Annotated in this window: 51 protein-coding genes (1 of these 51 only partly in view); 27 read left to right on the top strand and 24 right to left on the bottom strand. The window is 65.9% G+C overall.

Annotated elements, in window-relative coordinates:
• Together JQ592_RS35475 and JQ592_RS35470 are read right to left on the bottom strand one after the other, a co-directional pair.
• A protein-coding gene (locus tag JQ592_RS35475; protein WP_211407351.1) for an acetate/propionate family kinase crosses the window boundary here: on the bottom strand, positions 1-913 show its 5' portion. It extends 281 nt beyond the left edge of the window; only the first 913 of its 1194 coding nucleotides appear in the window; the start codon lies at positions 911-913; its stop codon lies beyond the left edge, outside the window.
• Positions 914-917: 4 nt separating this feature from the next.
• Complete coding sequence (locus JQ592_RS35470; RefSeq protein WP_211407350.1) at positions 918-3305, bottom strand: phosphoketolase family protein; 2388 nt, start codon at positions 3303-3305, stop codon at positions 918-920.
• A gap of 210 nt (positions 3306-3515) precedes the next feature.
• On the opposite strand from JQ592_RS35470, the gene JQ592_RS35465 reads away from it, so the two are divergent.
• From JQ592_RS35465 to JQ592_RS35450, 4 genes are all read left to right on the top strand, one after another.
• On the top strand, positions 3516-4679 hold the full coding sequence (locus JQ592_RS35465; protein WP_211407349.1) for a PA0069 family radical SAM protein: 1164 nt from the start codon (positions 3516-3518) through the stop codon (positions 4677-4679).
• Positions 4680-4718: 39 nt separating this feature from the next.
• Positions 4719-5174 carry a VOC family protein gene (locus JQ592_RS35460; RefSeq protein WP_211407348.1) on the top strand — a complete coding sequence of 152 codons (456 nt, stop codon included), beginning with the start codon at positions 4719-4721 and terminating at the stop codon, positions 5172-5174.
• 90 nt (positions 5175-5264) lie between these two features.
• Positions 5265-6113, top strand: coding sequence for a ribonuclease HII (locus tag JQ592_RS35455; protein WP_211407347.1), 849 nt, complete (start codon positions 5265-5267; stop codon positions 6111-6113).
• Positions 6114-6414: 301 nt separating this feature from the next.
• Entirely contained in the window at positions 6415-7923 is a 1509-nt protein-coding gene (locus JQ592_RS35450; protein ID WP_211407346.1) for a glycosyltransferase family 39 protein, read from the top strand.
• A 124-nt stretch (positions 7924-8047) separates the two neighbouring features.
• Here the strand turns inward: JQ592_RS35450 and JQ592_RS35445 are convergent, their stop codons facing one another.
• Positions 8048-8851 carry a uracil-DNA glycosylase gene (locus JQ592_RS35445; RefSeq protein WP_211407345.1) on the bottom strand — a complete coding sequence of 268 codons (804 nt, stop codon included), beginning with the start codon at positions 8849-8851 and terminating at the stop codon, positions 8048-8050.
• 135 nt (positions 8852-8986) lie between these two features.
• On the opposite strand from JQ592_RS35445, the gene JQ592_RS35440 reads away from it, so the two are divergent.
• The 3 genes from JQ592_RS35440 (at position 8987) to JQ592_RS35430 (ending at position 13663) form a co-directional block, all read left to right on the top strand.
• Positions 8987-10648, top strand: a complete 1662-nt coding sequence (locus JQ592_RS35440) for an electron transfer flavoprotein-ubiquinone oxidoreductase (protein ID WP_211407344.1) — start codon at positions 8987-8989, stop codon at positions 10646-10648.
• Positions 10649-10956: 308 nt separating this feature from the next.
• Positions 10957-12753: a tetratricopeptide repeat protein gene (locus tag JQ592_RS35435; protein ID WP_211407343.1), complete on the top strand. Its 1797-nt coding sequence runs from the start codon at positions 10957-10959 to the stop codon at positions 12751-12753.
• A gap of 25 nt (positions 12754-12778) precedes the next feature.
• Positions 12779-13663: a 4-(cytidine 5'-diphospho)-2-C-methyl-D-erythritol kinase gene (locus tag JQ592_RS35430; protein WP_211407342.1), complete on the top strand. Its 885-nt coding sequence runs from the start codon at positions 12779-12781 to the stop codon at positions 13661-13663.
• Between the two features lie 107 nt (positions 13664-13770).
• Here the strand turns inward: JQ592_RS35430 and JQ592_RS35425 are convergent, their stop codons facing one another.
• From JQ592_RS35425 to JQ592_RS35405, 5 genes are all read right to left on the bottom strand, one after another.
• Positions 13771-14649 carry an alpha/beta fold hydrolase gene (locus JQ592_RS35425; RefSeq protein ID WP_211407341.1) on the bottom strand — a complete coding sequence of 293 codons (879 nt, stop codon included), beginning with the start codon at positions 14647-14649 and terminating at the stop codon, positions 13771-13773.
• The gene (locus JQ592_RS35420) at positions 14642-15274 is read right to left on the bottom strand and encodes a LysE family translocator (RefSeq protein ID WP_211407340.1); all 633 of its coding nucleotides are present in this window, start codon (positions 15272-15274) and stop codon (positions 14642-14644) included. The genes JQ592_RS35425 and JQ592_RS35420 overlap by 8 nt, the downstream gene beginning before the upstream one ends.
• Before the next feature lie 44 nt (positions 15275-15318).
• The gene (fabF, locus tag JQ592_RS35415; RefSeq protein ID WP_211407339.1) at positions 15319-16581 is read right to left on the bottom strand and encodes a beta-ketoacyl-ACP synthase II; all 1263 of its coding nucleotides are present in this window, start codon (positions 16579-16581) and stop codon (positions 15319-15321) included.
• A gap of 1 nt (position 16582) precedes the next feature.
• Entirely contained in the window at positions 16583-17098 is a 516-nt protein-coding gene (locus JQ592_RS35410; RefSeq protein ID WP_211407338.1) for a winged helix-turn-helix transcriptional regulator, read from the bottom strand.
• 426 nt (positions 17099-17524) lie between these two features.
• On the bottom strand, positions 17525-18532 hold the full coding sequence (locus tag JQ592_RS35405; protein WP_080135719.1) for a polyprenyl synthetase family protein: 1008 nt from the start codon (positions 18530-18532) through the stop codon (positions 17525-17527).
• A gap of 133 nt (positions 18533-18665) precedes the next feature.
• On the opposite strand from JQ592_RS35405, the gene JQ592_RS35400 reads away from it, so the two are divergent.
• The 6 genes from JQ592_RS35400 (at position 18666) to glyS (ending at position 24346) form a co-directional block, all read left to right on the top strand.
• Positions 18666-18893: a DUF2007 domain-containing protein gene (locus JQ592_RS35400; protein WP_183244346.1), complete on the top strand. Its 228-nt coding sequence runs from the start codon at positions 18666-18668 to the stop codon at positions 18891-18893.
• Positions 18886-19653 (top strand): tRNA1(Val) (adenine(37)-N6)-methyltransferase, encoded by a 768-nt coding sequence (locus JQ592_RS35395; RefSeq protein ID WP_211407337.1) that lies wholly within the window; start codon positions 18886-18888, stop codon positions 19651-19653. Before JQ592_RS35400 ends, JQ592_RS35395 begins: the two co-directional genes overlap by 8 nt.
• A 215-nt stretch (positions 19654-19868) precedes the next feature.
• Complete coding sequence (locus JQ592_RS35390) at positions 19869-20777, top strand: S49 family peptidase (RefSeq protein WP_211407336.1); 909 nt, start codon at positions 19869-19871, stop codon at positions 20775-20777.
• Positions 20778-20881: 104 nt separating this feature from the next.
• The gene (locus JQ592_RS35385) at positions 20882-21073 is read left to right on the top strand and encodes a hypothetical protein (protein ID WP_211407335.1); all 192 of its coding nucleotides are present in this window, start codon (positions 20882-20884) and stop codon (positions 21071-21073) included.
• A 223-nt stretch (positions 21074-21296) separates the two neighbouring features.
• Positions 21297-22235 (top strand): glycine--tRNA ligase subunit alpha, encoded by a 939-nt coding sequence (locus JQ592_RS35380; protein ID WP_211407334.1) that lies wholly within the window; start codon positions 21297-21299, stop codon positions 22233-22235.
• Positions 22235-24346: a glycine--tRNA ligase subunit beta gene (gene glyS, locus JQ592_RS35375; protein ID WP_211407333.1), complete on the top strand. Its 2112-nt coding sequence runs from the start codon at positions 22235-22237 to the stop codon at positions 24344-24346. Before JQ592_RS35380 ends, glyS begins: the two co-directional genes overlap by 1 nt.
• A gap of 267 nt (positions 24347-24613) precedes the next feature.
• Here the strand turns inward: glyS and JQ592_RS35370 are convergent, their stop codons facing one another.
• Positions 24614-24961 (bottom strand): DUF1236 domain-containing protein, encoded by a 348-nt coding sequence (locus JQ592_RS35370; RefSeq protein ID WP_211407332.1) that lies wholly within the window; start codon positions 24959-24961, stop codon positions 24614-24616.
• Positions 24962-25186: 225 nt separating this feature from the next.
• Between JQ592_RS35370 and JQ592_RS35365 the strand changes: the two genes are divergently transcribed.
• The 3 genes from JQ592_RS35365 to JQ592_RS35355 all read left to right on the top strand — a co-directional run bounded on the left by JQ592_RS35365 (position 25187) and on the right by JQ592_RS35355 (position 30371).
• Positions 25187-25342, top strand: a complete 156-nt coding sequence (locus JQ592_RS35365; protein WP_074077234.1) for a DUF3096 domain-containing protein — start codon at positions 25187-25189, stop codon at positions 25340-25342.
• 96 nt (positions 25343-25438) lie between these two features.
• The gene (gene ppdK / locus JQ592_RS35360; RefSeq protein ID WP_211407331.1) at positions 25439-28378 is read left to right on the top strand and encodes a pyruvate, phosphate dikinase; all 2940 of its coding nucleotides are present in this window, start codon (positions 25439-25441) and stop codon (positions 28376-28378) included.
• Between the two features lie 526 nt (positions 28379-28904).
• Positions 28905-30371, top strand: a complete 1467-nt coding sequence (locus JQ592_RS35355) for a cell wall hydrolase (protein ID WP_211407330.1) — start codon at positions 28905-28907, stop codon at positions 30369-30371.
• Positions 30372-30556: 185 nt separating this feature from the next.
• On the opposite strand, the gene nadC is transcribed toward JQ592_RS35355, so the two are convergent.
• From nadC to nadA, 3 genes are all read right to left on the bottom strand, one after another.
• On the bottom strand, positions 30557-31435 hold the full coding sequence (gene nadC / locus JQ592_RS35350; RefSeq protein WP_211407329.1) for a carboxylating nicotinate-nucleotide diphosphorylase: 879 nt from the start codon (positions 31433-31435) through the stop codon (positions 30557-30559).
• Between the two features lie 10 nt (positions 31436-31445).
• Positions 31446-33056 (bottom strand): L-aspartate oxidase, encoded by a 1611-nt coding sequence (locus JQ592_RS35345; RefSeq protein WP_211407328.1) that lies wholly within the window; start codon positions 33054-33056, stop codon positions 31446-31448.
• A gap of 180 nt (positions 33057-33236) precedes the next feature.
• Positions 33237-34343 (bottom strand): quinolinate synthase NadA, encoded by a 1107-nt coding sequence (gene nadA, locus JQ592_RS35340; RefSeq protein WP_211407327.1) that lies wholly within the window; start codon positions 34341-34343, stop codon positions 33237-33239.
• Positions 34344-34676: 333 nt separating this feature from the next.
• Between nadA and JQ592_RS35335 the strand changes: the two genes are divergently transcribed.
• The 5 genes from JQ592_RS35335 (at position 34677) to JQ592_RS35315 (ending at position 40037) form a co-directional block, all read left to right on the top strand.
• Entirely contained in the window at positions 34677-35927 is a 1251-nt protein-coding gene (locus JQ592_RS35335; RefSeq protein ID WP_211407326.1) for an MFS transporter, read from the top strand.
• Positions 35928-35969: 42 nt separating this feature from the next.
• Positions 35970-36956, top strand: a complete 987-nt coding sequence (gene acuI, locus JQ592_RS35330) for an acrylyl-CoA reductase (NADPH) (RefSeq protein ID WP_211407325.1) — start codon at positions 35970-35972, stop codon at positions 36954-36956.
• A gap of 113 nt (positions 36957-37069) precedes the next feature.
• Entirely contained in the window at positions 37070-37669 is a 600-nt protein-coding gene (locus tag JQ592_RS35325; protein WP_211407324.1) for a hypothetical protein, read from the top strand.
• A 162-nt stretch (positions 37670-37831) separates the two neighbouring features.
• The gene (locus JQ592_RS35320; RefSeq protein WP_211407323.1) at positions 37832-38071 is read left to right on the top strand and encodes a DUF6894 family protein; all 240 of its coding nucleotides are present in this window, start codon (positions 37832-37834) and stop codon (positions 38069-38071) included.
• A gap of 277 nt (positions 38072-38348) precedes the next feature.
• Entirely contained in the window at positions 38349-40037 is a 1689-nt protein-coding gene (locus JQ592_RS35315) for a methyl-accepting chemotaxis protein (RefSeq protein ID WP_211407322.1), read from the top strand.
• A 4-nt stretch (positions 40038-40041) separates the two neighbouring features.
• Here the strand turns inward: JQ592_RS35315 and JQ592_RS35310 are convergent, their stop codons facing one another.
• The 6 genes from JQ592_RS35310 to JQ592_RS35285 all read right to left on the bottom strand — a co-directional run bounded on the left by JQ592_RS35310 (position 40042) and on the right by JQ592_RS35285 (position 46635).
• Positions 40042-42741 (bottom strand): DUF2339 domain-containing protein, encoded by a 2700-nt coding sequence (locus JQ592_RS35310; RefSeq protein ID WP_211407321.1) that lies wholly within the window; start codon positions 42739-42741, stop codon positions 40042-40044.
• Positions 42742-42793: 52 nt separating this feature from the next.
• Positions 42794-43762: an NUDIX hydrolase gene (locus tag JQ592_RS35305; RefSeq protein ID WP_211407320.1), complete on the bottom strand. Its 969-nt coding sequence runs from the start codon at positions 43760-43762 to the stop codon at positions 42794-42796.
• A 19-nt stretch (positions 43763-43781) separates the two neighbouring features.
• Positions 43782-44288 carry a tyrosine phosphatase family protein gene (locus tag JQ592_RS35300; RefSeq protein ID WP_211407319.1) on the bottom strand — a complete coding sequence of 169 codons (507 nt, stop codon included), beginning with the start codon at positions 44286-44288 and terminating at the stop codon, positions 43782-43784.
• A 237-nt stretch (positions 44289-44525) separates the two neighbouring features.
• Positions 44526-45140, bottom strand: a complete 615-nt coding sequence (locus JQ592_RS35295; RefSeq protein WP_211407318.1) for a YfbR-like 5'-deoxynucleotidase — start codon at positions 45138-45140, stop codon at positions 44526-44528.
• Complete coding sequence (locus JQ592_RS35290) at positions 45137-45763, bottom strand: DNA-3-methyladenine glycosylase I (RefSeq protein WP_211407317.1); 627 nt, start codon at positions 45761-45763, stop codon at positions 45137-45139. Before JQ592_RS35290 ends, JQ592_RS35295 begins: the two co-directional genes overlap by 4 nt.
• The gene (locus tag JQ592_RS35285) at positions 45760-46635 is read right to left on the bottom strand and encodes a YgfZ/GcvT domain-containing protein (protein ID WP_211407316.1); all 876 of its coding nucleotides are present in this window, start codon (positions 46633-46635) and stop codon (positions 45760-45762) included. Before JQ592_RS35285 ends, JQ592_RS35290 begins: the two co-directional genes overlap by 4 nt.
• Positions 46636-46730: 95 nt before the next feature.
• Between JQ592_RS35285 and JQ592_RS35280 the strand changes: the two genes are divergently transcribed.
• The 5 genes from JQ592_RS35280 (at position 46731) to JQ592_RS35260 (ending at position 50867) form a co-directional block, all read left to right on the top strand.
• Positions 46731-48065, top strand: coding sequence for a dihydroorotase (locus JQ592_RS35280; protein ID WP_211407315.1), 1335 nt, complete (start codon positions 46731-46733; stop codon positions 48063-48065).
• A gap of 183 nt (positions 48066-48248) precedes the next feature.
• Complete coding sequence (locus JQ592_RS35275; RefSeq protein WP_211407314.1) at positions 48249-49118, top strand: sulfurtransferase; 870 nt, start codon at positions 48249-48251, stop codon at positions 49116-49118.
• Between the two features lie 106 nt (positions 49119-49224).
• Complete coding sequence (locus JQ592_RS35270) at positions 49225-49914, top strand: RNA polymerase sigma factor (protein WP_211407313.1); 690 nt, start codon at positions 49225-49227, stop codon at positions 49912-49914.
• Positions 49915-50005: 91 nt separating this feature from the next.
• Positions 50006-50536 carry a DUF4142 domain-containing protein gene (locus tag JQ592_RS35265; RefSeq protein ID WP_211407312.1) on the top strand — a complete coding sequence of 177 codons (531 nt, stop codon included), beginning with the start codon at positions 50006-50008 and terminating at the stop codon, positions 50534-50536.
• A gap of 10 nt (positions 50537-50546) precedes the next feature.
• Positions 50547-50867 (top strand): cupredoxin domain-containing protein, encoded by a 321-nt coding sequence (locus JQ592_RS35260; RefSeq protein WP_211407311.1) that lies wholly within the window; start codon positions 50547-50549, stop codon positions 50865-50867.
• 209 nt (positions 50868-51076) lie between these two features.
• On the opposite strand, the gene JQ592_RS35255 is transcribed toward JQ592_RS35260, so the two are convergent.
• The 4 genes from JQ592_RS35255 to JQ592_RS35240 all read right to left on the bottom strand — a co-directional run bounded on the left by JQ592_RS35255 (position 51077) and on the right by JQ592_RS35240 (position 52885).
• Positions 51077-51343 carry a hypothetical protein gene (locus JQ592_RS35255; protein WP_018648760.1) on the bottom strand — a complete coding sequence of 89 codons (267 nt, stop codon included), beginning with the start codon at positions 51341-51343 and terminating at the stop codon, positions 51077-51079.
• Positions 51344-51522: 179 nt separating this feature from the next.
• Entirely contained in the window at positions 51523-51900 is a 378-nt protein-coding gene (locus JQ592_RS35250; protein WP_211407310.1) for a TIGR02301 family protein, read from the bottom strand.
• 45 nt (positions 51901-51945) lie between these two features.
• Entirely contained in the window at positions 51946-52380 is a 435-nt protein-coding gene (locus tag JQ592_RS35245; protein WP_211407309.1) for an NUDIX hydrolase, read from the bottom strand.
• Between the two features lie 4 nt (positions 52381-52384).
• The gene (locus tag JQ592_RS35240; protein ID WP_018648757.1) at positions 52385-52885 is read right to left on the bottom strand and encodes a hypothetical protein; all 501 of its coding nucleotides are present in this window, start codon (positions 52883-52885) and stop codon (positions 52385-52387) included.
• A 63-nt stretch (positions 52886-52948) separates the two neighbouring features.
• On the opposite strand from JQ592_RS35240, the gene JQ592_RS35235 reads away from it, so the two are divergent.
• Positions 52949-53713, top strand: a complete 765-nt coding sequence (locus JQ592_RS35235) for an SOS response-associated peptidase (protein WP_211407308.1) — start codon at positions 52949-52951, stop codon at positions 53711-53713.
• Positions 53714-53898: 185 nt separating this feature from the next.
• Here the strand turns inward: JQ592_RS35235 and JQ592_RS35230 are convergent, their stop codons facing one another.
• Both JQ592_RS35230 and JQ592_RS35225 read right to left on the bottom strand, forming a co-directional pair.
• Positions 53899-55092: a CaiB/BaiF CoA transferase family protein gene (locus tag JQ592_RS35230; RefSeq protein WP_211407307.1), complete on the bottom strand. Its 1194-nt coding sequence runs from the start codon at positions 55090-55092 to the stop codon at positions 53899-53901.
• Between the two features lie 34 nt (positions 55093-55126).
• Entirely contained in the window at positions 55127-56056 is a 930-nt protein-coding gene (locus JQ592_RS35225; RefSeq protein WP_211407306.1) for a glycine/sarcosine/betaine reductase selenoprotein B family protein, read from the bottom strand.
• Positions 56057-56268: the final 212 nt, after the last annotated feature.

Genomic DNA, 56268 nt, shown 5'->3' with positions numbered 1-56268 from the left:
GAAAGACGAAGAGATCGACCGCCTCGCGCGCCGCAGTCTCCCGGCTCACGAGCAGCGTGCGCATGTCGGCGGAGAGGCCGGAGACGCCGAGCAGGCCCGACTGGTGATAGAGCAGGTGCTGAACTTCCTCGACCGACATTTTCTCGTGCTGTTGCAGATAGAGCAGCACGCCGGGATCGATGGTGCCGCAGCGCGTGCCCATCACGAGGCCATCGAGCGGCGTCAGTCCCATCGTGGTGTCCACGCTGCGACCATCGCGAAGAGCACACAGGCTTGCCCCGTTACCGAGATGCGCGATGACGGTGCGTTTGGCCGCAAGCTCCGGCGCGATCTTGGCAAGGCGGCGCGCGACATATTCGAACGAGAGGCCGTGAAAGCCGTAGCGCCGGATGCCACGCGTCTCGAAGCGCCTCGGAATGGCGAAACGGCTCGCCGGTGGTGCGAGGCCGTGATGGAAGGCGGTGTCGAAGCAGGCGATCTGCGTCAGCGCCGGCCGGATCGCCGCGATGGTGCGGATCGGCGCGAGACATCGCGGCTGATGCAGCGGTGCCAGTGGCGTCAGCGCCTCCAGCTTTGCCATGACATCATCGGTCAGTGCGACCGGGCCTGAGTAGTTCGGCCCGCCATGAACGATGCGATGGCCGACCGCGCGCAAGCTGCCCTGGCCGAACCGGTCCTCGATGAAGGCGAGCACCTCGGCGAACAGATGACCGCCGTCGGCATCCGATGCGTCTGTCCGCGTCTCGAACAGGTCCTCGCCCGCAGCGCTCTTCACGACAAGCCGGGGTTTTGCCTCGTGCTCGTCGAGCTGGCCCTTGCACAGCAGGATGGGGTCGGAAGCCGCAATCTCGAACAGGCCAAATTTGATGCTCGACGATCCCGAATTGAGGACGAGAACCGCGTCGGCCGGCATCGGCTTAGCCCGTCTTGCCCGGCCAGGCCCAGTCGCGGACGTCAGGCATGTCCTCGCCGTGCTCGCGCACATAACGCGAATGCTCGATCAGCTTGTCGCGGAACTGCTGCTTCACCTGCGCGGCCCTGGTCGCCAGACCCGGAACCCGTTCGATCGCCTCGATCGCGAGGTGATAGCGGTCGAGCTTGTTGAGAACGACCATGTCGAACGGCGTCGTCGTGGTGCCTTCCTCGGCAAAGCCGCGCACATGCAGGCCGGCATGGTTGGTGCGGTTGTAGGTCAGCCGGTGGATCAGGTAGGGATAGCCGTGATAGGCGAAGATGACGGGCTTGTCGCGCGTGAACAGGCTGTCGAAGTCGCGGTCGGACAGGCCGTGCGGATGCTGATCCCTCGGCTGCAGCGTCATGAGGTCGACGACGTTGACGACGCGGATCTTCAGATCCGGCAGTGCCTTGCGCAGGAGATCGACAGCGGCGAGCGTCTCCAGCGTCGGGACGTCGCCGGCACAGGCCATCACCACGTCAGGCTCGTCGCCGGCATCTTCCGTGCCAGCCCAGGTCCAGATGCCGATGCCGGCATCGCAATGCGTCGCGGCCTCCTGCATCGACAGCCATTGCGGCGCCGGCTGCTTGCCGGCGACGATGACGTTGATGCGGTTGTAGGTGCGCAGGCAATGGTCGGCGATCCACAGCAGCGTGTTGGCATCCGGCGGGAAGTAGATGCGGACGATGTCGGCCTTCTTGTTGGCGACGAGATCGACGAAGCCGGGATCCTGGTGGCTGAAGCCGTTGTGGTCCTGGCGCCAGACATGCGAGGTCAGCAGGTAGTTCAGCGAGGCGATCGGCCGCCGCCACGTCAGATGCCGCGTCACCTTCAGCCATTTGGCGTGCTGGTTGAACATGGAATCGACGATGTGGATGAAGGCCTCGTAGCAGGAGAAGAAGCCGTGGCGTCCTGTCAGCAGGTAGCCTTCGAGCCAGCCCTGGCAGAGATGCTCGCTCAGCACCTCCATCACGCGGCCGTCCTGCGCGAGATGCACGTCGTAAGGTTCGGTCGGCTCCATCCACACCCGCTCGGTCGCCTCGAACACCGCATCCAGCCGGTTTGACGCGGTCTCGTCCGGGCCCATGATGCGGAAGTTGCGCTCCTCGGCGTTGAGGCGAATGACGTCGCGCAGGAATTTGCCGAGCTCGCGCGTCGCTTCGCCGACGACGCCGCCAGGCTGCGGCACGTCCACGGCAAAGCTGCGGAAGTCCGGCAGCTTCAGCTCCTTCTTGAGGAGACCGCCATTGGCATGCGGATTGGCGCCCATGCGCCTGCTGCCTTCGGGCGCCAGCGCCTGAAGCTCGGGGACGAGCGCGCCATTCGCGTCGAACAGTTTTTCCGGCTCGTAGCTGCGCATCCAGTCTTCGAGGATCTTCAGATGCGCCGGATTCTCGCGGCAGCTCGCAACCGGCACCTGATGCGCGCGCCAGAAATCTTCGACCTTCTTGCCGTCGACCTCCTTCGGGCCGGTCCAGCCCTTCGGGCTGCGCAGCACGATCATCGGCCAGCGCGGCCGCTCGACGCTCTTGCGTCCGTCGCGGGCGTGTTGCTGGATCGAGCGGATGCTGGCGAACGCGACGTCGAGCGCGTCCGCCATGGTCTGGTGCATCAATTTGGGATCGTCACCCTCGACGAACAGCGGCTCGTGGCCGAAGCCGCGGAACAGGTCGCGGATCTCGCTGTCGGGCATCCGCCCGAGCACGGTCGGGCCCGCGATCTTGTAGCCGTTGAGATGCAGGATCGGCAGCACCGCGCCGTCATGGGCCGGGCTCAGGAACTTGTTGGAGTGCCAGGACGCCGCGAGCGGGCCGGTCTCGGCTTCACCGTCGCCGACGACGCAGGCGACGGTCAGATCGGGGTTGTCGAACGCCGCGCCATAGGCATGCACCAGCGCGTAGCCGAGCTCGCCGCCCTCATGGATCGAGCCGGGGGTCTCAGGCGCCGCGTGGCTCGGAATGCCGCCGGGAAAGGAGAACTGCCTGAACAGCTTGCGCAATCCGTCCGCATTGCGCGCGATATCAGGATAGATCTCGCTGTAGCTGCCTTCGAGATAGGTGTTGGCGACCATGCCCGGCCCGCCATGGCCGGGGCCGCAGACATAGAGCACGTTGAGATCCAGCGCGCGGATGACGCGGTTGAGATGAGCGTAGATGAAGTTCAAGCCGGGCGTCGTGCCCCAATGTCCGAGCAGACGCGGCTTGATGTGCTCGGGCCGCAACGGCTCGCGCAGCAGCGGGTTGTCGAGCAGGTAGATTTGCCCGACCGAGAGGTAGTTGGCGGCGCGCCAGTAGCGATCGAGGAGATCGAGGTCACCGCTCGCGGCGGCCGTTTTTTGTTGGATTGTCATGTTCCTGCCGACCTTCACACAGCGATCGTCACCAACCCGGTTCCGGCGTGATCGATCCGTCGGTCATGAAACGGGATGGTCGTGACGCCGGTGTTGCGAGAGGTCAAAGGCGGGCGCGCGAAGTTTGGGCAGCTCTACTGTGCATGGGGTTGTTTTCACGTTTTTTGTTTGTGTTCTTGATTTGTTCCTTTGGCGTGCTATCTTGGCTTCATGAGTCCAGCATCCTCTCATGCTCTCAAGCACCCGCCGGTCACGGCGCCCTCCGAGCCGGCGGGTGCGGACTCTGATTTTCCTGAACTGGCGGTCGCCATCGACCGCCAGCGCAGGCGAGGTCGGGGTGCGCAGTCCAATGCCAGCGGCCGCTATGAGGCCGAGGCGCGCGTCGCCTTCGACGACGGCTGGCAGAGCCTTGATGATTTGCCGCCGTTCAAGACGACGGTGGCGGTCGACACCTCGCGCAAGGTGATCACCCGCAACGACTCCCCCGACATCGGCTTCGACCGCTCCATCAATCCCTATCGCGGCTGCGAGCATGGCTGTGTCTATTGCTTCGCACGGCCGACCCACGCCTATCTCGGCCTGTCGCCGGGGCTCGACTTCGAGTCAAAACTGTTCGTGAAGCCCGAGGCGCCTTCGCTGCTGGAGAAGGAGCTCGCCGCCCCCGGCTACGAGCCGCGGATGATCGCGATCGGCACCAACACCGATCCCTACCAGCCGATCGAGCGCGAGCGCAAAATCATGCGCGGCATTTTGGAGGTGCTGGAGCGCACCGGGCATCCCGTCGGCATCGTCACCAAATCGGCGCTGGTCGTGCGCGACATCGACATTCTTCAGCGCATGGCCAAGCGCAACCTCGCCAAGGTCGCGATATCAGTCACCTCGCTGGATCCGAAGCTGGCGCGGACCATGGAGCCGCGCGCCTCGACGCCGCCAAAGCGGCTGGAAGCGCTGAAGCAGCTGTCGGAGGCCGGCATTCCCACCACCGTGATGGTCGCGCCAGTGATCCCCGCGCTGAACGATGCCGAGATCGAGCGCATTCTCGACGCCGCCGCCCATGCCGGTGTCAAGGAAGCCTCCTATGTGCTGCTGCGGCTGCCGCTGGAGGTGCGCGATCTCTTCCGCGAATGGCTGATGGCAAATTACCCGGACCGCTACCGCCACGTCTTCACGCTGATCCGCGACATGCGCGGCGGCCGCGACTACGACGCGAAATGGGGCGAGCGGATGAAGGGCACCGGACCGATGGCCTGGACCATCGGCCGCCGCTTCGAGATCGCCTGCGACAGGCTCGGGCTCAACAAGCGTCGCTCCAAGCTGACCACGGATCACTTTGCGCGGCCGAAGCGGAACGGCGAGCAGCTCAGCCTGTTCTGACCCGGCAAGTTCTGATCGGGAAAGTGGAAGAGGCGTAGCATGAGCAAGGAAGTTCCGGCCCCGGTGCCGCGGCTCACCGTCATCACGCTGGGTGTCACCGACATCCGCGCCAGCATCGCCTTCTACGACGCGCTCGGCTTCTCGCGCCGGCTGAAGGCGACCGGCGAAGCCGTCGCGTTCTACGACACCGGCGGTCCGGTGCTCGCGCTGTTTCCCTGGGATCAGCTCGCGGCGGACGCGACCTTGCCGGACCAGCCGAGACCAACGACCTTCCGCGGCGTCACGCTCGCCTGGAACTGCCGCACGCGTGAGGAGGTCGATGCGGTGCTGGCTTTCGCCGTCAGCAAGGGGGCTAGGCTGCTGAAGGCTGCGTGCGAGACCGATTACGGCGGCTATTGCGGTTATTTTGCCGATCCCGACGGCCATGTCTGGGAGGCCGTGGTGGCGCCCGGCATCGAGGTCGGCGAGGACCGGCGGGTGCATCTGGCGGAGTAGGGGCGGCAAACCTGGGATCAAGCCTGAATAACGGGAATTATCCGGGGTTCCCGGTTGCGCCGGCTGGGTTGCTTGCGCACGATCCCGGCCATGATTCGGGACAAGTCCGCCAGGAAGCCGGCCAAAGGTGCGCCAAAACAGGATGCTGCGAAGCAGGCAGCGCCTGCCAAGGCAGCCAGGCTTGCCGACGTCAAAGCTCCCGCCGGCAAGAAAGGCATCATCGCGATTGCGCCGCCGAGCTTCCGCCGTGAGCGCGCGCTGATCAAGCGCGGCGTCTGGCCGATCGCCGGCTGCGACGAGGCCGGCCGCGGTCCGCTGGCCGGTCCCGTGGTAGCAGCCGCCGTGATTCTCGACCCCGACCGCATTCCGCGCGGCATCGATGATTCCAAGCGCCTGACCGCCGAGGAGCGCGAACGACTGTTCGACAAGATCTGCGCCACTGCGCAGGTTTCGGTCGCCGTCGCCTCGACCGCGCGAATCGACCGCGACAACATCCTGCGCGCCTCGCTGTGGGCGCTGAAGCGCGCCGTGATGGCATTGCCGCAGCTGCCGCAGCATGTTTTCGTCGACGGCCGCGACCGCCTCGACACGGCTTGCGACTGCGAGGCCGTGATCGGCGGCGACGGCATCGTGCTGTCGATCGCGGCGGCCTCGATCGTCGCCAAGGTGACGCGCGACCGGCTGATGTGCGCGCTGGCGCAGGACTGTCCGGGCTATGGTTTCGAGCAGCACAAGGGCTACGCGGTCCCCGAGCACCTCGACGCGCTCGACCGCCTCGGCCCCACCGTCCATCACCGCAGCTTCTTCGCCCCCGTCGCCGCGGCCCGCGCCAAGCACATGCCCTGGACCGTCGAGCCGGTGCAGGACCTGTTCTCGGTCACCGAGGCGGAGGTGCAGGTGGAAGCTCAGATCGAGATCGACGCTGCAACTGGGCTCTAGCATTCCTCTTCGTTGCGGCCTTCTTCGCCTCTCCCCGCTTGCGGGGAGAGGCCGGAATGCAACGCAGATGCATTCCGGGTGAGGGGGACTCTCCGCGACTCCAGCTCTAACCGTGATTGCGGATGCAGCCCCTCACCCCAACCCTCTCCCCGTAAGAACGGGGAGAGGGAGAAAAGGCACCGCGCCCGCAGCCTCGGCTTCCACGCAAGTCCAGTTGCCACGACGCGCGACGCCCTTTATCAAAACAGATGCGAGCGAATAGGGCCGGCTGGACGGGTTGGCTGCATCTTTCGGACGTTGCATGCGGTTTACCTCCCTGGTCATCGAGCTCATTCGCGCCCGGCCGCGGCTGATCGTGTGGATCGCCGTGCTGCTGCAGGCCGCGATGTGGCTGTTCGTGGCCTTGGTGTTTTATCGCAGCCCGCCCGGCACGCTGGCGACGCTGCTGGCGTTCGGCAGGGAATACCAGGTCGGCACCGATCTCGGCCCGCCCTTGCCGGTCTGGCTCGCCGACATCGCCTATCGCTTCGCCGGCGGCCACATGTTCGGCGTCTATGTGCTCGCCGAGCTCTGCGAGATCGCGACCTTCATCGCGCTCTATCATCTCTCCCGCGCCGTGGTCGGCTCGCAGCAGGCGGTGCTCGCCGTGCTCCTGACCATGACGGTGCTGGCCTTCTCCTCGCCCGCGCTCGATTTCGGCCCGCTGGTGCTGGCCCGCCCCCTCTGGGCGCTGCTGCTGCTGCACTCCTGGCAGATCATCGGCCAGCGCCGCGGCAATGCCTGGTTCGCCTGGTCGATCGAGGCGGGTCTCCTGCTGCTGACGACGCCTGCTGCGGTCTTCCTGCTGCTCCTGCTCGTCGTCTTCGCGGTCTCGACCGCCGGCGGCCGCCGCACGCTGCGCGCGCTCGATCCGCTGTTCGCGCTGATCGTCGTCGCCGTGCTAGCGCTGCCCTATGCCGTCTGGCTGATGCGGGCCGAGACGCTGGTGCTGCCGGCGCTGCCGCAGATTGCCGAGCTGAGCGCCCGTGCGATCCACGCAGCCTGGCTGCTCGGCGGGCTCGTGCTCGGGGCGGCCGCGATCCCGGCGCTGACCTTCCTCAACACCCGCCTGTTCGTCGCCAAGGGCGAGGAGGCGCCGATCATCTACCGCCCTCCGGTCGAGCCGCTCGCGCGCAACTTCGTCTATTTCTTTGCGCTCGCGCCGGCGCTCGGCGCGGTGCTGATCTCGGCCGTGCTCGGGCTCGACTCCGTCGTCGGCGGCGCCGGTGTCGTGCTGGTCATGTCGGGGCTTGCCGTGGTCGTCGCCGCCGGCGACCTGATCGCGATGCGCCGTGCGCGGATGCTGCGCATGGTATGGGCTGCCGCCGTCGTCGCGCCCGCCGCCGGCGTGGTGCTTGCCGTGTTGTTCCTGCCCTGGACCGGCGCCAATGAGATTGCGACCTCGATGCCGGCGCGCGCGATCTCGGATTTCTTCGACGAGAGCTTCGCCCGCCGCACCAACCATCGCCTGCGCGCGGTTGCCGGCGAGACCCAGCTCGCCAGCCTGATCACGCTGCATTCCGGCCGGCCGCATCTCTTCATCGACGCCGAGCCCGCGCGTACGCCGTGGATCAATCAGGCCAAGTTCAGCGAGACCGGCGGCGTCGTGGTCTGGCGCGCCTCCGACACCGCCGGCACCCCGCCGCCCGAGATTCTCAAGCGCTTCCCCGGCATCGTGCCGGAAGTGCCGCGCGCCTTCGAATGGCTCGTAAATGGCCGCCAGCAGCTGCTGCGCATCGGCTGGGCCATCGTGCGGCCGAAGGGGAGCTAACGCGCTCTCTCCGTCGTCATTGCGAGGAGCTCTTGCGACGAAGCAATCCAGGATCTTTCCGCGGAGGCACTCTGGATTGCTTCGCTGCGCTCGCAATGACGGGGAGGGAGCATTCCGCCCCTTACTACCCCGCCAGCACCTTCGCGATCGCGCGCAGATCCTGCCAGGCCAGCCGCTTGTAGGACGGCGAGCGCAGCAGATAGGCCGGATGGAACGTCGGCAGCGCGCGGATGGTGCGCTGGCCGGTGTCGTAGTCGAACCAGCGTCCGCGGGTGCGCATGATGCCTTCGCGCGTCGACAGCAGCGTCTGCGTCGAGGGATTGCCGAGCGTCACCAGCACATCCGGGTTTACCAGCTCGATCTGGCGCTGGATGAAGGGCAGGCACACTTGCGTCTCCTGCGGCGTCGGCGTGCGGTTGCCGGGAGGCCGCCAGGGAATGACGTTGGCGATGTAGGCCGTGGTGCGGTTGAGCCCGATCGCCCCGATCATGAGATCGAGCAGCTTGCCGCTGCGCCCGACAAAGGGCAGTCCCTCGATGTCCTCATCGCGGCCCGGCGCCTCGCCGACGAACATGATGCGCGCCTGCGGGTTGCCGTCGGCGAACACCAGCCGCGTCGCCGTATGCTTCAACGCGCAGCCCTCGAAATTCTGCATCAGCTCGCGCAACGCCTCCAGCGTCGGCGCGGTGCGCGCAGCCTCACGCGCCGAAGCGATGGCGACGTCCGGTGCAGGCGCGGCCTCGCCACGCATCACCGCGGGCGCCGCAACCGGCCGCGGCGCCTCGACCGGCGCCGCGCGCGGGCTAGGTGGTGGCGCATCGATTTCCGCCAGGCGGTCTATCGGTTCCTCCGCGAGCGCGCAGTCGACTCCGGCCTCCAGATAGAAGGCAAGCAGCTCGCGGACGGTGGGTGCGGGTTCGGGTATCATGGGAAAGTCTGACTTTTATATCAGTTTGGGGCGCCTTGCATCCGGGCGGAATGCGATTCCGAGGTTGTCCTACCCGGAAAAATCGGAAACAAGGGGGCGCAAACGACCGAGGACCGTCTCAAGGGCTGAGATCAGATGAGCACCGAAGAACTTCCCCCGCGCGAATCCATGGAATTCGACGTCGTCATCGTCGGCGCCGGCCCGTCGGGCCTGTCGGCCGCGATCCGGCTGAAGCAGCTCAACGCCGATCTCAACGTCGTCGTGGTGGAGAAGGGCTCCGAGGTCGGCGCGCATATTCTTTCGGGCGCGGTGATCGACCCGGCCGGGCTCGACAAGCTCATCCCGGACTGGCGCGAGGATGCCGACTGCCCGCTGAAGACGCAGGTGAAGGACGACCGCTTCTACTGGATGACGGGCGGCGGCGCGATCAAGCTGCCGAACTTCATGATGCCGCCGCTGATGGACAACCATCATTGCTATATCGGCTCGCTCGGCAATGTCTGCCGCTGGCTGGCGCGCAGGGCGGAAGCGCTCGGCGTTGAGATCTATCCGGGCTTCGCCGCGGCCGAGGTGCTCTATGACGAGGAAGGCAAGGTCAAGGGCATCGCCACCGGCGACATGGGCATCGGCCGTGACGGCAAGCCGAAGGATTCCTTCACCCGCGGCATGGAATTGCTCGGCAAGTACACACTGTTCGCCGAAGGCGCGCGCGGCAGCCTGACCAAGCTGCTCATCAACAAGTTCGCGCTCGATGCCAAGAGCGAGCCGCCGAAGTTCGGCATCGGGCTCAAGGAAGTCTGGCAGATCGAGCCCGCAAAACATCAGAAGGGTCTGATCCAGCATTCGTTCGGCTGGCCGCTCGACCTGAAGACCGGCGGCGGCTCGTTCCTCTATCACTACGACGACAACCTCGTCGCCGTCGGCTTCGTCGTGCATCTCAACTACGACGATCCGTATCTGTCGCCGTTCGACGAGTTCCAGCGCTTCAAGACGCACCCCTCGATCCGCGGCACCTTCGAAGGCGCCAAGCGGCTCGCTTACGGCGCGCGCGCGATCACCGAGGGCGGCTACCAGTCGGTGCCGAAGCTCAGCTTCCCCGGCGGCGCGCTGATCGGCTGCGCCGCGGGCTTCGTCAACGTGCCGCGCATCAAGGGCGTGCACAATGCGATGAGCACCGGCATGCTGGCGGCCGAACATGTTGCGGCCGCGCTCGCCGCCGACCGCGCCAACGACGAACTCGTCGAGTACGAGAACGCCTGGCGCTCCTCGTCGGTCGGCAAGGATCTGTTCCTGGTCCGCAACGTCAAGCCGCTGTGGTCGAAGTTCGGCACCGTGCTCGGCGTCGCGCTCGGCGGCTTCGACATGTGGTGCAACACGCTGTTCGGCGCCTCGCTGTTCGGCACCCAGTCGCACGGCAAGCCCGACCGCGCCACGCTCGATCCGGCCCGGCAGCACGCCCCGAAGAACTATCCGAAGCCGGACGGCAAGATCTCCTTCGACAAGCTGTCATCGGTGTTCCTGTCCAACACCAATCATGAGGAGGACCAGCCGGTCCATCTCAAGGTCACGGACATGAATCTGCAGAAGACGTCCGAGCACGACGTTTTCGCCGGTCCCTCGAATCGCTATTGTCCGGCGGGCGTCTATGAGTGGATCGAGGAGGGTGCGGGCCCGCGCTTCCAGATCAATGCCCAGAATTGCGTCCACTGCAAAACCTGCGACGTGAAGGACCCCAACGGCAACATCACCTGGGTTCCGCCGGAAGGTGGTGGCGGCCCGAACTACGAGGCGATGTAAGAGCGGGTGGAGCCAGGGCGGACGAGGTCAAGGCGTGGCCTGGCGCACGTTCGCGTGAGAACCGGGCCGCGGCTACCTGTCGCGGTCACGATAAGGCCATAGTAGCGGCGTCTTGGGGCGTTCTTGACCGGTCAGTTGGCCGATTTGGGGCGTGCGGAGGGGATCGCCCGGTCCGAATCCTTGCGGTGAACCGCCAAAAGCGGCATTGTCGGCCCGACGGTTCCGGGTCCCGATGCCACTGGCCGCGTTCGCATGCGAGACGGCCTTCTGCTGCAAACCCAGGCACTACCAACTCAAGGCGAGCCCTGATGTTCTCAAATCGTTTCAACCGCTGGACTGTTGCCGCCATCGCCCTTCTGGGCACAGCGATCGCGGTGGTCCCCGGCGCGGTCCTGGCGCAGACGCCGGATCACCCGGCTGATACGGCGGCGCAGTTTCCGACCCGGAACGATCTGAAATCGCTCACCACCTCCGGCAGCTATCTTGCCGCCCGCCACGCCAGCGTCGAGCGCGATGCGGCCTCGGCCGCCGCCTTCTACCGCTCGGCGCTGCGCTCCGATCCCAAGAACAACGAATTGCTCGACCGCGCCTTCATCTCCTCAGTCGCCGACGGCGACATCGATGAGGCGGTCAAGCTCGCCGAGCGTATCCTCACCATCGACAAGACTAACCGCGTCGCGCGTCTCGTCGTCGGCGTGCACGATCTGAAGCTGAAGAAGTACGCGACCGCACAGAGCAACATCAACCAGTCGATCCGCGGTCCCATCACCGATCTCGTCGCCACGCTGCTGTCGGGCTGGGCCGCCTACGGCGCCGGCGATGCCAAGGGCGGCGTCGCCACCATCGACAAGCTCGCAGGTCCCGAGTGGTATCCGCTGTTCAAGGATCTCCACGCCGGCATGATCCTGGAACTCGCCGGCAAGGAGAAGGATGCCGGCACGCGCTTCGAGCGCGCTTACAAGCTCGACGATTCCATGCTGCGTGTCACTGAGGCCTATGCGCGCTGGTTGTCGCGCAACAAGGATTCGGCTGCGGCGACCACGGTGTACCAGGCTTTCGACAAGAAGCTCGCCCGCCATCCGCTGATCGTGGAAGGTTTGCGCGATACCAAGGCCGGCAAGAAGCTGCCGCCGCTGGTCGATTCCGCGCAGGCCGGCGCTGCCGAAGCGCTCTACGGCATCGGCGCCACGCTGACCCGCCGCGGCGGCGAGGACCTGGCGCTGGTCTATCTCCAGCTCTCGCTCTACCTGCAGCCCAGCCATCCCCTCGCGCTGCTCTCGCTCGCCGATCTCTATGAATCAGTGAAGCGGCCGCAGATGGCGATCAAGGTCTACGAGCGCGTGCCCTCGAGCTCGCCGCTGAAGCGCAACGCACAGATCCAGCTCGCCATCGACCTCGATTCGGCCGACCGCACCGACGAGGCGATCAAGATCCTCAAGGGCGTCACGACGGAGGATGCCAAGGATCTCGAGGCCATCATGGCGCTCGGCAATATCGAGCGCGGCCGCAAGCGGTTTGGCGACTGCGGCGCGACCTATTCGCAGGGCATCGAGGTGCTGACGCCCGGCGCCGACAAGGCCAACAGCGTCTGGTACTATTATCGCGGCATCTGCGAGGAGCGCTCCAAGCAGTGGGCCAAGGCCGAAGCCGACATGAAGAAGGCGCTCGAGCTGCAGCCCGACCAGCCGCATGTCCTCAACTATCTCGGTTATTCCTGGATCGACCAGGGCGTGAACCTCGACGAGGGCATGAAGATGATCAAGCGCGCCGTCGAGCAGCGTCCCGACGACGGCTACATCGTCGATTCCCTCGGCTGGGCCTATTACCGCATCGGCAACTACGAAGAGGCGGTGAAGAACCTCGAGCGCGCGATCGATCTCAAGCCGGAAGATCCCACCATCAACGACCACCTCGGCGATGCCTATTGGCGCGTCGGCCGCACGCTGGAAGCCAAATTCCAGTGGTCGCACGCGCGCGATCTCAAGCCCGAGCCGGATGACCTTCCGAAGATCGAGGCCAAGATCGCCAACGGTTTGACCGAGGACAATTCCAACTCTTCGGCGGCGCAGGCCGAGAAGAAGAAGGACGACGGCAAGGGCGGCTAAGAGTGGGTTTGGGGGCTGATCGCCGATGTCGGCGTTGATTGAAGAAGGGCGGGCGAAGGTCAATTTGAGCCTTCGCGTCGTCGGCCGCCGTGCGGACGGCTATCATGATCTCGAAAGCGTGGTCGCGTTCGCCGATTGCGCCGACCGGCTCACGCTGGAGCCGGGCGCCGAGCTGAAGCTCACGACCACCGGGCCGCTGGCCGCAGCCTGCGGCGAGACCTCCGACAATCTCGTGTTCAAGGCGGCCAAGCTTCTGGCCGAGGCCGTGCCGGGCCTGAAGCTCGGCGCTTTCGCGCTCGACAAGGTACTTCCTGTGGCCGCCGGAATCGGTGGCGGCTCGGCAGACGCTGCGGCGGCACTGCGCCTCCTGGCGCGCCTCAACAATCTGTCGCTCGACGATCCCCGTTTGCAGAAGGTTGCGCTTGCGACCGGTGCCGACGTGCCGGTGTGTCTGTTCTCGCGCGCCTGCGACATGACCGGCGTCGGCGAGCAGCTGCTGCCGCTCGCGTTGCCGAGCATGCCCTGCGTGATGGTCAATCCGCGCGTGCCTGTTGCCACCAAGGACGTGTTCCAGGCGCTGGGCCTGCGCAACGGCGAGCTCCTGGTTGGCGCCACCTCGGTCCTCGAAGCTCCGGCCTGGCCGGAGGAGGGGGCTTCGATCGCCGATTGGGTCGAGGTTCTCGAAACCGTCGCCAACGATCTCGAGGCGCCCGCGCTGCGGATCGAGCCTGTGATCGGCCAGGTGCTGGACGCCTTGCGTTCTTCGGCCGGCGTCAAGCTCGCCCGCATGTCCGGCTCGGGAGCGACGTGCTTTGCGATCTACGGCGCGTCCACTGATGCCCATGCCGCCGCCGAGAAGATCCGGCGCGATCACCCCGGCTGGTGGGTGCATGCGGGGACGTTGAGCTAGCTATCCCCCGGCGACAGTGCCGTAGCCCGGATGAGCAAAGCGATATCCGGGACTCTTTTTCACGGCTTCCCGCATGTCGCTGCGCTCATGCAGGCTACAAGTCTGAGCTAGCCGCTGCTTTCGTCTGCCAATCCCAAAAACCGCCGGATCGCACCCAGCACCTCCCGCGGCTTGTCGTGCTGCAGCCAATGTCCGGCCCCGGCAATGGTCTCGACGCGCGCCTGCGGGAAGTAGCGCTCCAGGCCTGCGGCGCTCGCGCCGGCCAGAAAGCTTTCGCCGGCATTGAGCAGCAGCGTCGGGCAGGCGATGCGCGACCACAATGCGACATGATCATCCGGCCAGAGCCGGTGCGGCGCACTGGCGCGCTGATAGGGATCGAACTTCCAGCTAAAGGTGCCGTCCTCGTTCTGTCGCGCGCCGTGCGTGGCAAGATGCAGCGCGAGGTCGCGGGCGAGGCGCTTGTTGTGCAGCACCATCTGTGCGGCCGCATCCTCGAGGGTCGCATAGCGACGCGGCGTGCGGTCGTGCAGCTTGTCGAGCTGGCTGACCCATTTGCCGATGCGCTCGTGCACGGGAGGCTTCGGCGTGTCGGGCAGCATGGTCACGCCGTCGAGCACCACCAGCTTGGTGACCTGCTCCGGGAACGATCCCGAAAAGATCAGGCTGACCATGCCGCCCATGGAATGGCCGATGAGCGTGACTTGAGGCGCGGCGATGTTGCGGACGAGCTGGACGAGATCGTAGACATACTCGGTCAGCGCGTAGCTGCCGCCTTTCGTCCAGTCGGAATCGCCGTGACCGCGCAAATCGGGCGCGATCACGTGAAAATGCGGTTGCAGCGAGCGCGCGATGACGTCCCAGCTGCGGCAATGATCACGACCGCCGTGCACCAGGATGGCGACGGGCGCGCCCTCGTTGCCCCAGTCGGCATAGTGCAGCCGCAGGCCGTGGGATTCATAGAAGCGGTCTTGCGGGGCGCTATCCATTGGCCGGCCGCCGCGCCAGCGCGAGCGAGAGGCCGAGGCCCGCGATGAAGACGCCGGAGCCCTGCGTGAGGCGCCGCATCAATTGCGGCCGTCCGATCAGCTGCGTGCGTGTCGCGGAGGCCATCAGCACCACGACGACATCGGCGAGCGTGTTCAGCGTCACCGAGATCGCGCCCAGCATGATGAATTGCAGCGTCGGGTTCGATCCCGCGGGATCGAGGAACTGCGGAATGAAGGCGAGGAAGAACGCGGCGGTCTTCGGGTTCAGCGCCTCGACCAGCACACCGTCGCGAAATGCACGCTTGTCGCCGACGGCTTCGCTCTCCAGCAACTGCGCGCGGCCGGCGCCGCGAAATGTCTTGATGCCGAGCCAGACCAGATAGAGCGCGCCGACAAATTTGACCGCGGTGAACAGTTCCGCGCTGGTCAGGATGATCGCGGAAATACCGAGACTGCCGGCCACGACATGGACCATCCCGCCCAGCGCCGTGCCCGCGGTCGAGGCAAAGCCGCTCGCGCGTCCTTCCGACAGGGTTCGTGCCGCGACGTAAAAAATACCGGGGCCTGGAATTGCCGCAATGAGGAATGCTGCGCCCAGGAACAGCCAGAAATGGGTTTCGGTCATCCTATTTTCGTAGCGCAGGCTGCCGCGAATGCAAGGTCCCTCGTTCAGCCCATCCGGCGGAAGATCACGCTGGCATTCACCCCGCCGAAGCCGAATCCGTTGGAGATGGCGTTCTGCATCGGCATCGGCCGTGCGCTGCCCGAGACGATGTCGATGCCCTCAGCGCTCGTGTCGGGATTTTCGAGATTGAGGGTTGGCGGTGCCATCTGGTCACGCAAGGCGAGCACGGTGAAGATCGCTTCCAGCCCGCCGGCGGCGCCGAGCAGATGGCCGGTGGCCGATTTGGTCGCGCTCACGGCAATGCCCCGGTTACGGCCGAACAGCGTGGCGATTGCGCCAAGCTCGCTCTCATCGCCGGCCGGCGTCGACGTCGCATGCGCGTTGAGGTGCTGCAGATCTGCGGGCGCAAGGTTCGCCTGCCGGAGCGCGATCTCCATGGCGCGGCGGGCGCCGTCGCCATCGGGCGGACCCGACGTCATGTGGTAGGCGTCCGCCGTCGTGCCATAGCCGACGACCTCCGCGATCGGTGTCGCGCCGCGGGCAAGCGCATGCTCCAGCTCCTCGATCACCAGGATGCCGGCGCCTTCGCCCATGACAAAACCGTCGCGGTCGCGATCGAACGGGCGCGAGGCGCGCGCAGGTTCGTCGTTGAAGCCGCTCGATAGTGCGCGTGCCGCGGCAAAGCCGCCGAGGCTGACGATATCGATGCAGGCCTCCGCGCCGCCGCAGATCGCGATGTCGGCTTCGCCCGCGCGGATCATGCGCGCGGCATCGCCGATCGCCTGAACGCCAGCCGCGCACGCGGTGACGGGCGTGCCCAGCGGTCCCTTGTAGCCGTATTTGATCGAGACGTGGCCGGCGGCGAGATTGGCCAGGAACGACGGGATCGTGAACGGCGACAGCCGGCGCGCGCCGCGCTGCTCGGTGATGCGCACGGCTTCCGCCATCGCCGGAAAGCCGCCGACACCGGAGGCGATGATCGTCGCTGTGCGTTCCAGCGCGCTTTCATCCTGCGGCGTCCATTTGGCCTGCGCGACCGCTTCTGCGGTGGCGAGCAGCGCGAACAGGATGAAGCGGTCCATCTTGCGCTGATCTTTGGGGGCGGCGGCCTGCGCGGGATCGAAGCCGCCCTCGGCACCATCGGCCTTGTCGGGCACGAGTCCAGCGATGCGCGCCGGCAATGCCTGCGCCCATTCGGGCAGAGGCCGCAGCCCGCTTTGGCCGGCGAGCAGCCGGCGCCAGGACAGTTCGACACCGCAGCCGAGCGGCGACACCGCGCCCATTCCCGTCACGACGATACGACGCATGTCAGTCTCCAGCCGGCGCAACGGCCGGGTTCATGGCCTTGAGTGAAGCAAGCCGCTTGCGCATGCCACGGCTGGCGCGCGGACCTGCAATGACGACGGCATTGGCGAGCGTGATTGGATGCATGCTGGCGGCATCGACCATGACGGGGTCGAGCGGGCGGACATCGTCACGGCTCGCCAGCACGATGGCTTCACCTTTAGGGGCGAGATGCTTGTTGCCCCAGGCCAGCAGCGCCGCGACCACGGGGAAGAAATCCCGCGCCTTGTCGGTCAGCACATATTCGTAGCGTGGCGGCCGCTCTTGATAGCGGCGACGGACGAACATGCCGCTCTCGGTGAGATGGGCGAGGCGTCGCGACAGGATGTTCGGCGCAATGCCGAGGCTTTTCGAAAACTCGTCGAACTTCGTCGCCCCCTGGAACGCATCCCGCAGGATCAAAATGCTCCACCATTCGCCGACCGTCTCCACGGCGCGGCCGACCGGGCATTCCAGGATCGAGGGGGATTTGGGCTGCATGGCGGGAAGGTAGGGGAGTTACTTGCAAAATGCAAGTTACTAGGCAAGCAGCTCCAGAACGAGGGCAGCTGAGTGCCACGTGATGGTGAGAATTGTGACTACGAGCTTGAATGTGAATTGGAGAATGGCACTTGCGCACCTTGCTCCGTCATTGCGAGCGCAGCGAAGCAATCCAGACTGGTTCCGTGGAGAGATTCTGGATTGCTTCGCTGCGCTCGCAATGACGGTGGGTGGTGCAGCGCGCACAAATCTATCACCGTCACCCTGAGGCGCTCGCCTCTTCGGCGAGCCTCGAAGGGCGACGGCCCGGCTGCATCGGGGCCGTGCATCCTTCGAGGCTCCCCGCGCGATGCTGTGCATCGCGCGCCTCGCGCCTCAGGATGATGGGACTAGTAGTAGTGCGGAATCAGAGAGAGTCAGCCGCGCCTAATGCGATCGTGCCAGGCAGAACGCCACGACCTGCTCCAGCGCGCTCTTCATCGGCGAGGGCGGGAACAGGGCCAGCGCATCGACCGCCATGGCGCCGTAGTGCTGGGCGCGGCTCAGCGTGTCCTCGAGCGCGCGGTGCTTGTTCATCAGGCCGATGGCGTGATCGAGATCGCTGTCGCCGATCTCTCCGCGCTCCAGCGCCCGAATCCAGAACGCGCGCTCGGTGTCGTTGCCGCGGCGGAAGGCGAGCACGACGGGCAGCGTGATCTTGCCCTCGCGGAAATCGTCGCCGGTGTTCTTGCCGAGCTTTGCGCTCTTGCCGCCATAGTCGAGCACGTCGTCGACGAGCTGGAAGGCGATGCCGAGATTCATGCCGACCGAGCGGCAGGCGGTCTGCTCCGCCTTCGGACGGTTGGCGATGACGGGGCCGACCTCGCAGGCGGCTGCGAACAGCTCGGCGGTCTTGCCGCGGATCACGGCGAGATATTCGTCCTCGGTGGTTGCGGTGTTCTTGGCAGCAGCAAGCTGCATCACCTCGCCCTCGGCGATGGTGGCGGCGGCCGCGGAGAGGATGTCGAGGGCGCGCAGCGAGCCGACCTCGACCATCATGCGGAAGGCTTGTCCCAGCAGGAAGTCGCCGACGAGCACGCTCGCCTCATTGCCCCAGAGCATGCGCGCCGAGAGCTTGCCGCGGCGCATCTCGCTCTCGTCGACGACGTCGTCGTGGAGCAGGGTCGCGGTGTGCATGAACTCGACGGACGCGGCGAGCTTGATGTGGCCGTCGCCGGTGTAGCCGGCGAGGTTGGCCATGGCGAGCGTCAGCATCGGCCGCAGCCGCTTGCCGCCGGAGGAGATCAGGTGATTGGCGACTTCCGGGATCATGGTCACGTCCGAGCCGGTCCGCGACAGGATCGTGGCGTTGACGCGCTCCATATCAGGGGCGACAAGGGCAACCAGCTCTTCGATCGACGCGCCGGGAGTTTCGAAAGGTACGATGACGGCCACGCCGGTCTCCAATATTTGCCCCGGAGGGGCTATTCTGATGGAAATACAATAGAAACTGGCGGCGGATGCGGCAAGGCCTGCGGAACCATTGACATTTGCCGCTTTAGCCCCCCTTGGGCAGGAGACCTCAGTTTTGCGTGAACTGGTTCGGACCAACGACATGGTGCTGGTGTCGGCGATCGGCGCGCTGCTCGACGGCGCCAATATCCATCATCTGGTGCTGGACCAGAACATGAGCATCATCGAGGGCTCGCTCGGCATTTTGCCGCGGCGGATCCTGGTCCATGAGGACGACGCCCTCGAGGCCCGGCAGCTCCTGACTGACGCCGGCCTCAGCCACGAACTGCGCGGCGATGATTGAGGCCGCAGCCGATATCACCGAGGACGCCTTTCTCGGCGGGCAGTTGCTCCTGAAGCAGAAGCGGTCCGGCCATCGCGCCGGGCATGACGCCATCCTGCTGGCGGCGGCGACGCAAGCCCAGGCGGGTGACCGCGTGGTCGACCTCGGCGCCGGCATCGGCACGGCGGGACTCGCGCTCGCCCGCCGCGTCGCGGGCATCAGCCTCAGCATGGTCGAGATCGATCCGGAACTGGCGGGGCTCGCGCGCGCCAATGCGGCGGCGAATGCGATCGCCGCCGAGGCGATCGTGCTCGACGTCACGGCCGATGCGCCGGCGTTCGCGGCACATGGGCTGGTGCCCGACAGTGTCGACGTGGTGCTGATGAATCCCCCCTTCAACGATCCGGCACGGCATCGTGGCTCGCCGGACCCGTCCCGCCACACCGCGCACGTCGCGAGCGAGGAGACGCTGCATGCGTGGGTGCATGCAGCGCGGCGTATCCTTCGATCGAACGGCGTGCTGACTCTGATCTGGCGCGCGGACGGAATCGCTGAGGTTTTGGCAGCGCTGTCACGCGGCTTCGGCAGCCTTGTGGTTCTGCCGGTTCATGGCGAAGCGGGAAAGCCCGCGATCCGCGTGCTGGTGCGCGCAGTGAAGGGCGGCAGGGCTCCGACACGATTGCTGCCGGGCCTGATGCTTAACGAAGAGTCAAACGTGCCTAAAAAAGAGGTGAGGGATATTCTGGAGGGGAGGGCGGTGTTGCCGCTGGCGGAGCCTTGATCGCTTATTGCGGAAGCGATTCCGTCTGCTGTTCAGGCGAGGACGTAAAGCGAATCGCCGTGAAAAGCGCACCGATCAGTAGCAGCAGCAGATAGATCTTCATGGCGTTTCCTCCGCTGCCTATTGCAGCTTCCCAACGGGAATTCTGCAAAACACGTTCCAGGCACTTTCAATGACACTCGCGTGATAAGAAATGGTTAATCAGAGGTAAGGGCATGGCCGAACAATTGAACGATCGTGGGAGTTCCGGCCTGGCCGACAAGCTCATGCAATATCTGCCGGCGCGCTTCCGTCCCGGCTCGGCGGTCGTGCCGGTGGTGCGGCTGTCGGGTGTGATCGGCGCGGTGACGCCGCTGCGTCCGGGCATGTCGCTCGCAGGCGTCGCGCGCGTGCTGGAGCGGGCCTTCTCGATGCGGAATGCCAAGGCGGTGGCGCTGGTGATCAACTCGCCCGGCGGCTCGCCGGTGCAGTCGCGCCAGATCTACCTGCGCATCAAGCAGCTCGCGGCCGAGAAGAAGCTGCCCGTGCTGGTGTTCGTCGAGGACGTCGCGGCGTCCGGCGGCTACATGATCGCCTGCGCCGGCGACGAGATCTTCTGCGATCCGTCCTCGATCCTCGGCTCGATCGGCGTGGTCGGCGGCAGCTTCGGCTTCCAGGACGCGATCAAGCGGCTCGGCGTCGAGCGGCGGCTCTACACCGCCGGCACGCACAAGGCGATGCTCGATCCGTTCCTCCCCGAAAACCCCGATGACGTCGCCAAGCTGAAGGCGATCCAGCGCGAGATCCACCAGATATTCATTGCGCTGGTGAAGGAGAGCCGCGGTGCGCGGCTGAACGGCTCGGACGACACCCTGTTCACGGGCGAATACTGGGCCGGCGAGAGCTCGGTCGCGCTCGGGCTCGCCGACGGCATCGGCGATCTCCGCTCAACTCTTCGTGCCCGCTATGGCGAGAAGGTTCTCACCCCCGTGATCGCCCAGCCGACCGGCTTGCTGTCCGGCCTTCTGGGGCGGAAAGCGCCCGGCGCGGGCCAGCTTTCGGCCCTGGAATCAATGGCCGGACTGCCGGACGAGCTGATCTCGGCGGTCGAGACGCGGGCGATTTGGGCGAAATTCGGGTTCTAGGCTGCGCCCTCCCGCGCCATTTGGTCCGGCGCGAGCCAATTGCGGCGTAGCCCCGACTGCGCGACAATACGTGTGGGGGCTGAGCACTAGACAAGGATCGACAGATGCCGCCGTTCGTCGCTTTCGCGGGCGTCCTGGGCGGGCTTGCCGTGGTCCGCTGGGCCTACAAGACCGCCGTCCGGATCAACCAGGAACTGGAGGAGATGCGCCTGTCGCGCGTCGCCGAGACCGCCCATATGGGGGAAATCCAGACACTGAAGCGTGACCCCGTGACTGGAGCTTACCGGCCGGGTTAGCCGCGCCATAAACCGCTGCCGTAAGGTGGGCAAAGCGAAGCGTGCCCACCGTCAGCATCGGAAGTCCCGGAAAGATGGTGGGCACGGCGCAAGGGCGCCTTTGCCCACCTTACGGCCTCCTCCCAGGATCGGCCCGAATCCACCCCCTTTGCCTTGATTCCCATCCCCGCCGTCGATACGGTCCCGCGCGATTCAAAACCCCCCGCGAGAGCCTGATCTGACGATGGACGCCTCATTGCCCGCCCATATGCGCCCGGAACGCTCGTTCCAGGGCTTCATCCTCGCGCTCCAGCGGTTCTGGGCCGAGCAGGGCTGCGTGATCCTGCAGCCCTATGACATGGAGATGGGCGCGGGCACCTTCCATCCGGCGACCACGCTGCGCGCGCTCGGGCCAAAGCCGTGGAACGCCGCCTATGTGCAGCCCTCGCGCCGGCCCAAGGACGGCCGCTACGGCGAGAACCCGAACCGGATGCAGCACTACTACCAGTTCCAGGTGATCATGAAGCCGTCGCCGCCGAACCTTCAGGAGCTGTACCTGAAGTCGCTCGCGGCGATCGGCATCGATTCCGCCGTGCACGACATCCGCTTCGTCGAGGACGATTGGGAGAGCCCGACGCTGGGCGCCTGGGGCTTGGGGTGGGAGTGCTGGTGCGACGGCATGGAGGTGAGCCAGTTCACCTATTTCCAGCAGGTTGCCGGCTTCGAATGCGCGCCTGTCGCGGGCGAGCTCACCTACGGGCTCGAGCGTCTTGCCATGTATGTGCAGGGCGTCGACCGCGTCTACGACCTCAACTTCAACGGCCGCGAGGGCGACGCCAAGGTCACCTATGGCGATGTGTTCCTGCAGGCCGAGCGGGAATATTCGAAGCACAACTTTGAAGTTGCCGACACCGCGATGCTGTTCGAGCAGTTCAAGATGGCGGAAGCGGCCTGCAAAAAATATCTCGACGCCGGCTGGCGCGAAGGCGGCAACAGCAAGCAGCACCTGATGGCGCTGCCGGCATATGACCAGTGCATCAAGGCAAGCCATGTCTTCAATCTGCTTGATGCCCGCGGCGTGATCTCCGTGACTGAGCGGCAGAGCTACATTCTTCGTGTGCGCGAACTGGCCAAGGCTTGCGGCGAGGCCTGGATCCATACTGAAGCGGGCGGAGCGGCCTGATGCCCGATCTTTTGCTTGAACTGTTCTCGGAAGAAATTCCTGCGCGCATGCAGGCCAAGGCGGCCGACGATTTGCGCCGCATGGTCACCGACAAGCTGGTTGCCGAAGGCCTGGTCTACGAGGGCGCAAAAGCCTTCGCGACGCCGCGCCGCCTCGCGCTCACCGTCCATGGCATCCCCGCGCGCCAGCCTGATCTCAAGACCGAACGCCGCGGACCGAAGGTCGGCGCGCCCGATGCGGCCGTGCAGGGCTTTCTGAAAGCGACAGGTCTGAAGTCGCTGGACGAGGCCAAGATCCAGCGCGACCCCAAGGGTGATTTCTACATCGGCTTGATCGAGAAGCCCGGCCGCGATGCGATCGACGTGCTCGCGGAAATCCTGCCCGTCATCATCCGCACCTTCCCCTGGCCGAAATCGATGCGCTGGGGCGCGCGCTCCGGCAAGCCGGGCTCGCTGAGCTGGGTGCGTCCGCTGCACGCGATCACCGCGACCTTCGGGCTCGAGACCGAAGAGCCCGATGTCGTGAAGTTTTCGGTGGACGGTATCGAGAGCGGCCAGACCACTTACGGCCACCGCTTCATGGCGCCGTCGGCGATCTCTGTGCGCCGCTTCGAGGACTACGAGGCAAAACTGCTCGCCGCGAAGGTCGTGCTCGACCCCGAGCGCCGCAAGGACGCTATCCTCACCGACGCCAAGCAGCTCGCATTCGCGCAAGGCTTTGAGCTCGTCGAGGACCAGAACCTGCTCGACGAGGTCGCTGGCCTCGTCGAATGGCCGGTCGTGCTGATGGGCTCGTTCGAACAGGAATTCCTGGCGACTCCAGGGGAAGTGATCCGCGCCACCATCCGCAACAACCAGAAGTGTTTTGTGGTCAGCGATCCCAAGAGCACTGACAAGACGGGCAAGCTTGCCAACAAGTTCATCCTGGTCGCCAACATCGAGGCGACCGATGGCGGCAAGACCATCATCGCCGGCAACGAGCGCGTCATCCGCGCGCGGCTGAGCGATGCGAAATTCTTCTACGAGACGGACCTCAAGACCAAGCTCGAGGACCGGCTGCCGAAGTTCGAGCAGATCGTGTTCCACGAGAAGCTCGGCACGCAGGCTGAGCGCATCAAGCGTATCGAGCGGCTCGCCGCAGAGATCGCGCCGCTGGTCGGCGCCGATGTCGCCAAGGCGACCCGTGCCGCGCATCTGGCCAAGGCGGATTTGCTGACCGAAGTCGTCGGCGAATTCCCCGAGGTGCAGGGCCTGATGGGCAAGTACTACGCGCTGGCGCAAGGCGAGGACGCCTCCGTCGCCGCCGCCTGCGAAGAGCACTACAAGCCGCAAGGCCCCGCCGATCGCGTGCCGACGGATCCGGTCAGTGTTGCGGTGGCGCTGGCCGACAAGCTCGATACGCTCGTCGGCTTCTGGGCGATCGATGAGAAGCCGACCGGTAGCAAGGACCCGTATGCGCTGCGTCGTGCGGCGCTCGGTGTGATCCGGCTGATCGCCGAGAACGCGCTGCGTCTGTCGCTGATGAAGGTGGCGGCGTCCGCGCTCGCCGGCTTGTCGATGAAGTCTGCGGATGGGCAGAAGCTTCCGAGCGATCTGCTCGCCTTCTTCGCCGACCGCCTAAAAGTCCAGCTCCGCGAGCAGGGCGCGCGGCACGACCTCGTCGACGCCGTGTTCGCGCTCGGCGGCCAGGACGATCTCTTGCTGATCGTCCGCCGCGTCGAGGCGCTCGGCAAATTCCTCGACAGCGACGACGGCAAGAACCTGCTTGCCGGCACCAAGCGTGCCAGCAACATCCTCTCGATCGAGGAGAAGAAGGACAAGCGGACCTTCGAGGGCGCGCCCGATGCTGCGCTCTACAGCCTCGGTGAGGAGAAGGCGCTGGCGAAGGCGATCGGCGAGGTCAAGGCGGAAGCAAGCGCGGCCGTCGCCAAGGAAGACTTTGCCGCCGCCATCAGCGCGATGGCGAAATTGCGTCCGCCGGTCGATGCATTCTTCGACAAGGTCCGCGTCAACGACGACGATCCGAAGGTGCGCGAGAACCGCCTTAAGCTGCTGAATGAAATCCGCAGCGCCACGCGTGCGGTGGCGGATTTCTCGAAGATCCAGGATTGATCATTCCGTCATTCCGGGGCGGTGCGCAGCACCGAACCCGGAATCTCGAACTTCCGGGTTCGCGCTTTCGCGCGCCCCGGAATGACGATGCGATGAAGCACAAAAAAGCCCCGCCCGGCGGGGGGAGACCGGGCAGGGCCTGATGTCCGATTTAATACTGCTCGCGCCAGCCTGATTGAAGTGGCGCGCCGGACATCTAGTCGATCAGCGGCGTTCTCAAGCGAGGCAGATACCGTTCGCGTGACGAAAACGCGTCCGGACGACAGTCTAGTCCAGCACCTCGACGATGCGGCGCGAGCGCGGCTCGACCAGCACGGTCTCGCCGTTCACGACGGTGTAGCGATAGGTGGTGGCGCCGAAACGTTGCGGCACGTCATAATAGGTGATGCCGCTTTCGGGTAAGGTAGCACCCACCACCACGCGATCCGGGACACGGAAGGCTGGCACACGTTGCTCGACGACATAGTCGCGGAAGGCCGGCCGCTGTTCGACCGCAATCGTCGGGCCGCTGTCGACGACGACAGGTGCGCGCCCGACCGTGCTTTGCGCCTGCGCCGCCAGGGGCGAGCCGACCGCGGCCGCGAGCGCTGCAAGAGCAAGAATCCTGTTCCGCATGCAAAACTCCTTCGACGTGATTTTTCGGAAGCGCCAGTGGCGCGACTCGTTGCCAATGCATGCGTCTTGGCAATGTTCCGGGAAAATGCCCGCCGCATTCGCGGCAATTTCGGGCAGTTTTCGCGAATGGGGGAACTCGCATCGCGCCTTGCGCGTCTCTACTCGCGGAACCGGGACCGCTATGATCCGCCAGCGATTCGCCTCACCTCCACAGAAAGATAGTTCATGCACATCACCGTCGCCCACATTTCGCCGATCCTGTCGTTGATTGCGGGCGTGCTCATCCTGATCATGCCGCGGCTGCTCAACCTGATCGTCGCGATCTTTCTCATCATCAACGGTGCGATCGGGCTCGGGCTCCTGAAGTGGCTCCATCTCTAGGGGTTCATTTTCCGGAACTGTTCGACTTGCGCGGGCCCCTCCAAAGTGGTGTAAGGCCCGCGATTTCCCTTTCCTCTCGCAGGTTGTGTGCAAGCTATGGCCAAAGCCGCCTCGAAGCCCAATAAAACTCCAGCGAAATCAAAGTCCTCCGCCAAGGCGAAAGCCGTGCCGGCGGCCCGCAAGGCGCTTCCCAAGAGCGCCTTGAAGAGCGCCCTGAAGAGCGCCCCGAAGCCGGTGGCCAAACCCTTGGCGAAGCCGGCTGCGAAGGCCGCGACCAAGCCGGCTGCGCCGAAGGTTGCCGCCAAGGCCGCACCGAAGAAGGCCGCACCAGTCAAGGCGGCGCCAGCCGCGGCCAAGGCCGGCAAATGGGTGTACACATTCGGTGACGGCAAGGCCGAAGGCCGGACGGAGATGCGCGACCTGCTCGGCGGCAAGGGCGCCAACCTCGCCGAGATGGCCAATCTCGGCCTGCCGGTGCCCCCCGGCTTCACCATCCCGACCTCGGTCTGCACCTACTTCTACGCACACGACAAGTCCTACCCGAAGGAATTGCAGGCGCAGGTTGAGAAGGCGCTCGACCATGTCGGCAAGTTGACCGGCAAGGTGTTCGGCGACACCAAGAACCCGCTGCTCGTCTCCGTGCGCTCCGGTGCGCGTGCCTCGATGCCGGGCATGATGGACACGGTGCTCAATCTCGGCCTCAACGACCAGACCGTGGAAGCGCTGTCGGAGCTGTCGGGCGACCGCCGCTTCGCCTATGACAGCTATCGCCGCTTCATCACCATGTATTCCGACGTGGTGCTCGGTTTCGAGCATCATCACTTCGAGGAAATCCTCGACTCGTTCAAGGACAGCCAGGGCTACACGCTCGACACCGACCTGTCGGCCGACGACTGGGTCGAGCTGGTCGGCAAGTACAAGGACGCGGTCGCGCGCGAGACCGGCAAGGAATTCCCGCAGGATCCGCACGACCAGCTCTGGGGCGCGATCGGCGCGGTGTTCTCATCCTGGATGAACGCGCGCGCGGTGACCTACCGCAAGCTGCACGACATTCCGGAATCCTGGGGCACCGCGGTCAACGTGCAGGCCATGGTGTTCGGCAACATGGGCGAGACCTCGGCGACCGGCGTTGCCTTCACCCGCAATCCCTCGACCGGCGAGAGCAAGCTCTACGGCGAGTTCCTGATCAACGCTCAAGGCGAGGACGTGGTGGCGGGCATCCGCACCCCGCAGGACATCACGGAGGAGGCGCGGAAAGAATCGGGCTCCGACAAGGCGTCGATGGAATCGGCGATGCCGGAGGCCTTCAAGGAGCTGACGCGGATCTACACGCTGCTCGAGAAGCACTACCGCGACATGCAGGACATGGAGTTCACGGTCGAGCAGGGCAAGCTCTGGATGCTTCAGACCCGCGGCGGCAAGCGCACCGCGAAGGCGGCGCTGCGCATCGCGGTCGAGCTCGCCAATGAAGGCCTGATCTCGAAGAAGGAAGCGGTGACGCGGATCGATCCGGCTTCGCTCGATCAGCTCTTGCATCCGACCATCGATCCCAACGCCAAGCGCGACGTGATCGCCACCGGCCTGCCGGCATCGCCGGGTGCGGCCTCCGGCGAGATCGTGTTCTCCTCGGACGAGGCGGCCAAGCTTCAGGGCGACGGGCGCAAGGTGATTCTGGTCCGCATCGAGACCAGCCCGGAAGACATCCACGGCATGCATGCCGCCGAAGGCATCCTGACCACCCGCGGCGGCATGACCTCGCACGCGGCGGTGGTCGCGCGCGGCATGGGCAAGCCCTGCGTCTCCGGCTGCGGCACCATCCGCGTCGATTACGGCCGCGGCACCATGAGCATCGGCTCGCGCACCTTCAAAACCGGCGACGTCATCACCATCGACGGTTCGCTCGGCCAGGTGCTCGCCGGCCGCATGCCGATGATCGAGCCGGAGCTCTCCGGCGAGTTCGGCACGCTGATGAACTGGGCCGATCAGGTCCGCAAGATCGGTGTCCGCGTCAACGGCGACACGCCTGATGACGCGCGTACCGCGATCAAGTTCGGCGCCGAAGGCATCGGCCTCTGCCGCACCGAGCACATGTTCTTCGAGGAGACCCGCATCCGCACGGTGCGCGAGATGATCCTCTCCGAGGACGAGCAGTCGCGCCGTGCCGCGCTCGCAAAGCTGCTGCCGATGCAGCGCGCCGACTTCGTCGAGCTGTTCGAGATCATGAAGGGCCTGCCCGTCACGATCCGCCTGCTCGACCCGCCGCTGCACGAGTTCCTGCCGCACACTCACGCCGAGGTCGAGGAAGTGGCGCGCGCCATGAACACCGATCCGCGGCGCCTCGCCGACCGCGCCCGCGAGCTCTCGGAGTTCAATCCGATGCTCGGCTTCCGCGGCTGCCGCATCGCGATCGCCTATCCGGAGATCGCCGAGATGCAGGCGCGCGCGATCTTCGAGGCGGCGGTCGAGGCGCAGAAGCGCACCGGCAAGGCCGTCGGCCTCGAGGTGATGGTGCCGCTGATCGCGACCAAGGCCGAGCTCGATCTCGTCAAGGCGCGGATCGACGCCACCGCGCAGGCGGTGATGCGCGACACCAATACCAAGCTCGCCTATCAGGTCGGCACCATGATCGAGCTGCCGCGCGCCTGTCTGCTCGCGGGCGAGATCGCGCAAACGGCCGAGTTCTTCTCGTTCGGCACCAACGACCTCACGCAGACCACCTACGGAATCAGCCGCGACGACGCGGCGAGCTTCCTCGGTCCCTACGTCGCGAAGGGCATTCTTTCGGTCGATCCCTTCATCGCACTCGACCAGGAAGGTGTCGGCGAGCTGGTCAAGATCGGTGTCGCGCGCGGCCGCAAGACGCGCCCGCAGCTCAAGGTCGGCATCTGCGGCGAGCACGGCGGCGATCCCGCCTCTGTCGCCTTCTGCCACAATATCGGCCTCGACTACGTCTCCTGCTCGCCCTACCGCGTGCCGATCGCACGCCTTGCGGCGGCGCAAGCCGCGCTCGGCAAGGCGGTCGCCAGCCAGGCGTAAGCCGAAGCAAAGAATTGAGTTGAGAGAGGCGGGGCCTTGGCTCCGCCTCTTTCATTTTGTGCTCCGCTCTCTCCACGCTGTCATTGCGAGCGCAGCGAGGCAACCCAAGCCACACACTCGGTGTCATCGCCCGGCTTGACCGGGCGATCCAGTACTCCGAGACAGTAGTGATAGAAGCGATAGGCGGCGGCGTACTGGATGCCCCGCCTTCGCGGGGCATGACAGCTGTTGTAGTGGAGGCATCTCGTGCAACGCCGGAACTCACCACGCGTGTCCCGTAATGATACGCGCCAGCAAGAGTTCCTTCACCATTCGCGTTGACCAGATGTTTACCGCTCTACGTGAGGCCGCATTTACCAATGCGCATTGCCGCCCCGTGAAAACACCTGCAATTGCTTGAGTGTGCCGCGCGCGCAACGCCGATTAACGCCGCGGCAACCTAAATTCGATACTTACGATAAAGATCGAATTGCACGGACGTACTGCGGTTCGATTTTTCTGGCGTAAGCGTAGCGTGAGCGTGTTGATGTCAGTGTTGCGTAACCATCCGAAGGGCGCGCGGTTCGCGTCCTTCGGCATCGGTCTCTGCATCTTCGCATTGATGCCGAGAGAGACCGGCTATCAGGACATTGCCTCCCTGCTGGCGCGTCAGCCCGGCGTCGCCGAGCGTTGGCAGAAGCAGGTGTTCTCCGCGGCGTCCTCGATCCAGCTCGCCACCTACAGTTTTTCCCGTCCCATCGGCACGTCGGTTCCGCAGAGCGCGATGGTTCGCCTCGCAAGCATCGATGGCCGCGATGTCACCGGCGCGATCGGCCGCAATCCGGCGCTGCAGGCGCCGCCCCGCTATCAGGCTGCAGATTTTCCCAAGGTCGATCGCTCTCTCAAGGGTGATCGCCTCGCAACGGCTACGCCCGCGCCGGTCCCCGAGACTGCGGCGCCAGCAGCGATGCCAGCGCAGGAAGATCCCGCGACGTCGAACAGCTCGGTGTTCGGCGCCAAGACCGCTGCACTGCCGCAAGCGATGTCGCAAGCGATGTCGCCTGAGTCCGCGGCCGCGCTCGACCCGGAGCTTGCGGAAGCGCTGCGCGCGCCGCCATTGCCGCAATATTCCAATCCACCGCAGGCCAGCGACGTCGCACGTTCATTCGCGGTGCAGCCGCTGGAGGCGCTGAAGCGGGCCACCGCGCCGACGACGCCCGCGCGCGATCCCTTCAGCGTCAAGACATCGAGCCTGTTCTTCGGCAATTCCTCGCTCGGCGGCAATCTCGAGAGCATCGAGAGCTGGCAGCCCGGCGCCGAGCCGCTGATCGTGATGCCCGATCCCGACATGAAGGTCACGGCCTCGCTGACCCCGCCGACGGCGGAGATCGCCAAGGACGTCGAGAGCGGCGAGAGCGTCGCGCCGAAGGGCGAGGTCAACGCCGACAATCAGCGCACCAAATCGCCGGCGGAGCGGCTCGCGCTCGACGACAAGTCGCGCGCGAAGTCGGAAAAGTGCCTCGCCGAAGCCGTCTATTTCGAATCCCGCGGCGAGGCCGTGCGCGGACAGATGGCGGTCGCGCAAGTGGTGATGAACCGCGTGTTCTCCGGCAAATATCCCGACACAGTGTGCGGCGTGGTCTACCAGAACAAGTACCGCCACTTCGCCTGCCAGTTCACCTTTGCCTGTGACAACAATCCCGACGTGATCCGCGAGCCCGAGATGTGGGAACGCGCCAAGAAGATCTCGAAGGCGATGCTCGATGGCCAGATCTGGCTGCCCGAGGTCGGCAAGTCGACGCACTACCACGCCTATTGGGTGCGTCCGTCCTGGGTCGCCGAGATGAAGAAGATGTACAAGACCGGCGTGCACACCTTCTATCGGCCGCGCAACTGGGGCGACGGCAGCGAGGAGCCGAGCTGGGGCACCCCGGCTCAGACCGCCGCACTCTCCGCCGCGCTCGCGCAGGAAGCCAAGAGTTCGGCCGAGATGGGCAACACGGAGCGGCGGTGAGATAATTGCGCTGTCGCGACAAGCGCAGCTGCGCTCCCTCGCCCCGCTTGCGGGGAGAGGGTTGGGGTGGGGGGGACTCTCCGCGAGGACGGTGAGAGTGGGACTCGCGGAGACTCCCCCTCACCCGGAATCCGCGCTGCGCGCGCATTCCGGCCTCTCCCCGCAAGCGGGGAGAGGCGAAGACACTACGCCTCGATGTCCAGCGCGCAGTCGAAATTCGGCGCCGAATGCGTCAGGGCGCCGGAGGACGCGTAGTCGACGCCGGTCGCGGCGATTGCCGCAATCGAGTCCAGCGTGACGCCGCCTGACGCCTCCAGCTTGAGGCGGCCCTCGTTCATCCGCACCGCCTCGCGCAGCGTCGCAAGGTCCATGTTGTCGAGCAGCACGGCGTCGGCGAGGCCGGTGTCGAGCACCTCGCGCAGCTGGATCAGCGTATCCACCTCGATTTCGATCTTGATGAGATGGCCGGCATGGGCGCGGGCGCGCTCCAGCACGGGACGGATGCCGCCGGCGACTGCGATGTGATTGTCCTTGATCAGGATCGCATCGTCGAGGCCGAAGCGATGGTTGAAGCCGCCGCCGCAGCGCACTGCGTATTTCTCCAGCGCCCGCAACCCCGGCGTGGTCTTGCGCGTGCAGCAGATGCGCATTTTCGTGCCTTCGGTGCGCGCGACATAGTCCGCCGTGAGCGTGGCTATGCCCGACAGCCGGCCGACAAAGTTCAGCGCGGTCCGCTCGGCGGTGAGAATGGCGCGCGCGGGGCCCGTGATCGTCAGCACCTGCTGTCCGCGGGCAACGCGTGCGGCGTCTCGGACATGCGCGCGCACCTCGATGTCGGCCGAGAGCTTTTGCAGCGTCGCCAGCGCCAGCGGCAGGCCGGCGATCACGCCGGACTGGCGCGCGACCAGGATGGCCTGCGCCCTGGTTGCCTCCGGGATCGTCGCCAGCGAGGTGATGTCGCCGGCGCGGCCGAGGTCTTCGTCGAGGGCGCGATCGACCGCCTCCTCGATCGCGAGCGGTGAGAGGAAGGCATCGGGATAGAGCAGCGAGGTCGGGATGATCATGGAGGCTCCTTCAGGCGATCAGGGGTTGCGCAATGCGCCGCAGCGGGCGCTCGCTCAGGTCTTCCGCGACCTCGCGCGCTGCGGCGAGCGTGGTCATCGTTCTCTGCGCCAGCGCGGGGTTGTCGGCTGGATGATCGGAACGGAAATGCGCGCCGCGGCTCTCACGCCGCGCCCAGGCGGAAGCGGCAACGAGCAGGGCTGAGATCGCCATGTTGCGGACACCGATGTTTCCAGCCTCGCGTTCGAGCGCGGCGAAGTGGCGCACGGCTTCTGCAAGCCCGTCGTCATCGCGGATCACGCCGACATGCGTGCTCATCATTGCGCGCAGCCGCGTCACGCCCGCTGCATCCGGCGTGCCGCCGCGTGGCGTCGCCAATGCGTCGGGAAGGTGGGCAGGCGAGGGCACCGTGCGGCCGGCGATGTCGTCGGCAATGCGTGCAGCGTAGACCACCGCCTCCAGCAGCGAGTTGGAGGCGAGGCGGTTGGCGCCATGTGCGCCGGTGGACGATACTTCGCCGCCGGCCCAGAGCCCCTCGATCGAGCTGCGGCCGCGCGCGTCCACGGCAATACCGCCCATGTGGTAATGCGCGGCCGGTGCGATCGGGATGGTTTGCCTCGCGGGATCGATGCCGGCGGCGATGCAGCTCGCATGCACCGTCGGAAACTTGTCGGCGAAACGCGAGCCCAGCGCCTCCCGTGCATCGAGGAAGGCGCCGCGCCCGGCCGCGATCTCGGCGAACACGCCGCGGGCCACGATGTCGCGCGGCGCGAGTTCGGCGAGCGGATGACGCGCTGGCATGAAGCGCTCGCCATGGGCGTTGATCAGCGTTGCGCCTTCGCCGCGCAACGCTTCGGTCGCAAGCGGCGCCGGATCACGGCCGACCATGATGGCGGTGGGATGGAACTGGACGAATTCCGGATCGGCGATGTCAGCGCCGGCGCGGGCGGCGATCGCAAGGCCCGAGCCGCTGGCTTGGGGCGGATTGGTGGTGGCGGCGTAGAGATGGCCGAGGCCGCCGGTCGCCAGCACCACCGCACGCGAGGCGAGCAGGACCGGTCGTGCAGCGACATTGCCGGCGTCGCGCAGCTGCAGGCCAGTGACGGCGCCATCCTCGGTCAGCAGCGACTCCGCGACCAGACCTTCGATGACGCGGATCGACGGCGTGCGGCGTACTGCCTCGCTCAGTGCCGCAATGATCGCAGCGCCTGCGCCATCGCCGCGCACATGCACGATGCGCCGGGCTGAATGCGCAGCTTCCCGCCCCACGGCCAGCCTGCCTTCGAGGTCGCGGTCGAACGGCACGCCATAGGCGAGAAGGTCATGGATGCGCGGTGCGGCTTCGCGCGCAATGCCGAGAGCGACGGCTGCGTCGACGAGGCCGCCGCCGACCGCGATCGTATCCGCGGCGTGTGCTTCCGGCGTGTCGCCTTCGGCCACCGCCGCCGCGATGCCGCCCTGCGCCCACGCGGACGACGCGCCCTGTCCAAGTGGTGCCGCCGAGATCAGCGTCACCGGCCGCGGCGCGAGCTTCAGCGCGCAGAATAGTCCGGCCAGGCCGCCGCCGACGATGATGACGTCGTCGGTCGAGCGGGTGAGGTTGTGGATGTTGTTTGTAGTCATCTCTGTCTCCAAGCTCTCTGCCGTCGTCCCGGCCTAGTGCGCAATTGCGCACGGGGGGGGGCGGGACCCATACGCCGCGGCGGAAGTTGTTGCGCGAAGCTGTTCAACGTCGTTCTTCGCAGCCACAACTTCCTGTGGTTATGGGTCCCGGCCTGCGCCGGGACGACACCGAGTGTGTTGCTAGTTCTTCAGATTGATCATCCGCTCCACCGAGCGCCGCGCGCGCACCGCGAGCGCGGGATCGATGGTGACTTCCTCGCCGAGCGTCAGCAGGCTCTGCAAAATATTCGCGAGCGTGATGCGCTTCATGTGCGGGCAGAGATTGCAGGGGCGGAGCATCTCCACATCAGGCAGCTCGGCGCGGACATTGTCGGCCATCGAGCATTCCGTGATCATCACCAGCCGCCGCGGCCGCTTGTTGCGCACCCAGTTGATCATGTGCGCGGTCGAGCCGGTGAAGTCGGCCTCCGCCAGCACGTCCGGCGGACATTCGGGATGCGCGATGATCTGCACGGATGGATCGGCCTCGCGAAAGGCGCGCAGCTCCTCGCCCTTGAAGCGCTCGTGCACCTCGCAGGCGCCCTTCCAGGCGATGATTTTGACGTCGGTCTTCGAGGCGACGTAGGTCGCAAGGTAACGGTCGGGGAGGAAGATCACAGTCGGCGCATTCAGGCTCTCGACCACCTGCACCGCGTTCGACGAGGTGCAGCAGATGTCGACCTCGGCCTTCACCTCCGCCGAGGTGTTGACATAGGCGACGACAGGCACGCCGGGGAATCTTTCGCGGAGCAGCCGCACGTCGGCGCCGGTGATGCTGGCGGCGAGCGAGCAGCCGGCACGCGAATCCGGGATCAGCACCGTCTTCTCCGGGTTGAGCAGTTTCGAGGTCTCCGCCATGAAGTGGACGCCGCATTGCACGATGATGCCGGCCTTCACCTTGGTGGCTTCGACCGCGAGCTGGAGCGAGTCGCCGCCGATATCGGCGACGCAGTGGAAGATCTCCGGCGCCTGGTAATTGTGCGCGAGGATCACCGCGCCGCGGGCCTGCTTCAGCTCGTTGATCGCGTGAATCGTCGGCGCCATCAGCGGCCACTCGATCGGCGGGATCACGTGCTTGACGCGCTCATAGAGCGGCGCGGTGGCGCGCTCGACGTCGTCAGTCCATTCCAGCGAAGGCATCGGGAGCGAAGAAACCGTTCGCGCCGGCGTGCCGCGGGGTGAGGTGGTGACCTTGCCCTGGGGCCGGGCGGCAAAATCGTCAGGGCCGTAAATTCCAGTGATCGGCATCGAAGCCTCCCTTGCATGCCATTTATGCTCAAAGTGAGTATATTGTGGGCCTGAGTAATCCGGCCCAAGGGCCGGAATGGACTTCACTGATACCCAAATATACTCAATATGAGCAAATCAAAGATAGCACGCTCGGCTGGAGATCGCCAGTCCCTGTCCCACACATTCCCGTCAGATCGCGTCAGGCGAGGCCTCATTGAAATGCAATGCTCCCGCAACAGCCCTTCGTGGAATGCAGCCGCTTTTGACTTGGGGTTTTCATGCAAATGCATTAAACGAGCTGGCTCGCGGCTGCCTATCCCGGACCGCCAACAAACAGACAAGGAGCACACCATGTCGACATCAATTGGCGAGCTCGGTCCGGTCTCCCGTTCCACCTGGCGCACGCCGGCGATCATCATTCTCTGCGGCTGTGCCATCGGCATGCTCGGTTTCGGCCCGCGCTCGGCGCTCGGCTTTTTCGTGCAGCCGATGAGCCACGAGTTCGCCTGGGGCCGCGACGTGTTCGGTCTCGCGATCGCCGTGCAGAATCTGTTGTGGGGGTTGGGCCAGCCTTTCGCCGGCGCGGTCGCCGACCGCTTCGGCCTGTTTCGGGTGATGTGCGTCGGTGCTCTGCTCTATGCCGGCGGCCTGCTCCTGATGCGCTACTCCTCGACGCCGCTGTCACTGAATGTCGGTGCCGGCGTGATGGTCGGCTTTGGTCTCGCCGGCTGCTCGTTCAACCTGGTGCTGTCGGCGTTCAGCAAGCTCCTGCCCGCCGAGAAGCGTGGGCTTGCGCTCGGCGCCGGCACCGCGGCGGGCTCGTTCGGACAGTTCCTGTTCGCGCCCATTGGCGTCGCGCTCATCGACAATTTCGGCTGGCAGCAGGCACTCTCCGTCTTCGGCTTCCTGATGCTGCTGATCATTCCGCTGTCGCTGGCGCTCTCCACGCCGCCGGTCGCAGCGACCGGCAGTACGACGCAAGCGGATGAGCAGACCTTCACCAGGGCGCTTGCGGAAGCCTTCGGTCACCGCTCCTATGTGCTGCTCGTGCTCGGCTTCTTCACCTGCGGTTTCCAACTTGCCTTCATCACCGTGCATCTGCCGGCCTTTCTGGTCGATCGCGGTATCTCGACGCAAACCGGCGGCTGGGTGATCGCGGCGATCGGCCTGTTCAACATCATCGGCTCGCTCAGCGTCGGCTACCTCCAGAACTATCTGCCCAAGCGCTACATCCTCTCGACCATCTATTTCACGCGTGCACTTGCGACGCTCGCCTTCATCTCGTTCCCGATCACGCCGTTCTCGGCGATCGCGTTCGGCGCGATCTCCGGCCTGACCTGGCTGTCGACGGTGCCGCCGACCTCGGCGCTGGTGGCGCTGATGTTCGGCACGCGCTGGCTCGCGACGCTCTATGGCTTTGCCTTCGTCAGCCATCAGGTCGGCGGCTTCCTCGGCGTCTGGCTCGGCGGCATCGTGTTCGAAAAGTTCGGTTCCTACACGCCGATCTGGTGGCTCTCGATTCTGTTCGGCGTGCTCTCGGCGCTGATCAACCTTCCGATCGTGGAGAAACCGGTTCAGCGAGCGGTTGCGCAGCCGGCCTGATCGGCTAAACATCCCCGACAAACAAAGTCAGGGAGTGCAGTCGTGGCCACATTCAAGGCGATCCGGGTCGACAAGGCGGACAAGGGCACCACCGCGCAGCTCGCGCAGTTCGACGAAGCCGAACTGATGGAGGGCGACGTCACCGTCCGCGTCGAATGGTCGACGCTGAACTACAAGGACGGCCTTGCGCTGACAGGCAAGGCGCCGGTGGTGCGCCGCTTCCCGATGATCGCCGGCATCGATTTTGCCGGCACGGTCGAAGCGTCCTCGCATCCGCAGTGGAAGGCGGGCGACAAGGTCGTCTGCACCGGCTGGGGCATGGGCGAGACCCATCTCGGCGCCTATGCCGAGAAGGCGCGGGTGAAGGGTGACTGGCTGGTCGCCCTGCCGCAGGGCCTGTCGGCGCGCGACGCCATGGCGATCGGGACCGCCGGCTTCACCGCGATGCTTTCCGTGCTGGCGCTGGAAAAGCACGGCCTTTCGCCGAAGAGCGGTCCCGTGGTGGTAACGGGCGCAGCCGGCGGCGTCGGCTCGGTTGCCACCGCCGTGCTGTCCAAGCTCGGCTACCACGTCATCGCCTCGACCGGCCGCGCGGCGGAAGCCGACTACCTCAAGCACCTCGGTGCGGCCGAGGTCATCGATCGCAATGAATTGTCGGCCCCGGCAAAACCCCTCGCCAAGGAGCGCTGGGCGGGCGGCGTCGACAGCGTCGGCTCGACCACGCTGGCGAATCTCCTGTCGATGACGAAATACGGTGGCGCGATCGCCGCCTGTGGCCTCGCGGCCGGCATGGACCTGCCGTCTTCGGTCGCGCCTTTCATTTTGCGCGGAGTGTGCCTTCTCGGCATCGATTCCGTGATGTGCCCGATCGAGCCGCGAAAAGCTGCCTGGCTGCGCTTGGCCTCCGATCTGGATCGGACAAAACTATCTGAAATCACTCAGGAAATTTCGCTCGACGAGGTCCCGGGATGGGGCGCGAAAATCCTCGCCGGCCAGGTCCGCGGCCGCGTCGTGGTAAAAATTCTCTAACGGCGTTCAGACTTTACCAACCAAGCTGCTTCAATGTTGCCTTGGTTAGTATGGTAAGCAGCGGGTAAAGAGATAAGGCATCGCCCGCTGCGGGGGTCGGTTCGGAGTAGAGCATGCTTGCGCGTATTGTGTTGGGGGCTGTCACGGCGGCAGCGACGTTTGCGCCGGCCATTGCAGGAAGCATGAACGCCGACGAGGCGCGCCGCTTCGTGGCCGGCAAGGTGTTCGCCTTCACCTGTTTCGACGGCACCCGCGGCGCAGGCCGCATTCTCGACGACCTCGGCGCCGCCGGTGCGGTGCAGTTCTCGGGCTCGGGTCCCGTCCGCCATCTTCGCCTGCCCGGTAATACGCTCCAGATTCGCGGCCAGAACGTCTGCGCCTCGATCAAGGGCATTCCGTTCGAGCCCTGTTTCAACCTGGAAAAGACCGACGAGCGCAGCTTCCGCGGCTCGGTGTCGGGCATGGGCTTCGCCTATTGCGACTTCCATCACCAGGGCGGCAATCAGATGCTGATGGCGCGCGCGGGGGCGCGTCCGCGTTCGCTGCGCTCCTCGGAGCACACCGGGTCGGTCGGCGCGCCGAACACCGAGGTCGCCGCGCGCGTCGAGACGCCGCGTGTCGAGAGCGGCCGGCTCGAGCCGGTGAAGTCCGAAGTCAGGTCGGATCCTGCGAAGAACGAAGGCCCGCTGGAGCTGCGTCGCTCCACCCAGTGAGCTGGCGGCGCGGGGCCATCCGCGCCTTGCCGTTGCATATTTTCATCGAACATGAAGCCGCCGCGCCGTAGTCATACGGACGGCGGCTTTCATGCGTTGGTAGTTGTTCGCGTCCCAGTTTGCGTACGGCCGGGGGACGCGGCCCGAGACAAGGGTTCAACGATGTCGCTGTACTTCTTCCGCATCAGTACCGGTCGCTACTCCGGTGCCGCCGATCAGCCGTACGAGTTCGACGATCGCGCCGCCGCGTGGACCGAGATGACCGAGGTCTGCGCCAATCTGCTCGGCGGGATCGCGCGCAGCATGAAGCCGAATGCGAAGTGGAGCATGGAGCTGCTCGACGAGAACAAGGAGCCCGTGTTCCGCATCAGCATCGTGGGCGAGACAGTGGTGCCGCAGTAGGCCGAAGCCCATCCCTGGATGTGCGGATGCGTTCGCACTGCAGCATGAAGTGTGCCCGCGCACTGCAACAGATGGTTGCAGGAGAAATAACGGGCGGCCGGTGCGCTTGCGTAGTTTTACGTAGGTTCCTGTTAACGCCTGCTTGCAACTATGAGCGCAATCTGAGGCGATAAGAACCAGCCAGCATTGATGAACTGACTTTCGCCCTGTCGTCGCGTCGCGACGATTGCGGCGCAGGTCATTCGTGCGTTGCTAGGTCTCACCGGGATTTCTCGTGATGTCGAAGTTGTCGATCGTCTTCAAGCTTCTGACCGTGTTGTCGGTCCTCGTGCTCTCGCTCGCCGGCGTCGGCGTGACCGCGATCGGCACCATGCAGAACATCAATGCCCACACGGTCGAGATTGCGGAAAGCTGGCTGCCGAGCGTGCGTGCGCTCGGCTCGCTTCGCGCCGACATCAACGAGCTGCGCGTCGCGCTCCGCCTGCATCTGATGCAGGAGAGCGCCGAGGGCAAGGACGCGGCCGAGAAGCGGCTCGCCTCGCTGCGCGAACGGATCGAGAAGACCCGCAAGGTCTACGAGCCCTTGATCAATTCGCCCGAGGAGCGCTCGCTCTATGGGCAGTGGACCAAGGCCTGGGCCGAGTATCTGAACGGCGTGCAGGAGGTGATGGCGCTGTCGCGCAAGAGCGTCGGCCGCTTCCCGACCGACGCCAATGAAATGTTGCAGACCAAGGTGGCGAAGATGGCCCAAGCGGCCGATCCGCTGCTGCAGAAGGGCATCGAGCTCAACAACAGCGGCGCCGAGCTCGAGACGAAGCAGGCGGCCGACAGCTATGCGCTGATCTTCCGCGTCCTGGTTGGAATCATCGTGTTCTCGGTCGTGATCGCGATCGGCGCGGCCTATTATCTCGTGCGCGACGTTTCGCGTGGCATTGCTTCAATCATCAAGCCGATGCAGTCGCTCGGCGAGGGCGATCTCTCGGCCGAGGTGCCGCATCGCGGCGAGAAGACCGAGATCGGATCGATGGCGGATGCGCTGCAGATCTTCAAGGAAGCGCTGATCGCCAAGCGGGCAGCCGACGAGGCGGCCCGGCTCGACGCCGAGGCCAAGATCGAACGCGGCCGCCGGGTCGATGCCATCACGCGCAAGTTCGAGGCGATGATCGGTGAAGTCGTCGGCACCGTCTCCTCGGCCTCGACCGAGCTCGAGGCGTCGGCGTCGACGCTGACCAGCACCGCGCAGCGCGGCCAGGAGCTCGCCACCGTCGTCGCGGCGGCCTCCGAGGAGGCCTCCACCAACGTCCAGGCGGTCGCCTCCGCCTCGGAAGAGCTGTCGTCCTCCATCACCGAGATCAGCCGCCGCGTGCAGGATTCGGCACGGATGGCCGCGGAGGCGGTCGAGCAGGCGGCGCGGACCAACGAGCGCGTCAACGCGCTGTCGCTGGCGGCCTCCCGCATCGGCGACGTCGTCGAGCTCATCAACACCATTGCGGGCCAGACCAATCTGCTGGCGCTGAACGCGACCATCGAGGCGGCGCGGGCGGGCGAAGCTGGCCGCGGCTTTGCCGTCGTGGCGTCCGAAGTCAAGGCGCTGGCGGAGCAGACCGCGAAGGCGACCGGCGAGATCGGGGCACAGGTGTCCGGCATCCAGGCCGCGACGGAAGAATCCGTCAGCGCGATCCAGGAGATCGGCGGCACCATCGAGCGGCTGTCCGAAGTGTCCGCGGCGATTGCCGCCGCCGTCGAAGAGCAGGGCGCAGCGACGCAGGAGATCTCGCGCAACGTCCAGCAGGCCTCGCTCGGCACGCAGGAGGTCTCGTCCAACATCACCGACGTGCAGCGCGGTGCGATCGAGACCGGCGAGGCCTCGGTCGAGGTGCTGTCGGCAGCGAAGTCGCTCGCGACCGACAGCACCCGCCTCAAGGTCGAGGTCGCGCAGTTCCTGGAATCGGTCCGCGCCGCCTGATCCCTCAACTGCCCGTCTGCGGAGCCGGCGGCGGGGCCTGCCGCCGGAACAGGATGCGCTGGTAGAGCCAGCCGATCGCGACCAGCACGATGCCGAGGCACATGAATGACAGCGCGCGATAGACGCCTGTCAGCGTCGACATGTCGATGACGAAGGCCTTCAGGATCGTCAGCGCGATGACGGCGGCGGACGCCAGCCGCGCCCGTTCTGAGTTGACGAGAATGCCGACCCCGAGCAGCACCACGCCGAAGGCGAGCCAGCCGATCGAATAGGTGTATTGCTCGGCGCCGGTGGTCGGGCCGCTGGAGAGGATCGGGCCGTGATAGAAGCGGCGGATCTCCAGCGTGACATAGGCGAGCGCGAAAACCAGCGCGCCGCCGGCGATGGTGTTGGCGTAGACCTTGCCGCGCTCGCCAACCACCGCATAGGACAATAGCAGCATCAGCACCGCCGGCAGCGCATAGCCGAGCAGCAGCAGGTTGAACACCGCGCCGCCGACGTCGATGCGCCAGATCAGCGGGTTCTCCAGGATTAGGAGACCGAACACGCTGATGAGGCCGGCGATCGCCGTCAGCACGACCGCGCCGACATTGTGCACGATGCTGCGGCTGCGCAGCCGCAGGCGCTCCAGCCCGATCGCCATGGCGAGCGTGATGCAAACCTGCAGCGCGCATTCGAGCAGTGACGGTGGCGAAATCATGTCGCCGCCGGTCGCGAAATGCCGGATCTCCATGAAGGCGAGCAGCGCGGTGAACAGGATCGCGGCCGCCTCGACGACGCGCAAGGGGACGTCGTCACCGCGGCGGCGCAGGAAGATGCTCGCGCCCCAGAACGAGGCGGCCGGCAGGCCGTAGCCCCACAGCAGCCAGTTGAAGATCGGCGTCGTGCCGACGGCATCGCCGACGATGCGGGGATCATAGACGATGCGCGCGGTGACGATCGCGGCGAAGATCGCAGCTAACCGGCGCAGCACCGGAATCGGTCGCTGCAACGAGATCCAGGCGGTGCCGATCGACATCAGCGCCAGCGCAATGGTGAGCCAGCCTTTCTCCAGCGCAAAGGTCAGCGCCAGCGCGAGCGCGCCGAGCGTGCCGGTCGCAAACAATGCGATCGAGGTTGCAACGCCCGGTCGTTCTTCCCGACGCATCAGCGCTTCGGTCGCAGCGCCAAAGGCGGCAGCGAGCAGAACAGCGAGGATCGCGAACGGGATCGATCGGTCGAGATGGGCGATGCGGGCGTAGAGCGCGACCAGGATCGCGATCGGCGTGGCGACGCCCGCCGCCGACCACACCACGGGAATGATGGCCGAGTTCGACCGGCCCTGCGCGAAAAAGCCCGCGACGCCGAAGCCGGCGGCGAAGATCGCGGCCGTCACCAGGTGCAGCGTCACCGAGCTGTCGGTCGCGACAGGGCCGACGCCCGGCATGGGGCCGCCCGGCAGCACCAGCATGTCAGGATTGGCGCGCACCGCCCATTCGGCGAACACGATGAACACGGTCGCAGCAGCTGCGCCCAGCGCGCCGGTGGCCGCGGGCGCGCGCCAGGCGACGAACAGCGTCCCGCCGACGAGGAGCGTGAAGGCGATCAGCGCGAGATCCGCATGCGCGCTCGACAGCACGACCAGCATCGCAGCGAACAGATAGGCGCCGAGCGCGCCCGACGAGACCGGCTCGATCTCGCCGTCCTCGATGGTCGGGCCGAACATGAAGCCGCAGACCACGAGCAGCGCGGCAAGCACGAAGCCCGCGATGACATGGAAGGCGTGCGGCGCGACCTGCACCTGTTCGGTATCGAGCCCCGGGAAGATCCAGAGCACCGCGAAGGCGATCGTCGTGACGGCAAGCCAGCGCCACAGCCGGATGCGGGCAAGGCCGAAACTCGCGGCGGTGACGATGGCGAGATAGATGTAGAGCGCCCAATAGTCCGGCTTGCCGCTGGAGACGAGGATCGGCGTCACGAAGGCGCCGACCACGCCGAGCCCTGCGAGCGCTGGCCCATGCAGCAGCGCTGCGGCGAGCGTGCCCATCGCGACGATGCCGAGCAGCACGAAGGCGGTGGCGGGTACGAGGAAGCCATAGAGCGCATAGGCCGCATAGATAGTGGCGAACGCCACCGCCGTGCCGGCCGCGGTGAGGATCGCGGGAATGTTGGCGATCGGCAGCGCCTGGATGGTGGAGATGCTCTCCTTGCGCCGCGTCCATTCGCCGGCACCCAGCAGCGCGGCTGCGAACAGGCCGCCGAGGAACACGCGCACGCCGGGGCCGACGAGGCCGGCCTCGATCGAATAGCGCACCATGAAGAAGCCGCCGAGCGCCAGCGCAAGGCCGCCGATCCAAACCACCCAGCGGGTGCCGAGGCGTTCCTCGAATCCGGGCGCAGCCTCCGGCACCGGCGGCGGCGCATCAGCGCCCGTGCTCGGTTCAAGCGGGGGTGGTGCAACCTCTTCGGTGACGAGCGGAGGCGGTGTCGTTTCGGCTTCCGGCGCAAGCGGCGGCGGCTCGGCGGCAGCTGGTGCGGGCGCTTCAGCCTGCACCTGCGCGGGCATCAGCGGCGGCGGCTGCACCGGCCGCTGCGCATAAAACTTCCCTTCGAGCAGGTTCAGCTGGCGGCGCAACTCGGTCGCCTGGCTGGACGCCTTGATCGCGATCAGGAAAGCGATGATCGCAATGATCAGCGCAAAGACGTCGAACGGGCCGTCGAACATGAAGCCTCCAGGCAACCGGCGGGCAGGGGTCCGGTACCACTGATATCAGGATCTAGCGCCGGGAGCGCACGCGCAAGCCCGGCGCGGGCCGCTCCTGGAGCACCTCGCGGCGGAAGCGGTAGAGCGCTGCCGGCCGTCCGCCCGTCTGTGTCGACATCACACCGGTCGGTTCGACCAGGGCTTCCGTTTCGACCAGGCGGCGGAAATTCTGCTTGTGCAGATGCCGGCCGGAGATCGCCTCCACGGTATGCTGCAATTCCGTGAGTGTGAACTCGGCGGGCAAAAGTTCAAACACCACAGGACGATACTTCAGCTTTGCGCGCAGCCGCGCGATTCCCGTGGCGAGAATCCGGCGGTGGTCGAACCGCATCGAGGTCCCGAGCGCCGGCAGCGCCTTGCGCGCTAATGCCGCAGGACGGCCGTCGCGCCGCGCCTCCTCGATCAGCCCGGCCTCGTAGAGCAGCTCGTAACGGTCGAGCACGCGCTCCTCGTCCCAGGGCGCGCCGTCGAGGCCGAAATAGAACCGCACGCGATCCTTGCGCGGCAATGCGCGCGTCGTCTCCGGCGTCTCCTGCTCCGCCCACGCCGTCAGCGCGGGGATGATGTCGCGGGCGATGATCGCGGGCGGCTCCTCGCGCCAGTCCTCCCAGGGCAGGAAGCGGTACCACGGCTCGAAGCTTGCCCCGTTTGCCGCGAGCTCGCCGCCCGCGGCGCGTGTGAGCGCGAGATAGCCGATCGACACCATGTGCGCGCCGGTGTCGCCGGCCTCGGCATGACGGCCGCGATCGCCAAAGGTGTAGAGCTGTTCGACATAGCCGAGCCGCAGGCCCGCCTGCTCCTCGACCCAGGCGCGCAGGCCGATCTCGAACGTGCGATGGCTCAGCGCGTCGAACGGGCCGAACGGCAGGCCCGCCAGCCCGTCGCTGTTGTGGGCGGTGAGGATCAGCGGCTCATGGTCCTCGATCGCGACGATGGCGGCGGTCAGGCCGATCTCGATCGGTGTCAGCAGCGTCTCGCTCATGCGGCTGAGATCGCTTGTGTCATTCGAGCTCGATCACGAAGGGGTGGCCCTCGACCATCATCGCGCCCGGGCCCATCTCGTCGAGCGCGCGCAGCATGCGGCCGTTGCGCCCGAGCGCGCGGTCGGCGAGGCCGACGATGCGCCGGTTCGGCGAGGCGATCGGCGACGCGGCCCGGATCTTCTTGGCGATCTCGATCTCGTCGCGATGCGGATTGAGCGCGCAAACGGCGGCGAACGCGCTCGCGGTGGAGCGGCTGATTCCGGCATAGCAATGCACCACCAGCGGCGCGCTGCGGTCCCAGCCGCGCACGAAGTTCAGCACCTGCTCGATATGCGTCTCCGACGGTGCGACAAAGCCGTCCATCTCCTCGGTGATGTCGTCCATCGACACCTTGAGATGGTTGGCCGGCAGCACCGATACCGGACGCGCCACCTGCTCGACATTGGCCATCACCGTCAGCACGTGGCTGGCCCTGGTGAGGCGGACGGTTTCGGGAAGCGCGGCGAGGGAACAGACGTGGATCATGGCGGACCTTTTTGTTGATTATAGCCGCGGCCGCAGGGTGGGCAAAGCGAAGCCTCACGGTCGTCCCGGACAAGCGCGCCACAAGCGCGCGCAGATCCGGGACCCATAACCACAGGATGAGGTTTTGCGAAGACTCGTGGTTGTCGGTTTGCGCCGCAACCTCTCCCTGTGGTTATGGGTCCCGGCCTGCGCCGGGACGACAGCAGAGATTGAGGCGCCACCAGCCCCCTACAGGACCTACGCAAACACCGCGTTGAACCGCTCCAGAAACTGCTTCTCCGCCCGCGCCGCGGTCCAGGGCGTGAGATAGTCGCGCCGGACGCTGTCGGAGAGGCCCGGATCCTTGCCGAACAGGCGCCGCGCCTCGCTTTCGCTGAAGCCGGCGAGCTCGGTTGCCTCGAGATAGGCCGCACCGCGATCGGCGGCCTTGATAGCCAGGGTGATCTCGTCCGCCAGCACCGGCGGCAGGCCGAAGCGGATGTGGATGGCGCCGAGCAGGCGCTTCTCCACCGCCTTGTAATGGCCATCGAGCACGGCCTTGAACGGCGAGATCATGTCGCCGATCACATATTCGGGCGCATCGTGCAGCAGCGCGGCGAGCCGCATGCGCTGGTCGACGCGCGGCATCTCGTGCCGCAGCACGGTTTCCACCAGCAGCGTGTGTTGCGCGACCGAGAAAATGTGCGCGCCGGTGGTCTGCCCGTTCCAGCGCGCCACGCGCGCAAGACCATGCGCGATGTCGGCAATCTCGACGTCGAGCGGGGAGGGATCGAGCAGGTCGAGCCGCCGGCCCGACAGCATGCGCTGCCAGGCGCGGGACTCCGCGCCGCGTGCCGTCTTCTTCGCGGTCATTTGACCTTGAGGCGCGGCTTGCGCTGCGTCTTGCCGCAGGTCGCGTGGCAATGGCAGTCGACGAGATGGTCGTTGACCATGCCGGTCGCCTGCATGAAGGCGTAGACGATGGTCGGGCCGACGAACTTGAAGCCGCGCGAGGACAGCTCCTTGGAGATCTGCACCGACAGCGGCGTCGAGGCCGGCACGCTCGCGGTCGTCTTGAAATGGTTGACCTTGGGCTTGCCGCCCATGAAGTCCCACAGCAGCTTCGAGAAGCCCGGGCCTTTCTCCATGATATCAAGATAGGACTTTGCGCTCAGGATCGCGCCGTCGATCTTGGCGCGGTTGCGCACGATGCCGGCATCGTTCATCAGCGCGTGGACTTTCTTGGCATTGTAGCGCGCGATCTTCTCCGGCTGAAAATCGTCGAAGGCTTTGCGGAAATTGTCGCGCTTGCGCAAGATCGTGATCCAGGACAGGCCGGCCTGAAAACCGTCGAGGATCAGCTTTTCATAGAGCGCGCGGTCGTCATACTCGGGCACGCCCCATTCGGTGTCGTGATAGGCGACATAGAGCGGATCTTCGCCGGGCCAGGGGCAGCGGGTCAGGCCGTCGGGATGCAGGCGGGGAGCGCGGCTCATGCGGTGGGCTGCTTGGCGGGAATGCGGACGACGTCCGGCTCCGCAAGCCTCAACGCTAAGCCACCCGCGGTAAGCGGTTGGCCAGCATCGAGCGCATCGGCGACACGGTCGATGCGCACGAGCGCGATGCCCTTGCCTTGCGCCGACGAGCCCATGGTACCGACCGGTTTGTCGCCGGCCATCACGCTGACGCCGACTTCCGGCGAGATGTCATCGAGCAGCACCTTGACGCTTCGCGTGCGCGCGGTGCCGCGATGCTGCATGCGCGAGACGACCTCCTGGCCGACGTAGCAGCCCTTGTCGAAATCGACGCCGGCGAGCCGGTCCATGTTGCTCTCGTGTGGGAAGGCATCGCTATACATGAAATCGAGCCCGCCGCGCGGCACGCCGAGCGCAATGCGGTGCGCCTCGTAGTCGGCGGCGTCGACCAGCTCGGCGCCGATCAGGTCGGACAGCTTCTGCTTGAGATCCTCGGGGATCAGGATGCGCGTGCCGAGTTCGGCATTGCGCGGATCGGCGAAGGCAAGGTCCGGTTGCGCCGCAGGCTGGCCGTCCCAGGCCGCGAGCACGCCGAGATCGAGGCTTTCCACCGTGACCTTGGCGCGCAGCTTGTAGAATTTCAGCTTGGTGGCGAGGCTGTCCGCCAGCGCCTTCGGGCAATCGATCAGGAACCCGCCGCCATGGCCGGCGGGCACCTCCGTGATCAGGAAATCGACGATGATCTTGCCCTGCGGGGTCAGCAGCGCGCCGAATCGCCCCAGGCCCGGCTTCAGCCTGTCGACGTCGGTCGTGATCAGGCCGTTGAGGAAGTTGCGCGCATCCTCGCCCGCGACCTTGACCACGCCCCGGTCCGGAAGAAACGCTGATTTCATGCGAAAATCTCTTGCGACATGTTGCTCCGGAACGTAAGCCCGCAAGGCATAAACGACAAGACCTCGAGCCCTGCGCTTGGGGATGAGAGAGGCCCATGACCCAGCGTTTCGATGTGATCTTGAAGGGCGGCACCGTCGTCAACCAGGACGGCGAGGGTGTTCGCGATGTCGGCATCACGGGCGGTCGTATCGCCGAGCTGGGTCCGCTGTCGCAAGGCTCCGCCGCGGAGGTGATCGACTGCAAGGGCCTGCACATCCTGCCCGGCGTGATGGACACGCAGGTGCATTTCCGCGAGCCCGGGCTGGAGCAGAAGGAAGACCTCGAGACCGGCTCGCGCAGTGCCGTGATGGGCGGCGTCACCGCCGTGTTCGAGATGCCGAACACCTCGCCATTGACGGTGACCGAGGCCACCTTCACCGACAAGGTGAAGCGCGCCCATCATCGCATGCATTGCGATTTCGCCTTCTTCATCGGCGGTACCCGCGAGAACGTGCAGGACCTGCCGGTGCTGGAGCGCGCACCGGGCTGCGCCGGCGTCAAGGTGTTCATCGGCTCGTCCACCGGCGCGCTGCTGGTCGAGGACGACGAGAGCCTGCGGCGCATCTTCCAGGTGATCCGCCGCCGCGCCGCCTTCCACGCCGAGGACGAGTACCGCCTCAACGAGCGCAAGCCGCTGCGCATCGAGGGCGATCCGCGCTCGCATCCGGTCTGGCGCGACGAGGCCGCTGCGCTGATGGCGACGCAGCGCCTGGTCAAGCTCGCGCGCGAGACGGGAAAACGCATCCACGTGCTGCACATCTCGACCAAGGAAGAGATCGAATTCCTGCGCGACCACAAGGATGTCGCCTCCTGCGAGGCGACGCCGCATCATCTGACGCTGGTCGCTCCCGAATGCTATGAGCGGCTCGGCACGCTGGCGCAGATGAACCCGCCGGTGCGGGGCGCCGATCACCGCGCCGGCATCTGGCGCGGCATCGAGCAGGGCATCATCGACGTGCTCGGCTCGGATCATGCTCCGCACACGCTGGAAGAGAAGCAGAAGACCTATCCGGCCTCGCCCTCCGGCATGACCGGCGTGCAGACGCTGGTGCCGCTGATGCTCGATCACGTCAATGCCGGCCGCCTGTCGCTGGCAAGGTTCGTCGACCTCACCAGCGCCGGCCCCGCGCGCCTCTACAACATGGCCTGCAAGGGCCGCATCGCCGCCGGCTACGACGCCGATTTCACGGTGGTCGATTTGAAGCGCAGCGAGACCATCACCAACAAATGGGTCGCGTCGAAAGCCGGCTGGACACCTTACGACGGGGTGCGCGTCACCGGCTGGCCCGTCGGCACCTTCATCCGCGGCCGCCGCGTGATGTGGCAGGGCGAGCTGGTGACGCCCTCGCAAGGCGAGCCGGTGCGGTTCCTGGAGACGCTGAAGCAGTAGGGCTGGGCACGCGTGGCACAAGTGCGCGCCTCTAGCTCGGTGTCGTCCTGGCGAAAGCCAGGACCCATAACCCCGACCGGATGTTGTTGCGAAGACTGGTGGCCACACTTGCCCGCAGCCAGATAATGCGGTGGTAATGGGTCCTGGCTTTCGCCAGGACGACGACGTTGGAGAGGTCATCGCATGCCCCAACCGACACCCCTCATCACCACGGAGCAACTCGCCTCGATCCTCGGCGATCCCAACCTCCGCCTCTACGACTGCACGACGTACAACGAGCCGGTGCCGCCGGGCAGCGACGTGCCCTATCGCGCGGTGCCCGGCGACAAGACGTTCGCGGCCGGCCACATTCCCGGTGCCGATTTCCTCGACCTGCAGGGCGAATTCTCCGACACCTCTGCGCGCCCACTCTTCATGATGCCTGACGTGGCCCAGCTCGAGGCCGCCTTCGGTCGCCACGGCCTCGATGCGTGCAAGACCATCGTGCTCTACAGCATCGGCACCATGATGTGGTCGACACGGTTCTGGTGGATGCTGCGCTCGCTCGGCGTCGATGCGCAGGTGCTCGACGGCGGCCTCGACAAATGGAAGGAAGAGGGGCGGCCGATCGAGACAGGTGCACCGAAGGGTTATCCGGCCACGACCTTCAAGGCCGCGCCGCGCGCGGGCTTCTTCGTCGACAAGAATGTCGTGAAGGCGCGCATCGGTGATCCCTCGACCGTGATCGTCAACGCGCTCGGGCCGCAGTTTCATCGCGGCCTCGAGCCTAGCCGCTATGGCCGGCCGGGCCGCGTGCCCGGCAGCGTCAACGTATCAGCCCCGACGCTCGTCAATGCCGACAAGACGCTGACGAGCCTCGCCGATGCCGAGCCAAAGTTCGCGGCCCAGGGCGTCACGCGCGACAAGAATGTGATCGTGTATTGCGGCGGCGGCATCTCGGCGACGATCAACCTCTTGCTGCTGACGCAGCTCGGCTACGACAAGCTGACGCTGTACGACGGCTCGATGGGCGAGTGGGCACCGGACCCGTCGCTCCCGATCGAGACGGATTAGGTCTTACCCTCCCCTGTAGGGTAAGATCTGGGCAAGAAAACTGGGAACCTTTGGCACTGGCCTGCATCCAATGTCCGAAGCCAATGGAGACCAGCAGGTAACCGCCATGCAACGGACCGCAGCCGGCCTGTCCGCCGGCGCCAGAACGTCGGAAGCCGAACTGATCGACCGCGCGCGGGGCCATGACGAGGCCGCGCTGCGCGAGATCATGCAAGCCAACAACCGCAGGCTATACCGCCTCGCGCGCGCAATTCTGCGTAGCGACAGCGAAGCGGAGGACGTGGTGCAGGAAACCTATGTGCGCGCCTTCACCCATCTCGACGGCTTCAGGGGCGACTCCGGCCTGTCGACCTGGCTGTCGCGCATCGCCATCAACGAGGCGCTTGGCCGGGTGCGGAGCGCCAAGCCGCATGTCGAGCTCGGCTCGGTGTCCGAAGCCGCGCTCGAGGCGCAGATCATCAAATTTCCCGTCTCTCCCGCAGGCGATCCGGAAAGGACCATGGCCCAACGTGAAATCCAGCGCGTCGTCGAACGCGCCATCGACGAGTTGCCGGACGTTTTCCGCATGGTGTTCGTCGCACGCGTCATGGAGGGTATGAACATCGAGGAGACCGCCGATCTGCTCGGCGTGAAGCCCGAGACCGTGAAGACGCGGCTGCACCGCGCCCGCACCATGCTGCGCGACAACGTCGAGAAGGAGATCGGGCCGGTGATGATGGACGCCTTTCCATTTGCCGGCTGGCGCTGCGAGCGCTTGACCGAAGCCGTGCTGAAGCGGCTCGGTGCAGGCGGCTGAAATTTTTCGGGAACGTTTGCGCGAAACGCCCATCCAATTCCTGTGAAGCAACGCGCCGGCAAAACGTCCGGCAGCACAGGAGTGTCAAACCATGTTCATCCGTTGGAGCGCGGCGGTCGCCGCGGCAATTCTGCTGTCGAGTCCCGCGCTGCAAGGCGCCAGCGCGGCCGACAAGCCGACCGATCCGCAGATTGCCCATATCGCCTACACCGCCGGCGTGATCGACATCAACGCCGCCAAGCAGGCGCAGAAAAAAGCGAAGAACAAGGACGTCAAGGCGTTCGCCGAGGACATGCTGCGCGACCATGAGGCGGTCAACAAGCAGGCGCTGGCGCTAGTCAAGAAGCTGAACGTCACCCCTGAAGACAATGACACCAGCAAGGCGCTGTCGAAGCAGGCGAGCGACAAGCTGGCCGAGCTGGACAAGCTGAGCGACGCTGCGTTCGACAAGGCCTATGTCGCCAACGAGGTCGCCTACCACAAGGCGGTCAACAGCGCGCTGGAGACGCAGCTCATTCCGTCGGCCAGCAATGCCGAGCTGAAGAGCCTGTTGCAGACCGGCCTGAAGATCTTTCAGGGTCATCAGCAGCACGCCGAGCATGTCGCGGCCGAGCTGAAATAGGGAGCGTGAAATGAAGCCGGGACGCCTCGCTTCGATCGCGCTTGCGGTCGCCTTTCTGCCGATGGTCGTCCCGGCACACGCCGCGATCATAGAGATCACGATGGAGAATCTCGTGATATCTCCGGCTGAGGTGTCGGCGAAGGTCGGCGATACCATCATCTGGATCAACAAGGACGTCTTCGCCCACACCGCCACCGCGAAGAACGGCAATTTCGACGTGACGCTGCCGCCGAAGAAGTCGGCGACATCAGTCGTGAAGAAGGCGGGGACGGTCGAGTACTATTGCCGCTATCATCCCAACATGAAAGCGACGCTCAAGATCGAGCCGTGACGCAGGAGGGAGTGCATTCCCGCCTCTGTCGGGAACATCTCCCGGCCTTCGCGAGACTAATGCTTATCCGCGGGAAACGGCTTCCGTGCGATAAAGGCGGCAGACTTCGCGACCTTGTCGCCAAGACCTTGTAGTCACGACCTCGTCGCAAAGTCATTCATCCGTCAACTGGCCCCGCCCGCGTGGCGGGGTCATTTTCGCGACAGGGCTTACTGCCGGGAGATGTCGACGGAGAATTCGCCGTTGCGGATGCGGCCCGGAAAACCCTCGACGAATTTTGCCACCGCATCCTCGCCATAGGTGCCGACGAGTTCGGCGAATGCGGCGAACAGGCTCGCCTGCGCCAGGCAGTCGCCGTCGACGCCGTCATGGCGCGCCTCGGCCCAGGCCTCGTTGAGATAGCTCAGGGCTGCCTGCTTCTGCTCGTGATCGGGCAGGGGCGCACGGTCGGGGGCGTATGAAATCGGCTGGCTCATGAAACTCGATCAGGGCTGGGGCGCGTCCACGGCGATGCGCTGCACGAGAGGTGTAGCACGCGTAGTAACGCCCGCTAGGCTACATCTTTAAGAACGGTTAATGGCTGTGAACAAAGTCGATGACAGGGTTCCAGCCGCTGTCATTTTCGGAGCGCGACGCCGTCGCGCCCGACGAGAAATCAGTTCGCGTAGCGTGCGGTGAGATCCCGCGAGATCTTCGAGCCTTCCTCGATATAGCGGCGGATCGCCACCGTCGCGGCCGGCGTGCAGCTCCGGTAGGTCTGCTGGAAGCCGTTATAGCCGCGGTTGAAGCCGGCGATCATGCGGGTGCGGCGCTCGCCGGAGGGAGTTTCGGCATCGATCAGCGCCTGCATCTCGCTGCGCCATTTGTTGCCTTCGTTCGCTCCGCAGATGCCGCGCAGATAGTGCAGCCCGCCGAGGATCTCCGCCAGCCGCTGCAGTTCGCCGTCAAACGGCGCCGCCACGTCCTGGGCCCGGGCGGGCGCGCAGGCGCAGGCGAGAATCAGGGCAAAAATGGCCAGAAATCGCGTGAACATCGGCGGCTGTATGCCCCCTCGAGACGGCGGGCGCAAGGCGGGCCGTCAAGCCCCAAGCAGCCGGTGGGCGGACTGGATGACCTCCTCCAGCCCCCCGGTCAGCTTGAGGTCGCCGAGGCTCGCCAGGGCGTCCGGGGCGATCCAGCGGTAGTCGTCGAGCTCGTCGTTCAGGACCGGCTCCCGGGCCGCCCAGCGGGCGGCAAAGGACATAATCAAATAGTGGCCGGCGCCGGGGGCGGCCGGCAGCACCTCGCGCCAGCCGGCTAGCCCAATGATCTCGATCTCGAGCCCGGTTTCCTCGTCGACCTCGCGCTTGAGCGCCTGATGCAGCGATTCGCCGAACTCGACCCGGCCGCCCGGCAGCGAATAGAACCCTTTTGCCGGCGACCGGGCGCGGCGGGTCAGCAGCACCTTGCCGTCGCGAAAAATCGCGGCACTGACGGCGATCTGGGGATGGCTGGGCTGGGCGACCGCGGACACGGCGCTAGTTCGCCATGATGGTGTCGACGTCGGCCTCCGCGCCGCCATTGATGATGCCGCCGCAGGCCGCGATCAGCGGCTTGACCCAGAGGGTGGCCTGCTCGGCGAGGCGCACGCGGGTCGTGTCCTTCTCGACCTCGCGCATGGCTGAGCCGACCGCGGTCAGGATCGAGGTCATGGTATCCGTGATGTGGTCGAACTGGGCGCGCACGTTCGGATCGGCCTTCTCATAGGCCTCGATGGCGAGGTCCCGCGCCTTGAAGTTCGACGCCGTGAAATGCTCGGCATAGGACAGCGGCGACCAGGTCAAAAAATCTTCGGCGCATTCCGGCATATCAGGGACCATTTCCAGCAGCATCACGGCTTCATTGAAATGGTTGAGATAGTCAGTGGCAAGCCCGGTCCGCGGGTTGATGTTGGCCACGCGCAGCCGTTCGGCCCAGGCCGCGGCCTCGGGGCCCGTCTGTACATGCGTCCGCGCGGGTTGGGTGGCCGTTGAGCTCATCTGCCGCAGTGTTAACGTTCGGGGTTAAAAGGACCTGAACGGACCCTATATAGGCCCCCAAGGATGTGTGGACGCTTCGTCATAACTTCGGCCCCCGCGGCTTTGCGGCAACTATTCGGCTACATCGAGCAGCCGAATTTCCCGCCACGGTACAATGTCGCTCCAACGCAACCGATTCCGGTCGTTTTGGTCGAGAACGGCGCGCGCCATTTCCGCCTGATGCGGTGGGGGCTGTTGCCGAGCTGGGTCAAGGACCCCCGCGGATTTACATTGCTGATCAACGCCCGTTCGGAGACGGTGCTGGAGAAGCCCGCCTTCAAGAAGGCTATACGCCGGCGGCGCGGCCTGATCCCGGCCGATGGTTATTACGAGTGGAAGTCGGACGGCGGCCGCAAGCAGCCCTTCTTCATCCACCGCGCCGACGGCGAGCCGCTTGGCTTTGCCGCGGTGTTCGAGACCTGGGTCGGGCCGAACGGCGAGGAGCTCGACACGGTCGCAATCGTCACGGCGGCGGCGGGCGAGGACCTCGCCGCGCTGCATGATCGCGTGCCCGTCACCATCAGCCCGCGCGATTTCGAGTGCTGGCTCGATCATCGCGGCGACGAGGTCGATGCGATCCTGCCGCTGATGAGGCCCCCGCGCATCGGCGAATTCGCCTGGCACCCGGTCTCCACCCGCGTCAACCGCGTTGCCAATGACGACGAGCAGTTGCTGCTGCCGATCAGTACTGAGGAGATGGAGGCGGAGGCCGAGGCTGCGAAGCCGAAGAAGGCGGTGCGGAAGGTTGCTGCTGCGTCTTCGGATGACGGGCAGGGCTCGTTGTTCTAGCTCCGCTGTCGTCCCGGACAAGCGCGCCCGAAGCGCGCGCAGATCCGGGACCCATAACCACAGGAAGCGGTTGTGGCGCGCGCTGGCAACCACGAATCTTCGCGCAACACCATCCTGTGGTTATGGGTCCCGGATCTGCGCTGGCGCTTGTCCAGGACGACGATTGAGTGTGTGGCTACCAGCCCTCACACAACTTCCCCCGCCCTCAGCGCTGCGATCTCCGCCGCATCAAACCCCAGCTCGCCGAGCACTGCATCGGTATCCGCCCCCAACTCCGGCGCCATACGATCGAGTTTGCCGCCGCCATGCGCCAGCTTGAAGCCGCTGCCGGCAAAGCGCAGGCGGCCGTAGAGCGTGTCGAGCTCCTGGATCGCGCCACGCGCCTTCACTTGCGGATGGTCGATCACCTCCTCGACCTTCCAGATGCTGGCGCAGGGCGCGCCGGCGTCTTCCAGGATTGTCTCCCATTCGCGCGCCGGCCTTTTTGCCAGCGCCTCCTCGATGATGGCGCGCAGCGCCGGCTCGTTCTCGTTGCGGGAAAACCAGTCGGCAAAGCGCGGATCGCTCAGCGTATCCTCGCGGCCGAGTGTGCTCATCAGCGCGCGGTACTGCTTCTCGTTGTTGACGGCGAGCAGGATGTGGCCGTCGCCGCACTTGAACAAATTCGCCGTGGTCCGGCGGCTCACCGCCTGGTTGCCCGAAAGCTGCTGCCGATGGCCCGCAACCGACCAGTCGGCGATCTGGCCCGAGAGAAACGCCAGCGTCGCCTCCAGCATGGAAACGTCGATGAGCTGTCCCTTGCCGGTGCGGTCGCGCTGGTATAGCGCGCTCGACACGCCGAACGCGGCCGTGGCGCCCGAGAGCACGTCGCATACGGCAAAGCCCGCGCGCGTCGGCCCCGTCTCCGGATGGCCGGTGATCGCCATGATGCCCGACAGCGCCTGCATCTTGCCGTCATAGCCGGGCCGCAGGCGATCCGGGCCGGTCTGGCCGAAGCCAGACACCGCGCAATAGATCAGCTTTGGATTGATCGCGGAGAGCGCCTCATAGCCGATGCCGAGCTTGTCCATCACGCCCGGACGGAAGTTCTCCATGACGACGTCGACCTGAGCTGCAAGCCTCTTCACGATCGCGATCGCCTCGGGCTTTTGCAAATCGAGCGTCAGGCTGCGCTTGTTGCCGTTGATGGCCTGGAACGCGGGCGCCAGCCCCCGCTCGGCCCATTCGCGGGAGAGCGGCGTGCGGCGCATGTCCTCGCCCTCGCGTCGCTCGACCTTGATGACGTCCGCCCCCAGCAGCGCGAGCTGGTAGCTCGCATAAGGGCCGGCCAGCACTTGCGTGAAATCCAGGATCTTCACGCCCTCGAACGGTCGCGTCACGTCGCTCTCCCTTGATTGTTGTTATCGGAGGACGTCAGGCGGCGCGGTTGCCGCGCGCGATCTCCTTCTGCTTGTCGAATTCGGCGCGGCGCCGCGCCAGCTCTTCAGGCGAGAGCTGCGCGACGTTGTTGTAGTCGAGCTTCCAGGAAGCGTCCTCGCTCCAGCGCAGCGGCGATTGCATCGTGGTCAGCGGACCGCTTGCGGTCTCCAGCAGCTTGAGCGCCAGTTCCAGCGTCTGCGCCTGCGAAGCGACGTCGTGCGGCTTGCCGGCGGAATTGCCGAGCGGGAAGTCGCTGAACAGAAAGCGCGGCACGGCGGCGTGCTCGATGATGTCCTTGGCGCAGCCCATGATCACGGTCGGAATGCCGTTCCGCTCCAGGTGCCGCGCCACCAGCGCGGTGGTCTGGTGGCAGACCGGGCAGTTGGGCACCAGCACGGCGACATCGACCTTGTCGGCAAGGCAGCGCGAAAGAATCTCCGGCGCGTCGGTGTCGAGCGTGACGCGATGGCTGCGGTTGGTCGGCGCGCCGAAGAAGCGCGGAGCCACTTCGCCGATGCGTCCGGCCGCGGACGCCTTCAACAGCTGCGGCAGCGGAAACCAGGTGCCGCTATCTGTTGCCGAGGTGTGCTTGCGGTCGTAGCCGATGTGGGAGATGCGCAGATCGTGCTGTTGCGACGTGTCGCCGTCATAGACCTGGTAAAACTTCGCGCTGCCGTTATAGGCCGCGCCCGGCCCCTGGTCGCCCTTGGCCGGATCGTAAGGCGCAGCGGTGGTGATGATGGTCACGCGGGATTGCGCGAGCGGCTTCTTCAGCGGCTGGAACGGCGCCTCGGTGTGGTGCGCCCAGCGATACGGCGTGGTGTAGCCGATCGCCGCGTAATAATCGCGCGTGCGCTGCATGTAGGGGACGGGAGAATCGTAGTCGGGTGCAAAGCCGAATTCGTCGTCGCGCGGAGCGGACATAGGGCGCGTCTCCTGGTTCTTGGTTGGCGACAGACTAGAGATAGTTTCGGGGTTGCTCAACGGGGAGAGCGGCGGCGCAGGCCAGAATTGCAGTCAGGTAGGGAGAGCGCCGTGGTCTTACCCTCTCCCCTTGTGGGCTACGAGATTCACACATTTCGGAGGCTCCAACCATGCTTGATGGCGTGGAACTGGGTGAGGCCTCTGATCATGAC

The sequence above is a fragment of the Bradyrhizobium iriomotense genome (genome assembly GCF_018129405.1).
In the GTDB taxonomy this organism is placed as follows: domain Bacteria; phylum Pseudomonadota; class Alphaproteobacteria; order Rhizobiales; family Xanthobacteraceae; genus Bradyrhizobium; species Bradyrhizobium iriomotense_B.
The sequence above is the reverse complement of the archived record's forward strand: the minus strand, read 5'-3'. Positions and strand labels throughout refer to the sequence as shown.

Excerpts from the sequence above, each read along its gene's own strand:
- JQ592_RS35410 (WP_211407338.1), bottom strand. The coding sequence starts at position 17,098 with ATGCAGCCCAAATCCCCCTCGATCCTGGAATGCCCGGTCGGCCGCGCC.
- JQ592_RS35295 (WP_211407318.1), bottom strand. The coding sequence starts at position 45,140 with ATGACCGCGAAGAAGACGGCACGCGGCGCGGAGTCCCGCGCCTGGCAG.
- JQ592_RS35345 (WP_211407328.1), bottom strand. The coding sequence starts at position 33,056 with ATGACTACAAACAACATCCACAACCTCACCCGCTCGACCGACGACGTC.
- JQ592_RS35455 (WP_211407347.1), top strand. The coding sequence starts at position 5,265 with ATGATTCGGGACAAGTCCGCCAGGAAGCCGGCCAAAGGTGCGCCAAAA.
- JQ592_RS35465 (WP_211407349.1), top strand. The coding sequence starts at position 3,516 with ATGAGTCCAGCATCCTCTCATGCTCTCAAGCACCCGCCGGTCACGGCG.
- nadA (WP_211407327.1), bottom strand. The coding sequence starts at position 34,343 with ATGCCGATCACTGGAATTTACGGCCCTGACGATTTTGCCGCCCGGCCC.
- JQ592_RS35460 (WP_211407348.1), top strand. The coding sequence starts at position 4,719 with ATGAGCAAGGAAGTTCCGGCCCCGGTGCCGCGGCTCACCGTCATCACG.
- JQ592_RS35325 (WP_211407324.1), top strand. The coding sequence starts at position 37,070 with ATGCTTGCGCGTATTGTGTTGGGGGCTGTCACGGCGGCAGCGACGTTT.
- JQ592_RS35445 (WP_211407345.1), bottom strand. The coding sequence starts at position 8,851 with ATGATACCCGAACCCGCACCCACCGTCCGCGAGCTGCTTGCCTTCTAT.
- JQ592_RS35390 (WP_211407336.1), top strand. The coding sequence starts at position 19,869 with ATGGCCGAACAATTGAACGATCGTGGGAGTTCCGGCCTGGCCGACAAG.
- JQ592_RS35430 (WP_211407342.1), top strand. The coding sequence starts at position 12,779 with ATGTCGGCGTTGATTGAAGAAGGGCGGGCGAAGGTCAATTTGAGCCTT.
- JQ592_RS35435 (WP_211407343.1), top strand. The coding sequence starts at position 10,957 with ATGTTCTCAAATCGTTTCAACCGCTGGACTGTTGCCGCCATCGCCCTT.
- JQ592_RS35290 (WP_211407317.1), bottom strand. The coding sequence starts at position 45,763 with ATGAGCCGCGCTCCCCGCCTGCATCCCGACGGCCTGACCCGCTGCCCC.
- JQ592_RS35275 (WP_211407314.1), top strand. The coding sequence starts at position 48,249 with ATGCCCCAACCGACACCCCTCATCACCACGGAGCAACTCGCCTCGATC.
- JQ592_RS35310 (WP_211407321.1), bottom strand. The coding sequence starts at position 42,741 with ATGTTCGACGGCCCGTTCGACGTCTTTGCGCTGATCATTGCGATCATC.
- JQ592_RS35225 (WP_211407306.1), bottom strand. The coding sequence starts at position 56,056 with ATGTCCGCTCCGCGCGACGACGAATTCGGCTTTGCACCCGACTACGAT.
- JQ592_RS35335 (WP_211407326.1), top strand. The coding sequence starts at position 34,677 with ATGTCGACATCAATTGGCGAGCTCGGTCCGGTCTCCCGTTCCACCTGG.
- JQ592_RS35420 (WP_211407340.1), bottom strand. The coding sequence starts at position 15,274 with ATGACCGAAACCCATTTCTGGCTGTTCCTGGGCGCAGCATTCCTCATT.
- JQ592_RS35320 (WP_211407323.1), top strand. The coding sequence starts at position 37,832 with ATGTCGCTGTACTTCTTCCGCATCAGTACCGGTCGCTACTCCGGTGCC.
- JQ592_RS35355 (WP_211407330.1), top strand. The coding sequence starts at position 28,905 with ATGTCAGTGTTGCGTAACCATCCGAAGGGCGCGCGGTTCGCGTCCTTC.
- JQ592_RS35250 (WP_211407310.1), bottom strand. The coding sequence starts at position 51,900 with ATGTTCACGCGATTTCTGGCCATTTTTGCCCTGATTCTCGCCTGCGCC.
- JQ592_RS35425 (WP_211407341.1), bottom strand. The coding sequence starts at position 14,649 with ATGGATAGCGCCCCGCAAGACCGCTTCTATGAATCCCACGGCCTGCGG.
- JQ592_RS35315 (WP_211407322.1), top strand. The coding sequence starts at position 38,349 with ATGTCGAAGTTGTCGATCGTCTTCAAGCTTCTGACCGTGTTGTCGGTC.
- JQ592_RS35380 (WP_211407334.1), top strand. The coding sequence starts at position 21,297 with ATGGACGCCTCATTGCCCGCCCATATGCGCCCGGAACGCTCGTTCCAG.
- JQ592_RS35255 (WP_018648760.1), bottom strand. The coding sequence starts at position 51,343 with ATGAGCCAGCCGATTTCATACGCCCCCGACCGTGCGCCCCTGCCCGAT.
- JQ592_RS35450 (WP_211407346.1), top strand. The coding sequence starts at position 6,415 with ATGCGGTTTACCTCCCTGGTCATCGAGCTCATTCGCGCCCGGCCGCGG.
- JQ592_RS35470 (WP_211407350.1), bottom strand. The coding sequence starts at position 3,305 with ATGACAATCCAACAAAAAACGGCCGCCGCGAGCGGTGACCTCGATCTC.
- JQ592_RS35235 (WP_211407308.1), top strand. The coding sequence starts at position 52,949 with ATGTGTGGACGCTTCGTCATAACTTCGGCCCCCGCGGCTTTGCGGCAA.
- JQ592_RS35365 (WP_074077234.1), top strand. The coding sequence starts at position 25,187 with ATGCACATCACCGTCGCCCACATTTCGCCGATCCTGTCGTTGATTGCG.
- nadC (WP_211407329.1), bottom strand. The coding sequence starts at position 31,435 with ATGATCATCCCGACCTCGCTGCTCTATCCCGATGCCTTCCTCTCACCG.
- JQ592_RS35385 (WP_211407335.1), top strand. The coding sequence starts at position 20,882 with ATGCCGCCGTTCGTCGCTTTCGCGGGCGTCCTGGGCGGGCTTGCCGTG.
- JQ592_RS35260 (WP_211407311.1), top strand. The coding sequence starts at position 50,547 with ATGAAGCCGGGACGCCTCGCTTCGATCGCGCTTGCGGTCGCCTTTCTG.
- JQ592_RS35305 (WP_211407320.1), bottom strand. The coding sequence starts at position 43,762 with ATGAGCGAGACGCTGCTGACACCGATCGAGATCGGCCTGACCGCCGCC.
- ppdK (WP_211407331.1), top strand. The coding sequence starts at position 25,439 with ATGGCCAAAGCCGCCTCGAAGCCCAATAAAACTCCAGCGAAATCAAAG.
- JQ592_RS35440 (WP_211407344.1), top strand. The coding sequence starts at position 8,987 with ATGAGCACCGAAGAACTTCCCCCGCGCGAATCCATGGAATTCGACGTC.
- JQ592_RS35395 (WP_211407337.1), top strand. The coding sequence starts at position 18,886 with ATGATTGAGGCCGCAGCCGATATCACCGAGGACGCCTTTCTCGGCGGG.
- JQ592_RS35370 (WP_211407332.1), bottom strand. The coding sequence starts at position 24,961 with ATGCGGAACAGGATTCTTGCTCTTGCAGCGCTCGCGGCCGCGGTCGGC.
- JQ592_RS35280 (WP_211407315.1), top strand. The coding sequence starts at position 46,731 with ATGACCCAGCGTTTCGATGTGATCTTGAAGGGCGGCACCGTCGTCAAC.
- JQ592_RS35265 (WP_211407312.1), top strand. The coding sequence starts at position 50,006 with ATGTTCATCCGTTGGAGCGCGGCGGTCGCCGCGGCAATTCTGCTGTCG.
- fabF (WP_211407339.1), bottom strand. The coding sequence starts at position 16,581 with ATGCGTCGTATCGTCGTGACGGGAATGGGCGCGGTGTCGCCGCTCGGC.
- JQ592_RS35270 (WP_211407313.1), top strand. The coding sequence starts at position 49,225 with ATGCAACGGACCGCAGCCGGCCTGTCCGCCGGCGCCAGAACGTCGGAA.
- JQ592_RS35285 (WP_211407316.1), bottom strand. The coding sequence starts at position 46,635 with ATGAAATCAGCGTTTCTTCCGGACCGGGGCGTGGTCAAGGTCGCGGGC.
- glyS (WP_211407333.1), top strand. The coding sequence starts at position 22,235 with ATGCCCGATCTTTTGCTTGAACTGTTCTCGGAAGAAATTCCTGCGCGC.
- JQ592_RS35240 (WP_018648757.1), bottom strand. The coding sequence starts at position 52,885 with ATGAGCTCAACGGCCACCCAACCCGCGCGGACGCATGTACAGACGGGC.
- JQ592_RS35300 (WP_211407319.1), bottom strand. The coding sequence starts at position 44,288 with ATGATCCACGTCTGTTCCCTCGCCGCGCTTCCCGAAACCGTCCGCCTC.